The organism is Mycobacterium riyadhense (assembly GCF_963853645.1).
In the GTDB taxonomy this organism is placed as follows: Bacteria; Actinomycetota; Actinomycetes; order Mycobacteriales; family Mycobacteriaceae; genus Mycobacterium; species Mycobacterium riyadhense.
On record NZ_OY970456.1, the window covers coordinates 2,069,624 to 2,124,845 of the forward strand.

Here is a 55,222-nt window from a genome sequence, read left to right on the forward strand (position 1 = left end):
TGCCCGCCCCCGTCGACTTCTGAGCCGTCTCGCGAGGAGCTGGCGCGGGCATTCTGCCTGCGCCTGCTCACCGCGCGAGCACGGACCAGGGCCGAGCTCGCAGGCCAGTTGGCAAAGCGGGGGTACCCCGACGATATCAGTAACCGGGTCTTGGATCGGCTGACCACCGTTGGGTTAGTAGACGACACCGACTTCGCCGAACAGTGGGTGCAGTCCCGGCGCGCGAATGCGGGAAAGAGCAAGCGCGCGCTGGCCGCTGAGCTGCATACCAAAGGTGTCGACGACGACGTGATCACCGCGGTGCTGGGCGGGATCGACGCCGGGGCCGAGCGGGCGCGGGCCGAGCAGCTGGTACGGGCCCGATTGCGCCGGGAGACGCTAGCGGACGAAGCGCGGATGTGTCGCCGGCTGGTGGCGATGCTGGCCCGGCGTGGGTACAGCCAGACCACTGCATGTGAGGTGGTGGTCGCCGAGCTGGCCGCCGAACGGGAGCGCCGGCGGGTCTAGGCTGTCGAGGCTGACTCGGCCCGACGGGGTCAGTCGCCGTACCATGGCCGACGTGACTTCGATGGTGGCGCGACACGCCCAGGCTTCGCCTGCTGCACAGGCGGAGTCGGCGCGCACCTACCAGGTCCGTACCTACGGCTGTCAGATGAACGTCCACGATTCCGAGCGGCTGGCCGGCCTGCTGGAAGCGGCCGGCTACCAGCGCGCGGTCGACGGCGTCGACGCCGACGTGGTGGTCTTCAACACCTGCGCCGTCCGCGAAAACGCCGACAACAAGCTGTACGGCAACCTCAGCCACCTGGTCCCGCGTAAGCGCAGCAACCCGGACATGCAGATCGCGGTCGGTGGTTGCCTCGCCCAGAAGGACCGAGAGGCCGTGCTGCGCAAGGCGCCATGGGTCGACGTCGTCTTCGGCACTCACAACATCGGGTCGCTGCCGACCCTGCTCGACCGGGCTCGGCACAATAAGGTTGCCCAAGTGGAGATCGCCGAGGCGTTGCAGCAGTTTCCGTCGTCCCTGCCCAGCGCCCGCGAATCCGCTTATGCCGCTTGGGTTTCCATCTCGGTCGGCTGCAACAACAGCTGCACCTTTTGCATTGTCCCGTCGCTGCGTGGCAAAGAGGTTGACCGCAGTCCGGCCGACATCCTGGCCGAGGTGCGGTCTTTGGTGGACGAAGGCGTGCTCGAAGTCACTCTGCTGGGCCAAAATGTCAATGCCTATGGGGTCTCGTTTGCCGACCCGGCCCTGCCTCGCAATCGGGGGGCCTTCGCCGAGCTGCTGCGCGCCTGCGGCCACATCGACGGACTGGAGCGGGTCCGGTTCACCTCCCCACACCCGGCCGAGTTCACCGACGATGTCATCGAGGCGATGGCAGCCACGCCGAACGTGTGCCCCGCACTGCACATGCCGCTGCAGTCCGGATCGGACCGGATCCTGCGCGTAATGCGGCGGTCCTATCGCGCCGAGCGCTATCTGGGCATCATCGATCGGGTGCGGGCGGCGATGCCACACGCCGCCATCACCACCGATCTGATCGTGGGCTTTCCAGGCGAGATCGAGGAGGACTTCGCGGCGACCCTCGACGTGGTGGCGCGGGCCCGGTTCGCGGCCGCGTTCACCTTCCAGTACTCCAAGCGGCCTGGGACCCCGGCCGCCGAACTCGATGGGCAGTTGCCGAAAGCCGTTGTGCAGGAACGCTATGAACGACTGGTCGAGCTGCAGGAGAAGATCTCCTTGCAGGCCAACCATGCCCTTATCGGGCAGACCGTCGAACTGCTCGTCGCGACCGGCGAAGGACGCAAGGACACCCGCACGTCGCGCATGACCGGACGGGCGCGCGACGGTCGATTGGTCCATTTCACGCCAGGCGATCAGCAGGTGCGTCCAGGCGACATCATCACCACGACGGTCACCGACGCCGCGCCACACCATCTGATCGCGGACGCCGGCATCCTGACCCACCGCCGCACCCGTGCCGGCGACGCGCACGCGGCAGGGCAGCGCCCGCGCGGCGTCGGTCTGGGTATGCCCAGCGTCGGACAACCCGTCCCCGCCGTCGCACCCGCCGGATGCGGAAATTGAACGGAGAACAGGACTTGGCGGATTTCCGGGATTTCAACGCCTTCCGGGATGAAATCGAGGCGGCAGAGCGCCGGGTTGCTCGTGAGATCGATCCCGGTGCCAGGGCTCTCGTTGTCGCGATCCTGGTGTTTGTGCTGCTGGGCTCGTTTGTCCTGCCGCACACCGGCAGCGTTCGGGGATGGGACGTGCTGTTTGGCACTCACGGCGCCGCCGCGGCCGCCGTGGCGCTACCGTCGCGGGTCTTTGTTTGGCTGGCGCTGGTGTTCAGCGTTGGCTTCTCGATGTTGGCGTTGATGACGCGGCGGTGGGCGCTGGCCTGGGTGGCGCTGGTGGGTTCCGCGCTGGCCAGTGGCACCGGGCTGCTGGCCGTGTGGTCGCGCCAGACCGTGGCCGTCGGTCATCCCGGTCCGGGTGCGGGGCTCGTCGTGTCGTGGATCACCGTGATGGTGTTGACGTTTCACTGGGCCCGGGTGGTGTGGTCGCGCACCATCGTGCAGCTCGCGGCCGAGGAACAGCGCCGTCGTGCCGTCGCGGAGCGACAGTCCCAGACGCTGCTGGATAGCCTGGATGCCCCTGATACGCCGGAAACCGGCCCGGAGGCCGGTACCGCCACTGACCAAGACGACGATCGCTAGGGCCTGCGGGTCAGGGGCGTCAGGGCCTGCGGGTCAGGGCGTCAGGGCCGGGTCAGGGCGTCAGGGCCTGCGAGTCAGGGCGTCAGCGGCCGCTTCAGCCCACTGGTGCCACTGTTCGGCGTTCGCCTTTGCCTCTTCGGCTTCCTTGGTCCTGCCGGCGGCGGCGGCCTTTTCGGCCTGGTGTTCGAACTGTTCGGCCCGGGCCCGGAATTGCTCGGCGCGGGCCTGCGCCTGCGGGTCGGACCAATCCGATTCGCCCGCGTCGCGCACCTTCTTCTCGACCGCACGCAATCGCCGTTCCAACTCGGCGGATCGCTCCCGTGGCACCTTGCCGATTGCGTCCCACTTCTCGGCGATAGACCGCAGCGCCGCTCGGGCGGCGTCGTGATTGCTGGAGTCGAGTTTTTCCGCCTCGGCAAGCAGCGCCTCCTTGGCAGCGGCATTGGCCCGCAACTCCGCGTCCTTCTCCGCGGTGGCCGCGTTGCGGGCGGTGAAGAACACGTCCTGGGCGGCCTTGAAACGGCGCCACAGGGCATCGTCCACATCTCTGCTCGCTCGTCCGGCCGCCTTCCATTCGGCAAGCAGCTTGCGAAATTCCGCGCTGGTAGCGGTCCAGTCCGTCGATTCGGACAACTCTTCGGCGCGCTTGCAGAGCCGTTCCTTGGACTGCCGGACACCCGACCGCTCGCGGTCCAGTTCCGCAAAGTGCGATCCACGCCGCCGATTGAACGTTTCCCGGGCAGCGGAATAACGCTTCCACAGCGCGTCGTCGACCTTGCGGTCCAAACCGCTGATCGTTTTCCACTCGTCCAGAATCGCTCGCAGCCGGTCACCGGCGATCTTCCATTGCGTCGAATTGGCGGCCAGCTCCTCGGCCTCGGCCGCCAACGCCTCCTTGCGGGCGGTCTGAGCGGCTCGGTGCTCCTCTCGTTTGGAGCGATCCGCGGCGGCAATGGCATCGGCGTGCTCGCGCAGGGTGCGCAACCGGTTTGCGAGTGCGTCGACGTCGCCCAGCACGCATGCGGTTGGCAGCGTGTCGGCCAGCGCTATGGCGTTAGCTCTGATCTTGCGGGCATCGCCGGTCCCCGACGCCAACCGCTCCTCCATCAGCGTGACCTCGGTGCTCAGGTCGTCGAATCGTCTCCCGAAATGTGCAAACGCGGCTTCGGGGTCGCCAGCCTGCCAGGAGCCGACGACGCGCTCACCGGCGGCGCTGATCAGCCATACCGTGCCGTCGTCGTCGACACGCCCGAACCGGTGTGGGTCGCTGGACACCGGTGTGGCCACCGGGTGGGACGTGGGTCGTGGCATTGGCCGGGGCCCGGGACGCGGTCCCGGACGTGGTGCCGCCCCGGAAGGGCGGCCCGACACCGCCCCCTGGACCGGACCGGATGGCTCGCTGATCCGGGTTTCGTCAGCCATCATGCGCTCGTCACCTACCCTTCGCGCGGTCGATATCCCGCGCATCTGCCGCGCGAAGCGGCACCTCTACGGTCGGCAGGTCTGCTGCGGCTCAACGCCGTCGTCAGGTTCTCCCAACCGGTTCCCACAGTATTCAAACAGCTCGCAACTTTGTGCGCCGCTACTATCGCGGGTACTTTTCACCGGCCGATGAGCTAGGCGGGTCTTCGGCTGGGCCTCGTTGGTGTTGCTCATAGAGCAGAAATTCCCGGTGTGGCTTAACCAGCGCACACGAGTCATTATTGAACAACTGCCTAACTTCAGGTTTACGCGACTGCTCCCGGGCCGGATGTCGGAGGAAGATCAGCCATGGCCAACGTTGGGGTCGCGACGCTGCTCGCACTGGCGGCGGCGCTGCTCGCTGGCATCGGATATGTGGTCCTGCAGCGGTCGGCGCAACAGGTCACCAGCGAGGAGGTCGGCCACTTCACGCTGTTCCACCTCTCACTGCGGCACCTCCAGTGGTGGTTGGGCAGTATCGCGGCACTCCTGAGCTTCACGCTGCAGGCCGTCGCGCTGACCATGGGGTCCGTGGTGTTGGTCCAATCGCTGCAGGCCACGGCCCTGCTGTTCGCATTGCCGATCGACGCCCGCCTGGCTCATCACCGGTGTACGGCCAGGGAGTGGATGTGGGCGGTGCTGCTTGCCGGCGCGGTGGCGGTCATTGTCATGGCCGGCGACCCTTCGGCCGGCCATTCCCGGGCGCCATGGTCGACATGGGCCGTCGTCGCCGTGGTGCTGATTCCGGCTCTGTTCGTCTGCGTGGTGGGGGCACGGATGACTTCGGGTCCGCTGTCAGCGGTGCTGCTGGCAGTGGCATCGGCGGCAACGCTGGCGGTGTTCACGGTGTTGACCAAGGCAGTCGTGGCCGAACTCGGCAAGGGTTTGCCGACACTGATCCGCAGCCCCGAGTTGTATGCCTGGATCGTGGTGCTGCCGATCGGGCTGATGTTTCAGCAGTCATCGTTGCGCGCGGGCGCGCTGACCGCGTCGTTGCCGACGATAACGGTGGCCAGGCCGTTGATCGCGTCGGTGCTCGGGATCACCGTGCTCGGCGAGGTGGTGCACACCGGCGAGGGACAGGTATTGACGTTGCTGGCTGCTGTGGCAGTGGTAGCCGTCGCTACCGTGGCCCTGGTCCACGACGAGGCCGCCATGATGGCCACCCGTACCGACACAGTGGAAGTCACCGGCCAGCTTGCAGTGCCATAGCGGACGCCACGCCGTGGCGCTCGGGTAACGAATCGGGATCGGTGCCGGCGGGTAAGCGCGGTGACCGCCGGTAGCCGGGTACCTTGGAACGGTTGCTGCCTGGGGGGTTAGGCATTAGGCGTGCTCACAGCTATCGCATAGCTTGCTACAGGCGCTGCATAGGTTGATCGGGAACTATCGAGGGGATTCGCGAACGGGTCAACGGGATCGAGACGGTGCAGCGCCATACGGTCGTTGTTGAACTGCTAGCGAACAACAGGTGCATAGTCGGCTGCCGCGGGGCCAACGCTGGTGGGTCGCAGGGAATCGAGGGGTGCTCATGTCGAAGGTTGAAATCGCCGCGATAATCGCCCTGTGTGCGGCGCTGGCATCCGCGATCGGCGATGTGGTCAGGCAACGCTCCGCACATGAGATCACCGACAAACAGGTGGGCCACCTCGAGCTGTTTGGCATGTCTTTGCGTGACACCCAGTGGTGGTTGGGCGGTATGGCGGCAGTTCTCAACTACAGCCTGCAGGCCTTGGCCTTGGCGTGGGCATCGGTGATGCTGGTGACCTCGCTGCAAGTGACGGCTTTGCTGTTCGCCTTGCCGATCTACGCGCGGTTCGCCCATCACCGGATCACCCGCTGGGAGTGGATTTGGGCGGTCGCACTCGCCGGTGCGTTGGCGGTTGTCATTGTCGTCGGCGACCCGACGGCGGGCCACCAACGAGCGCCGCTGCACACCTGGATCATCGTCGGCGCCGTGATGGGCACGGCATTGGTGTTGTGGGTGGCGGCGGCGCGGGTGTGGGCTGGCGGTCCGCAAGCGGCGGTGCTGCTGGCTCTGGTAGCCGGTTCAGCGTTGGCGCTGTTCGCCGTCCTGACCAAAGGTGTCGTCGAGGTCGCCGAGGATGGCCTTTCCGCCGTGCTGCGAGCTCCCGAGTTCTATCCCTGGATACTGGTAGCGCTGGTCGGGATGATCTTTCAGCAATCGGCTTTTCGCGCCGGCGCTCTGACCGCCTCCTTGCCGACGATGACGGTGACCAAGCCCATAGTGGCCACTGTGCTGGGGGTGACCGTGCTCGGCGAGACGCTCGAAGCCGATGGCCCTGAGGTGTTTGTGCTGATCGCTGCCGTCGTGGTCGTGATCACCGCGACGGTGGCGCTGGCCCGCGGCGAGGCCGCCACCATCGTTGCTGAGGCCGGGCAGGACAGGTTGTGCGCGCGCAGGATCGAGCCGCTTAAGAAGCGATCGTCCGGCGATGATGTCGGCCTTGCTGCGGAACGCTTGGTAGCCGAGGATGGCCCCGCGTGGAGCACGTCCTCGGCTTGAGTTCAACGCGCCGGACGAACGCGTTAGTTTGGTGGCGTGTTGAGCGCCATCGCGATTGTTCCGTCCGCGCCGGTGCTGGTTCCCGAACTCGCCGGGGAGGCCGCCGCCGAGGTGGCGGACTTGGGGGTCGCGGTGCTCGCAGCGGCCGCCTTGCTGCCGGTGAGCTGGATTGTCGTTGGGTTGGGCGGCGCCGATGGCGTGGTGGGGCCGGACGCCGTCGGCACCTTTGCGGGCTACGGCGCCGACGTGCGGGTTCGTCTCGCACCGGGCAACGGGGCGCGGCCTCCCGCCGAATTGCCGCTGTGCGCGCTGATCGCCGCCTGGGTGCGGGGCCAGGCCCGACCCGAAGCCAGCGCTCAGGTCCGCGTCTACGCCGGTGACCATGATCTTCACACCGCGCTGGTCCGGGGCAGGCAACTACGTGCCGAGATCGACCGTGCGCCCGATGCGATGGGCGTGCTGGTGGTTGCCGACGGCGTGAACACGCTGACAGCCAACGCCCCTGGTGGCCACGACCTCGGCAGCGTCGACGTGCAACTGGCCTTGGATGACGCGCTGGCAAGCGGGGACGCCACGGCGCTGACTCGGCTGCCCGGGCAAGTCCTCGGACGGGTGGCATTTCAAGTGCTGGCCGGCCTTACCGAGCCCGGGCCGCGATCGGCCAAGGAGCTTTACCGGGGAGCGCCCTACGGTGTGGGCTACTTCGCCGGCGTCTGGCAGCCGTGAGACCCCGCGGCGATCGCAAGCGCGGCGCTGTTGCGCCGGGCGCTGGGGGTACCTCCCGCTTGCGGGGGACGGGTCGACGCATGAGACCCCTCGCGATTATCGGACCGACTGGTACCGGCAAATCGCAACTGGCACTCGACGTGGTCGAGAGGCTCGCCGGTAACGGCCCGATCGAAGCCGAAATCGTGAACGCCGACGCGATGCAGCTCTACCGCGGCATGAATATTGGGACGGCGAAGCTGCCCCTCGAAGAGCGCCGCGGCATCCCGCATCATCAACTCGACGTCCTCGACGTCACGCAAACCGCGACGGTGGCGCGCTACCAGCAGGCCGCGGCCGCCGACGTCGAGGCGATCAGGGCCAGGGGAGCCGTGCCGGTTGTGGTGGGCGGTTCGATGCTCTACATCCAATCGCTGCTCGACGATTGGTCGTTCCCCGCGACCGATCCCGTGGTGCGCGCGAGATGGGAGCGGCGGCTCGCCAAGGTCGGGGTGGGCGAGCTGCACGCCGAGCTGGCTCGCCGCGACCCCGCCGCGGCTGCGGCGATCCTGCCCACCGACGGTCGGCGCACGGTCCGCGCGCTCGAGGTGGTTGAGCTCACCGGGCAGCCGTTCGCCGCGTCCGCACCGCGCATCGGCGCCGCGCGGTGGGACACCGTCATCGTCGGGTTGGACTGTCCGACAACGATTCTCGATGATCGACTGGCGCGGCGCACGGAGTTGATGTTCGATCGTGGCCTGGTCGAAGAGGTACGGGTACTGCTTGGGCAAGGCTTGCGCGACGGGGTCACCGCGTCGCGCGCGCTGGGCTATGCCCAGGTGGTCGCGGCGCTGGATGCCGGCGGTACAGTCGACCTGCTGCGACAGGCGCAGGAGCAGACATACGTGGGCACCCGCCGTTATGTGCGACGACAGCGGTCGTGGTTTCGCCGCGACCACCGGGTGCATTGGCTCGACGCCGGCGCGACCAGCCTCGTCGAGGACGCATTGCGGGCATGGCGGAACGTATCCTGATCAGGTGATTCGCGCCGACGACGATGGAGATGGCGCTGTGGGCGTACCTCCCGCTTGCTGGGGAGAGGAGCGGCGCACATGATATTCGCCAAGGGCCACGGCACCCAAAACGATTTTGTGCTGCTGCCCGACATTGATGCGGGGGTGGCGCTGACCGCTTCCCGAGTCGCTGCCTTGTGCGACCGGCGCCGGGGTTTGGGGGCGGACGGGGTGCTGCGGGTCACCAACGCGGAAGCCGCGGTGACGGCCGGTGTGCTCGATCGCCTGCCCGACGGTGTCAGCGATTCCGACTGGTACATGGACTACCGCAACGCCGACGGCTCGACGGCGCAGATGTGCGGCAACGGAGTGCGGGTGTTCGCCCACTACCTGCGGGCCAGTGGTTTGGACTCTCGCGACGAGTTCATCGTCGGCACGCTTGCCGGGCCGCGACTGGTCAACCTGCACCACGTCGACGCGACCAATGCCGACGTCACCGTCGACATGGGCAAGGCCAGCCGGGTGGGCAGCGGGGGGTCGGCCTTTGAAGCCTTAGTTGGGGGCAGGAGGTTTGCCGGCCTGGCGGTCGACGTCGGTAACCCGCACCTGGCCTGCGTTGATCCGGACCTGAGTGTCGATGCTCTGGCGGCACTGGACGTGGGGGCGCCGGTGAGCTTTGATCATGCGCAGTTCCCCGAGGGCGTCAATGTCGAGGTCCTTACCGCGCCGGCCGGCGGCGTGGTCTGGATGCGGGTCCACGAACGCGGCGTTGGGGAGACCCGCTCCTGTGGCACCGGGACCGTGGCGGCCGCAGTCGCGGCGCTGGCCAGTGCCGGCGCCGAGACGGGCATGCTCACCGTGCGGGTTCCCGGCGGTGACGTCGTGGTCACCATCACCGACGCCACCAGTTTTTTGCGTGGGCCATCGGTGCTGGTCGCTCGCGGTGAGCTCGACGACCAGTGGTGGAACTCGCTGCGGTGAATATTCGGATGCGCAGCCATCCGCATCGTGCCACCATCGGGTATTGGCTATGACACATTCAGATTCGCCCGAAATGGGCACCTCAGATTCCTCACCGAGTCTTGGTGAGCTTGCCCTCGAAGACCGATCGGCGCTGCGCCGGGTCGTCGGGCTGTCGACGGAACTCGCCGACGTCTCCGAGGTCGAATACCGCCAGCTGCGGCTGGAGCGGGTGGTCCTGGTCGGAGTGTGGACCGAGGGCAGCGCGGCTGACAACCAGGCCAGCATGGAAGAGCTCGCAGCGCTGGCCGAAACCGCTGGCTCCCAAGTGCTCGAGGGGCTGATCCAGCGCCGTGACCGACCCGACCCGTCGACCTACATCGGCTCGGGCAAGGCGGCCGAACTCCGGGAAATCGTGGTGGCGACGGGGGCCGACACCGTCATCTGTGACGGCGAACTATCTCCAGCGCAGCTGACCGCATTGGAGAAGGCCGTCAAGGTCAAGGTCATCGACCGCACCGCGCTGATCCTCGATATCTTCGCCCAACACGCCACCAGCCGCGAGGGCAAGGCCCAAGTGTCGTTGGCCCAGATGGAGTACATGCTGCCGCGGCTGCGCGGCTGGGGTGAGTCGATGTCGCGGCAGGCCGGTGGCCGCGCCGGTGGTAGCGGCGGGGGAGTGGGTCTGCGCGGTCCCGGTGAGACCAAGATCGAGACCGACCGGCGCCGCATCCGCGAGCGGATGGCCAAGCTGCGGCGCGATATCAAGGCCATGAAGCAGGTCCGCGACACCCAGCGCAGTCGTCGGTTAGAGAGCGAGGTGCCGTCGATCGCGATCGTCGGCTACACCAACGCGGGTAAGTCCAGCCTGCTCAACGCACTGACCGGCGCGGGGGTGCTGGTACAGGATGCGCTGTTCGCCACCCTCGACCCCACTACTCGTCGCGCGGAGTTCGATGGTAGGCCGCTTGTGCTCACCGACACCGTCGGCTTCGTGCGGCACCTGCCCACCCAATTGGTCGAGGCGTTCCGCTCCACGCTGGAGGAGGTCGTCGACGCCGACCTGTTGGTACACGTCGTCGACGGGTCTGACGTCAACCCGCTCGCCCAGATCAGTGCGGTCCGGCAGGTGATCTCCGATGTGATCGCCGACCGTAACGGTGATCCGCCGCCAGAGCTGGTGGTGGTCAACAAAGTCGACGCCGCAACCGCTCTGACGCTGGCCAAGTTGCGGCACGAGCTGCGCGGCGCAGTGTTCGTCTCCGCGCGCACCGGCGACGGTATCGATGCGTTACGGCAGCGCATTGCCCAGCTCGCGAAGCCCAGCGACACCGCCGTGGACGTGGTGATCCCTTATCACCGCGGTGACCTGGTGGCCCGAGTGCACACCGACGGGCGGGTACAGCAGGCCGAGCACAAGCCGGAGGGCACCCGGATCCAGGCTCGGGTTCCAGTGGCGCTGGCCGCAAGTCTGCGTGAGTTCACGACTCACTAGCCGCCCACCCGTGTCGACCAACCGTCCGGTTGGTATATCTTGGCGACAGAGTTTCATTTGCCGCGGAGGTCAGCCATGGGCAGTGCCGTCAAGTACGAGCGCACACTTTTCGAACCCGAGCACGAACTTTTCCGCGAGTCCTACCGGGGCTTCCTCGACCGCCACGTTGCGCCGTATCACGACGACTGGGAGAAGGCCAAGATCGTCGACCGCGGGGTCTGGCTCGAGGCCGGCAAGCAGGGCTTCCTGGGCATGGCGGTACCCGAGGAGTACGGCGGTGGTGGCAACCCCGACTTCCGGTACAACACGATCATCACCGAAGAAACCACCATTGGGCGCTACAGCGGCATCGGCTTCGGCTTGCACAACGACATCGTGGCGCCGTATTTGCTGGCGCTGGCTACCGAAGAACAGAAGCAACGTTGGTTACCCAAGTTCTGCACCGGGGAGCTGATCACCGCGATAGCGATGACCGAGCCGGGTACCGGTAGTGACCTGCAAGGCATCAAGACCCGCGCCGTCAAACAAGGCGATCACTATGTGCTCAACGGGTCGAAGACGTTCATCACCAACGGGATTAACTCAGACCTGGTGATCGTGGTGGCGCAGACCGACCCGGAGAAGGGTGCGCAGGGCTTTTCGCTGCTCGTCGTCGAACGGGGTATGGAGGGTTTCGAACGCGGCCGCCATCTTGACAAGATCGGGTTGGACGCCCAGGACACCGCCGAGCTGTCGTTCACTGACGTGCATGTGCCGGCTGAAAACCTGCTGGGCCAGGAGGGGATGGGGTTCATCTACCTCATGCAGAACCTCCCGCAGGAACGGATCTCGATCGCCATCATGGCGGCCGCGGCAATGGAAGATGTGTTGGAGCAGACACTGCAATACACCAAGGAACGCAAGGCTTTTGGCAGGTCGATTGGCAGCTTCCAGAACAGCCGATTCGTGCTGGCCGAGCTGGCGACCGAAGCCACCGTGGTGCGCATCATGGTCGACGAGTTCATCGCGTTGCACCTGCAGGGGAAGTTGACGGCGGAACAGGCCGCCATGGCCAAGTGGTACTCCACTGAAAAGCAGGTACACCTGATCGACCGCTGCCTGCAGCTGCATGGCGGGTACGGTTACATGCGCGAATATTCAGTTGCCCGTGCCTATCTCGATGCCCGGGTACAGACCATCTATGGCGGCACCACCGAAATAATGAAGGAGATTGTCGGCCGCAGCTTGGGCGTCTAGGGCGTCTCGCGTCCATCGTGTGCGTCGTGCGCCTTCCGTAGCAGCTGCATCAGCTCATCGTCGTACCAGATCCGAACGCGGTATTGCATTGGGAGCTCGCCGATCTGACGTTCCTCGTCGAGTAACTTCGCGAAGATCTTCTCGCGCTCGACGGGATCGGTCTCATAGCGCGGGTCGAGGTATTCCGTCGCGTGACGCCGGGCCCTTGCTGTCGATGTCTGTGCCCGTCCGCGCGACGACAGCACCGACGCCGCGGCCGTGGTCAGCAAGATGACGATGATGACCGTTAACGACGTCATCGTGCTCACTTTCACAACCGGAACCGGTCGACCATGGTTGATGAACGGAATGTTGTTGTGGTGCAACGCTTCCAGCATGAGTTTGATGCCGATGAAGCCAAGAATCGCGGCCAGCCCGTAGGACAGAAACACCAGCCGATCCAGCAGCCCGTCGATCAAGAAGTAGAGCTGGCGCAGGCCCAGCAGGGAGAACGCGGTGGCCGCGAACACCAGGTAGACGTTTCCGGTCAGACCGAAAAGCGCCGGCACCGAATCGAACGCGAACAGCAGGTCGGTGCCACCGACAGCGATCATGACCAACAACATCGGGGTCATCAGTCGCTCGCCGTTCTCGACCGTGCGCAATCGGTCGCCGTCGTAATTCTGCGAGGTCCGCAAGAACCGCCCGGCCAGCCGGATGATGAAGTTGTCGGCGGTATGGCTTTCAGCCTCTGCGGGTTTGGCGAGGTTGCCCGCCATGAACAGCAGGGCTACGCCGAATAGGTAGAAGGTCCAATTGAAGGTCACGATGAGCGCAGCCCCGACGAAGATGAATCCGGTGCGCGTGACCAGCGCGAACGCAATACCGAATAACAGCACCTTTTGCTGGGCAACCCGAGGCACCCGGAAGCTGCTGATAATGACCAGGAATACGAACAAGTTGTCGACGGACAGGGCCTCGTCAGTGAGATAGCAGGCGAAATATTCGGCCGACATGTTCAGGCCGCCAAAGATGACAACGCCGATACCGAACAGGACCGCGATCCCGACGTAGGTCGCCGACCAGAGGGCGGCCTCACGTAGCGTCGACACGTGTGTTTCGCGCACCCGGAAGACGTAGTCGAACGCCATCAAGCCAGCGATCGCGACGATGGTCAGGGCCCAGACAGCTCCGGAAACACCCATGTCAGCTGTGTTTCCTCCCGCCGCACGTGCTGGGCTACCGTCTCCGGCACGGTAGCCCAAACCCTGCTGGCTGTGCAGCAAGGTTGCTCGCGACACTCGCGCGTCCCGGCATCATTTCGACATCGGCTGGGTATCCGTTTTCGTAATATTTGCGAATTGACTTCGCATTTGTCGTTCGCTAGAGCAGAGTTATGCGAGCCCGGCCACGATGCGGACCGTAGCTGGGGGAGGGCCCACGGTGGGGAATCCACCGGCTCGCGGCGCGAGTAGGGCAGCGGCTGGGAGGCTTGGTGAACGGGCAGAGAGGTCACTTGAAGAAGAGCGTTGGGCGTGCGCTGGTCGGCTTGACAGCCACAGCGCTGGCTGCAGTCTTGCTGACGCCTACGGCGGGGGCATCTCCGATAGGCGACGCCGAGGCCGCCATGATGGCGGCGTGGGATAAGGCGGGGGGCGACACGTCGACGCTCGGCGCCCGCAAGGGCGATGTTTATCCGGTAGCCGACGGGTTCGCGCTGGACTTCGACGGCGGCAAGATGTACTTCACCCCGGCCACCGGCGCGAAGTACATGTACGGTCCGATCCTGGACAAATACGAGTCGCTTGGTGGTCCGGCCGGCAGCGATCTGGGCTTCCCGACCATCAACGAAGTTCCGGGTCTTGCCGGACCTGACAGTCGCGTGAGCACCTTCTCCGCCAGCGACAACCCGGTGATCTTCTGGACGCCCGACCACGGCGCATTTGTCGTGCGCGGCGCGTTGAACGCGGCGTGGGACAGGCTGGGCAGCTCGGGTGGCGTTCTGGGTGCTCCAGTCGGCGATGAAACCTACAGTGGCGAGGTCACTTCCCAGAAGTTCAGCGGCGGTGAGATCTCATGGAACAGAAATAGCAAGGAGTTCACCTCCACCCCGCCGGCGTTGGCCGACCAGTTGAAGGATCTGCAGGTAGCGATCGATCCCGCCGCGGCCATCAATATGGCCTGGCGTGCCGCCGGCGGCGCCGCTGGCCCGTTGGGTGCCAAGAAGGGTGACCAGTACCCGATCGGCGGGGACGGGATAGTCCAGGACTTCACCGGCGGCAAGGTCTTCTTCAGCCCGGCCACCGGAGCCAATGCCGTCGAGGGCGCAATCCTGCAGAAGTATGAGTCGCTGGGTGGGCCGGTCAGCAGTGATCTGGGGTTCCCCACCGCCAACGAGGCCGACGGCGGGATCACCCCCGCAAGCCGGATCGCGTCGTTTTCGGCGGCTGACAAGCCGGTGATCTTCTGGACGCCCGACCATGGCGCGTTTGTGGTGCGCGGAGCCATGAAGGCCGCGTGGGACAAGCTCAAAGGCCCCACGGGCAAACTGGGCGCGCCGGTCGGTGACCAAACCGTGGACGGCGATGTGATCTCGCAGAAGTTCACCGGCGGCAAGGTCTCGTACGACCGCGCGAAAAACACGTTCACCACCGACCCGGCGAACCTGGCGCCGTTGCTGTCCGGTCTGCAGGTGGCGGGTCAGAATCAGCCCAGCGTTGCGGGTCCGCCCGCGCACGGCAAGAAGTTCACCTGGCATTGGTGGTGGCTGGTGGCTGCCGTCCCGGTGGTGCTGCTGATCGTGATGGCCGTGTTGGTGGTCCTTGGATTACGCCGGCGTCGCGGCGGCCACGAGCCCGCTGTGTTCCCCCGCGAGCATGACTTTGACCATGACGTTGCTAGCTATGACGCGGGGGCGGACGGTCACTGGCCGCATGATGAGGTCGATTACGGCACCGAACGCTTCCCGCTCGACGACCAGCATCTCCCGGAACATCCGGCGCCGGATGACGAGTCGACGTTGCGGGTCAGTTGGCCGCGAGGTGCCGGTGGCGGCGTGGCCGAGGGCTATGACTACGGGGCGGTCGACGAAGAAGACCCCGACGCGGTTGACACCACGCCCACGCCCATCGTGTCGCCCAGCGATCTCGCCCAAGCGACCGTTATCGACGAGCCCGTCGTTCCGGAAACCGTGGCGGCCGACACCTTTGTGCCCGAGGCCTTCACTCCCGAATCCGTCACTCCGCAAGGCGTAGCTCCAGAAGCCTACGTTCCGGAAACCTACGTTCCGGAATCCCATGTTCCGGAGGCGGCGTTCCCGGATACCTACACTGCGAACGCCGGTGTCACGGACGAGGCCTTCTTGGACAGCGCCGTTACGGAGGCTAGGTCGGTTCCTGAGGTGCGGACCGGGCGGCATGCAGCTGCGGATTCATCGGCAGATGAAGCAGAAGTGGCCGCAGAAGCGGGATATGGGGCTACGCCAGAAGCGCCGCCGGCGCGCACGGCTCCGCGGGCGCCCAGCCAGGGTGTGCGGCCGATGATCCATCTGCCGCTAGAGCACGACCCATACCAGGCTCCGGATGGCTACCCGGTCAAGGCCAGTGCCCGTTTCGGCTTGTATTACACGCCCAGCAGTGCGCTATATCACGACACGCTCGCCGAACTCTGGTTCGCCAGCGAAGAAGTCGCACAGGCCAACGGATTCGTCAAAGCGGACTAACCTCGGCCGCTAACCGGCATTAGATCTTCCGGATCACCGTGACGACCTTGCCAAGCACGGTGGCATCATTGCCGGGGATCGGGTCGAAGGCCGGGTTGTGCGGCATCAGCCAGACTTGACCGCCGGCCCGCTTGAACGTCTTGACGGTGGCCTCGCCGTCGATCATCGCGGCAACGATGTCACCGTTGTCGGCGACGTTTTGCTGACGCACAACCACCCAGTCGCCGTCGCAAATCGCCGCCTCGACCATCGAGTCGCCGACAACCTTGAGCAGGAACAGCGTCCCCTCGCCGACCAGCTCGCGGGGCAACGGGAAGATGTCCTCGACGGCTTCCTCGGCAAGAATCGGGCCACCGGCCGCGATGCGCCCCAGCACCGGGACAAAGGTGGGTTCCGGTAGTGCGTCCGAGCCGGCGACTTCGGTGACCTGCGTTGGTGTTGCGGTGTCGTCGACGCCGCGGACGTCGACGGCCCGAGGGCGGTTCGGGTCACGGCGCAGGTAGCCCTTGCGCTCTAAGGTGCGCAACTGGTGCGCCACCGAGGATGTTGACGTCAGACCGACCGCGTCGCCGATCTCCCGGATGCTCGGCGGGTATCCGCGGCCGGTGACCGAAGCACGGATGACGTTCAAGATCGTGCGCTGCCGCTCGGTCAGCGATGAATCCGCTGGGCCCGATTCCGGTGAGGTGTCGTTGCTGTCGCTCATGCACTGAATGTAGCCGCAACCCCGCTAAGAATCAAACATGTGTTCGACTGTGTGTCGCTCGATCCCCCGTACTCGCCATTCGGGCAGGTGGTGGTCGCCGGCGCCGAACAAGACAGGGCTTGTCGGTGGTCTGGTTTAACGTCTTTCACGAGCGACACGCTTCGATCAAATGTTCGGTGTTCGAACACACGAGCGACTAGAGTGTCGAACACACGAGCGAGAAACCGTCGGCCGGAGGAACAGCATGACCATCATCCAGACAGTCCCGCCACGTACCCGTAGTGTCCGGGGGCCGATCAACGGGCCGATTCACGAGCCCCGCTGTGGCCGGGCTCGGGAGGCCCAATCGCGCAGGCCGGGTCCCTATCGGCCGGCGGGGACGCCGCTGCGCTACCACGGCACCGGGGTTGTGATATCGACGGCATCTCATCGCAGGCGTCCGGTCACGGTAGCGACGACAGTGGGGTTGGCCCTGCTTGCTGCGATGATCACCCTCTGGCTCGGCCTGGTCGCCAACTTTGGGAACCTGGCCAACGGCAACTCCCCAGGTGCGCTCACTCGGGTACCCGACACGCTCGCTGTGGTGCGTGTGTTGCCTGGGGAGTCCTTGCAAAGCGTCGCCGCGCGCGTCGCGCCCGACGCACCGGTGCGCCAGGTTGCCGACCGCATCCGCGAACTCAATGCCCTGGACTCCACGGTGCTGTCCGCGGGCCAGACCCTGATCGCGCCGGTGGGCTGACGGTTTCACCGTGTACTGCGAAAACCGTTCTACGCCAAGCTTGCTCGCTGACCGCGGGGTTGAGCGCGCGTGGCTGGCGGCTGCGTTGGCCCTGCGGGCGAGCGCACAGGTACTCTCGGAGTCGTCTGCGGTACCCGGATGCGGCAAAGGAGCGGCCATGCACTGTCCGTTCTGCCGGCATCCCGATTCCCGGGTGATTGACTCGCGGGAAACCGATGAAGGCCAGGCCATTCGGCGGCGGCGGTCGTGTCCCGAGTGTGGGCGGCGGTTCACCACCGTGGAAACCGCAATCCTGGCCGTGGTCAAGCGCAGTGGTGTTACAGAGCCTTTCAGCCGGGAAAAGGTCATTAGCGGCGTGCGTCGAGCATGCCAGGGGCGTCAGGTGGACGACGATGCGCTGAACCTGCTCGCCCAGCAAGTGGAAGACACCGTGCGTGCCGCTGGGTCGCCGGAGGTCCCCAGCCACGAGGTCGGTCTGGCGATCCTTGGGCCGTTGCGCGACCTCGACGAGGTGGCTTATCTGCGCTTCGCGTCGGTATACCGATCCTTTTCGTCAGCAGACGATTTCGAGCGCGAGATCGAGGCGCTTCGCGCGCACCGCAACGTATCGGCTCCCAACTGACCGATCGCAACGCGGTTAGGCTTCCATCATGCTTCCTGAGCTACACCCTGATCTCGAGGCATTGGCACCACTATTGGGTACCTGGGCTGGTCGGGGCAGAGGAGAGTATCCGACGATTCAGCCGTTTGAGTACCTCGAGGAAGTCGTTTTCTCCCACGTGGGCAAGCCATTTCTGGCGTATGGGCAAAGGACCAGGGCCGTAGCCGACGGCAAGCCGTTGCATGCAGAAACGGGGTATCTCCGCGTGCCGCAACCCGGTCACCTTGAACTGGTACTCGCTCACCCGAGCGGCATCACCGAAATCGAGGTGGGCACCTATTCGCGCAGCGGCGATGTCATCGAAGTCGAGTTGGCCACCACGCCGATCGGGGTCATCGGACTAACCCCGACCGCTAAAGAGGTGAATGCACTTGGGCGTTCGCTGCGCATCGACGGCGACCAGCTTTCGTACTCGTTGCAGATGGGTGCGGTCGGGCAACCCCTGCAGCATCACCTCGCCGCCGTGCTGCACCGAAAACGCTGAACGCCACGCGTCAGTCGACTTGTCTCACACCGTCATTGACGACGCGGCCGGTGACGCCGACCCACCCCTCGGGACTCCAGGCGGTTTCGATGATCGACCCCTTGCCCTGGGTAATGGTGAGATCGCGGCTGAGGTAGTCGGTAATACGTATCGCCGCCGAGCCGGTCGCTTCGTCTTCCGCCACGCCAAGGTTGGACGCGAACATCCGGGCCCGAATCGATCCGGCGGACCGGTCGGTCCAGGTCCACAGGTAGTGGGCGATGTCGTCGGGGAAATCGGTCGGGTCGGCGGCTGCAAGGGCCTCGAGTGATTCGATGTCGTGGATGGCAATCTCTGGCGCCCACTCCGCCCGTGCGTTGATCGTTGTGAGGTCGCCACTGTCGCTGTAACTCACCTGCACGATGCCGGCCGGCACCTGCAGCGTGTGTATCGGCATATCGTTGTGGCGCAGCCACCACGACGCTCCCACCGTCGGGTGGCCAGCGAACGGCACTTCGGTGCGCGGAGTGTGGATGGTGGCGTGCGCAGTGGTCGAGCCGACTGCCGGGAGATCGACGAATATCGTTTCGCTATAACCCAATTGGGCTGTCAGGTGTTGCCGGTCGCGATGCTCAACCTGGCTGGCATCGACCACGCCGAGCGGATTACCGAAATTGCCGTCCGGATCGGTGAAGACCCGCAAGACGGTCACGTCTATACCCATGGCCCGACTGTACGTTGTGCGCTGGATCAGGTAGCACTGCGTTCGTCGGAACCCATCGCGTTCAGGACGGCCACGCGAGTGTCGACAGGGCCGGAGACGGTGCGTTCGCCGCTGCCGGTGCGGAGCAACTGGCGAAGGGCGACCGGGTCATATTCGGCGGGCGCTGTGGTGTCGATGAAGCGCTGCACGACGTCGATGAAGCGGGCCGGGTCATCGTGGAACGGAAAATGGCCGGAGCGCTCGAAGATCTCCAGCCTGGAGCCGGGCATCGCGGCGTGCGCCATTTCGGCATGGCGGACGGGGACCACCACGTCCCGGCTGCCCCAGATGATCTGCACCGGAATGGCCTCGGTCAAATAACATCGGTCCAGCATCGTGACGATCTGCCCGCGCCAGTCCACCACGGCCCGCAACGTGCGGCTGAACGCCGCTGAGGCTGTCGGCTCCGGTAGGTCATCCAGTATCCGCAACACATTGGGCAGGTCACGCCCGAGGCCGGTCGATCCGATTGCCAGGCCCGCTATCCGCCCGGCCAGCTGAACTGCCGGCAGCACCAGGGGAAGCCGCAATAATGCCAGGGCCTCGCTGCCCATCGGCAACGAGGCCAGGCGGAAGACGATGTTGACATCCTTGGTGACGCCGCCGGCGCCGACCAGCACCAGCCGCTCGACCAGCTGAGGAAACTGGTAGGCGAACTGCATCGCCACGCCGCCGCCGAGTGAATGTCCCACGACTGTGACGCGTTCGATGTCGAGCACGCTGAGCAGGTCGCGCATGCCGTTGGCGTATGCGGCCACCGAGTAGTCGGCGCGTGGCTTGTCGGACTTGCCGTGGCCCAACAGATCTGGGGCGATGACAGTGAACCGCTGGGCGAGCTTGGCGTGGATGCCGTTCCAGGTCGTGGAGTTATCGCCGATGCCGTGGATCAGCAGAATCGCCGGTCCGTCGCCAGCGATCCGGAAGGCCCGCTTATAGCCGTGGATGGTGCGGAACTGCAGCGAAGGCGCAGTCACTTCCCGCACCGGGCGAAGTCTGCGCTTCCGCTCGGTCATGTCGCCAACCTCGTTGTCGGGCCAGGTTAGGGGGCTTTACTTCGGATCGTCGTCGTCGAACTTCTTTTCCGCCTGCTGAGCCAGGAACCGCTCAAACTCTGCCCCAAGCTCGTCGCCGCTAGGTAGCTCTTCGTCGCGTGCTAGTAACGACCTGTTCTCCTGAGCGTCGATGAAGGCATCGTACTGGCGCTCAAGGGCTGCCACCACTTGAGCGACCTCTGCGCTCGCCTGAACCTGTTCGTCGATTTTGGCCCGGATCTCGGCTGCCGCTTCGGCCAGCGCGGTCAACGGCAGTTCCAGTGAGCCGGTCTTGGCCACCTGCTCGAGCAGCGCCTGGGCTGCGGCGGGGTAGTCGGTCTGCGTCAGGTAGTGCGGGACGTGGACGGTGAAACCGACGACCTCGTGACCGTGTTGCGCCATGCGGTACTCCAGCAGGTTGGAAGCGCTACCGGGAACTTGGATTTCGGTGATCCACGGCGTGAAATCGGCGATCAGATCCCCATTGTTGGAATGCGCGGTCAGGGTGATGGGCCGCGTGTGCGGAACGGCCATCGGCACGGTGCCCAGGCCGATCGTCTGCCGTACCCCTAGACGCTCGGCCAGCAGTCGCACCGCGGTGATAAAACGCTCCCATTTCAGATCCGGCTCCATGCCGGCCAGCAGCAGGAACGGGGTGCCGACGCTGTCGCGCAGCGCGTAGAGGCTCAGTTCTGGATCGTCGTAATCGGTGAAGTGATCGGTCTTGAACGTCATCAGCGGCCGGCGCGACCGGTAGTCCAGCAGTTCGTCAATCGCGAAGGACGCGACCAGCTCGGTGTCCAGGACCGCCTTGAGGTGGCGTGCGGCTAGCCGGATCGCGTGACCGGCGTCGGAAAAGCCCTCCAAAGCGTGTACCAACACCGGGCCACGACCGTCGGACGTCGACAACACGGGCGCCGGAAACTCGAGCTCGTACATGCCAGGTTGGCCGGGCTGGTAGTCCTGCGCCTCGCCCGGGTCTTGACCGTGGGCCATGGGTGTTGCCTCCTCTCGGGGTGTCTCTGGCGTGCCTCCACCAGTGTCTCTCAATGCGATGAGTACCAGTAATTGAACCAGCAAACCTGGACGGACGGCTCTGCCGTCGCGCGGCCGGCTAGCTCAGTGTAAGAACTGGTTGAGCGCGCGCATTTTGTTCGTCACGTCCAGCGCGGCGACCTTGTAGGCCTCGGAGAACGTCGGGTAGTTGAACACCGCGTCGACCAGATAGTCGACGGTGCCGCCGCATCCCATCACCGCCTGGCCGATGTGCACCATCTCGGTGGCGCTGGTCCCGAAGATGTGCACGCCGAGCAGCGTGCGATCGCGAGTGGACACCAGCAGCTTGAGCATGCCGTAGGAGTCGCCGGCGATCTGGCCGCGGGCCAGCTCCCGGTACCGGGCCACGCCCACCTCGTAGGGGATCGAGTCCTTGGTCAGTTCCACCTCGGTGGCTCCGACATAGGACACCTCGGGGATCGAATAGATCCCGATCGGTTGCAGCGCGGTCATGCCGTCGGTTGGCTCGCCGAATGCGTGATAGGCGGCCAGCCGGCCCTGGTCCATCGAGGTCGCCGCCAGCGCCGGGAAGCCGATGACGTCGCCGACGGCGTAAATGTGATCGACCTTCGTTTGGAATTGATCGTCGACGAAAATCCGTCCCCGGTGGTCGGTCTCCAACCCCGCATTCTCCAGGCCCAGGTGTTCGGTTTGGCCTTCCCGGCCTGCGGAGTACATCACCGTCTCGGCGGGAATTTGCTTGCCGCTGGCCAAGGTGGTGACGGTGCCAGCAGAGCCGACGTCGACGGCGGTCACTTCCTCGCCGAACCGGAAGGTCACCGCGAGGTCGCGCAGGTGGAACTTGAGCGCTTCCACGATCTCCGGGTCGCAGAAATCCAGCATCGTGTCGCGCTTTTCGACGACGGTCACCTTGGTGCCCAGCGCGGCGAACATCGATGCGTACTCGATTCCGATGACCCCGGCGCCGACGACCACCATCGACGCCGGCAGCGACCGCAGGTCCAGGATCCCATCGGAGTCCAGGACCCGTTTCTCGTCGAACTCGACCCCGGACGGCCGCACCGGCTTGGTGCCGGTGGCGATGACGATGTAGTCGCCGCTGACGGTGACGCGCTCGCCCTGGGCGTCTTCCTCGACCAGGACGGTGTGCGGATCAATGAAGCGGCCGTGACCCAGGACCAGGTCGATCCGGTTACGCATCAATTGCGAGCGCACCACGTCGACTTGTTTGCCGATCACATGCTGGGTGCGCGCCAACAGGTCGGCGGGAGTGATCTTGTCCTTGACCCGGTAGCTAGCGCCATAGAGCTCGCGCTGGCTCATACCGGTGAGATAGACCACCGCCTCGCGCAACGTCTTTGAGGGGATCGTGCCGGTATTCACGCAGACGCCGCCGACCATGCGACCGCGTTCGACGATCGCCACGGTTTTGCCCAACTTGGCCGCGGCGATCGCGGCCTTCTGACCGCCTGGCCCCGAACCGATGACGACCAAGTCGTATTCCCGCATCGAACCCATGGGATAGACGATAGAGCCCACAGTCGCGACTTTGTCCACAGACGGTGGCTGATTTACATTGCGGTAGCACCGACCTGACGGCGTGGGTTGCCACCGTTGGGCGCATGACCAAGCATGAGCCTGACTTTGAACTCAACCGCCCCGGATCGCTGATCGCCGCACTACCGGCCGTTCTCGGTTTCGTCCCGGAAAATTCACTGGTCCTGGTGTCGCTGGAGGGCGGTGCACTGGGGTCGGTGATGCGGGCCGACCTCTCCGCAGAGCTCGCTGACCGGGTTGAGCATCTCGCGGACTTGGCCGCCGTGGCTGAGCCCGAGGCTGCGATCGCGGTGATTGTCGACGCCGAAGGTGCGCACTGTCCGGTGTGCAATGAGCAGTACCGGCAGCTGTGCTCCTCGCTCACCGAGGCGTTGGCCGAGCACGATATCGTGCTATGGGCAGCGCATGTGGTGGATCGGATAGCCCTTGGCGGGCAATGGCATTGCGCGGACGGCTGCGGTTCGGCCGGAGTGGTCGAAGATCCGTCGGCCTCGCCACTGGCGGTGGCGGCGGTACTGGATGGTCGGCGGCTCTACGCGCGGCGTGCCGACTTGCAGGCAGTCATCGCCGTTGACGACCCACGGCGCGGCGCCGAACTCGCCGCGGCCATCGGACAACGCGCGGCTGCCCGCGAGATCGCGCTCCGCGCTGACCCGACGGGCTGCAGGCGGCGCGACGTGGAAGCCGCGATAGTCGCCGCCACACGTGTCGCCGACGGGCAAGCACTGTCCGATGCGGAGCTGGCCGAGCTTGGCTGTGCGCTGCACGACGCGGCGGTGCGGGACACGCTGTATGCCCTCGCCGTCGGCGAGAATGCCGGTGCGGCAGAGTCGTTGTGGGCGTTGCTGGCGCGCACGCTTCCCCGGCCGTGGCGGGTGGAGGCCCTAGTGTTGCTGGCGTTCAGCGCCTACGTCCGCGGCGACGGGCCGCTGACGGGTATCGCGCTGGACGCCGCGCTGCGTTGCGAGCCGGAGCATCGGATGGCGGGGATGCTGGACACGGCACTGCAGTCTGGGCTGCGGCCGCAGGAGATCCGTGACCTTGCGGTCACCGGTTACCGCCTGGCCAAGCAACTTGGGGTGCGGCTGCCGCCGCGACGGGCGTTTCGCCGACGGGTCGGCTAGGTCAGACCTTCTCGACCTTGACGGCGTGAGCCATTTCGTTTGGCAGGGTGACGTTCTCATGACCCGGGATGAGGATCGTCACTCCGGCCGGGCTGATTTCGACGGTCACCCGCGCGTTGGGCACGACGCCGGCGTCTTTCAACCGCGTGATCAGGTCAATGTCGCCTTGAACATGTTCGGTGAGCTGGCGGACGACGACAGCCACGGGCGAACCCGGGGGCAACTCGGTCAACCGCACGAGGTTGACGTCGCCGGCGCCGGACCCCGGGCCCACGCCAAGGTCCAGCAGACCCGGGATCGGGTTGCCGAACGGGGACGTGGTTGGGTTGTTGAGCACCTTAACCAGCCGGCGCTCGACATCCTCACTCATCACGTGCTCCCACCGGCAGGCCTCGGCGTGCACTTCTTCCCACGGTAACCCGATGACATCGACCAGCAACCGCTCGGCGAGGCGGTGCTTGCGCATCACCGCGATGGCCAGCGCTCGGCCCTTGTCAGTGAGCTCCAGATGGCGGTCGCCAGCCACGCGGACCAATCCATCGCGCTCCATCCGGGACACGGTCTGGCTGACGGTCGGCCCGCTCTGCTCGAGTCGTTCAGCGATCCGGGCACGCAGCGGCGTCACGCCTTCTTCCTCGAGGTCGTAGATCGTCCGCAGGTACATCTCGGTGGTATCAACCAGCTCGTTCATTCACCCATCCTCCGTTGCCGCCGAGTCTACTTCGCCAGCCGCGTGAGTGGTTCGCCCGAAACGCCTCACCGCAGCAGTATGCCCGCCGCTCCCGCGGCGGGCACACCGTCTCGTGTCAAGCCTATTCAACTAGCTGGCATAAGACCGCAGTCGATCGGCCCGCTCGCCGTGGCGCAGCTTGCACATCACGTCGCGCTCGATCTGGCGAACCCGCTCGCGGGACAGACCGAACAGCTTGCCGATCTGATCCAGGGTGCGTGGCTGGCCGTCGTCCAGACCGAAGCGCAGCCGAATCACCTGATGCTCGCGCTCGTCGAGAGTGGCCAGCACGCTGCGGATATCGGTGTGCAACAGTTCGGCGATGACCGCGTTCTCCGCGGACATGGCTTCGGCGTCCTCGATGAAGTCGCCCAACGGCGCCTCTTCCTCGGAGCCGACGGGCATGTCCAGGCTCACCGGGTCGCGGCTGTGCTCGAGCAGATCGTTGATCTTGTCGATCGGGATGCCGGATTCGGCGGCAAGCTCCTCGTCGGTTGCTTCACGGCCCAGGTTCTGGTGCATTTCCCGCTTGATCCGGGCCAGCTTGTTGACCTGCTCGACGAGGTGAACGGGGAGCCGGATGGTGCGGCTCTGGTCGGCCATACCGCGGGTGATCGCCTGACGGATCCACCAGGTGGCGTACGTCGAGAACTTGAATCCCTTTGTGTAGTCGAACTTTTCCATCGCACGGATCAGGCCCAGGTTGCCCTCCTGGATGAGGTCCAGCAACGGCATCCCCCGACCCGTGTAGCGCTTGGCAAGCGAAACCACCAGCCGCAGGTTCGCCTCCAGCAGGTGGCGGCGCGCCGCCTCGCCATCGCGCACCACGGCCATCAGATCGCGTTTCCGGTTCTCGCCGAGGCGCTTCCGGGTTTCCAGCAGATGCTCGGCATACAGCCCAGCCTCGATGCGCTTGGCCAACTCGACTTCACCCGCGGCGTTGAGCAACGCCGTCTTGCCGATGCCGTTCAGATACACGCGCACCAGATCCGCTGCGGGGCTTTGAGCATCCAGATCGCTGTCAACCCGGCTGGTGGTGGCCCTTACTGTGGGCTGTGCCATAACGCCCTCCCGATCGGCTTGTTGTGTCACGTCGTTCAACGCGACACCCGGGCCTAGAGTTCCCACCCGGCCGCCATCTCACACCGCGTGACGTGCGGAGATGTGCCGGCGACCTGAGAATGTCCTGAGAAGTGTGGAGGGGGACCGGTTGGCCGGAACTCCGGCTAGCCGTGGCTCTCAAAGCCGCCCGAGTCTGCATGCGGCGCCGGGTCGCGCCGAGGCTCGAGTGCCGGCCGCTCTGCGGTCGGGAACAACGGCGTGCGCCGCGCGGACCTTTCGAATCGGCGAGGCTCATCGGCGCGACGCGGGGGACGGTCGTTGGCGATCAGTACCGCCATCCACGGCAATGGCACCGAGGCGGCGACGATCAGCAGGCAGATCAGGCCGTTGTGCCAGATGCCGTACGCGACGGCGGCCAGGATGAGCGCAGGAATCCGGAAGGCCATCAGGGTGAGGTACTTGCGCACCCGCGCGCGATGCTGTACCTCATATGACGGCTCCGCGGCGGTGATCAGTATCGGGCGGCCCGTGTCGTCGAAGCCGTCGAAACTCAGCCCGGAGCCGCGCTTCATTACTCCACTGTCCCACACCGGATCGATTCCGGTTGAGGCGAGTCAGTGGCGATCGCGAGCGCGGCGGAGCCGGGTGAAGCGGGTCGCCACCATGGGGGGTTCAGTGGCGATCGCGAGCGCGGCGGAGCCGGGTGAAGCGGGTCGCCACCATGGGGGGTTCAGTGGCGATCGCGAGCGCGGCGGAGCCGGGTGAAGCGGGTCGCCACCATGGGGGGTTCAGTGGCGATCGCGAGCGCGGCGGAGCCGGGTGAAGCGGTCGCCACCGTCGGGGCCAGGGGGCACAATGTTAGGCATGCAGACCCAGACGATCGAACGCACCGATACCGACGAACGCGTCGACGACGGGACGGGCAGCGATACTCCCAAGTACTTCCACTACGTCAAGAAGGACAAGATCGCCGAAAGCGCGGTGCTCGGCACCCACGTGGTCGCGTTGTGCGGGGAGGTGTTTCCGGTCACCCGGGCCGCCAAGCCGGGCTCGCCGGTTTGCCCGGATTGCAAGCAGATCTACGACCGGCTCAAGAAGGGCTGATCAGCCTGGCGGTTCGGGCGCGACGGTGTTCTGTTGCGCGGTCGAAGACATGGTGGGTGCGCCGATGCCGGTGCGTGCCTGCAGCCATTTGCGCAGCCGGTGGGCATGCGTCGCTGGTGCCGGCCATTCCTCCTGTATTGCGGCATTGAGTTCGGCGCCGAGCATGATCGCGAAGCCGCCGAAGTACGCGAACAACAGGAACGCGATTGGAGTGGACAGAGCGCCGTAGGTGTAGCCCGTGCTGGTGATCCACCTCAGGTAGAACCGCAAACCCAGAGTGGCGATCAGGAATACCGCGATCGCCAGCACTGCGCCAAGCACCAGCCGATGCGTCGGCAGCGGAACCGGCAGCGACACCCGGTACAGGATGACCACGCCGAGCAGCAGACCCAGAATCAGCGCTGGGTAATAGCCGTACCGCAGTATGTTGGCCAAGCTGTAGGGGATGTGTTCGCTCACCTTGCGCGGACCCACCACCATCACCGGCGCGGCCGTCACCAGGAACACCAGCATCACAACGTAGAGGAACAGCGCGAAGAAGCGCTGCCGCACCGGATGGCGCAGCGGAGTTTGGTCGTGGGCCTCTACCACAGCATCGACGAATGCCGAGATAGCCGAAGATCCCGCCCACAACGAGATCAAGAATCCAAGCGACACCACTTCGCCGCGGGCCGTGGCGGTGATGTCGCGGATCGTGGGCTCGATGATCTCGTTGACCACACTGGGGGAAAAGAAGCTGCGGGCGCTGGAGAGCGTGCTTTTCACGATGGCCGGTAGGGTGTCCGGGCCGAACAGCGGCGCCACGTAAGCCAAGCTGCCCAGCATCCCCAACAGCAGCGGCGGGAGCGACAGGCACGACCAAAAACCCGCTTGCGCTGACTCCGAAAATATTGAGTCGTCCCAGCTCTTAGCGAGTGTCCTCTTGCTGATGTGCCAGATGTGGTGGCGGGACGGTTTGGCGGATTGGTCGCTCATCCCGTCAAGCATTACCGAAGATTGCTCGCACCGCCGCGAATGCGGCAGGGCGAGTTCGGCATATTACTGGCCGCTGACCTCGAGGACGGCGGCCAACTCGGTCAGTTTCGCCTCGTGCTTGTTGGCGTGATGCTGGCAGAACAGAAGCTCAGCTCCGGAAGGCAGCTTTGCCCGCACCCGCGCCGCCGCACCGCAGCGGTCGCAGCGGTCTGCCCTGGTCAGCTCGGGACCGGTCAGAGTTGCGTTCATGGCTTCTCCGTTCTGGCGTGTGTTCAACTTTGTCAGACGTTCAAGGTTTTCGCTTTGTTCCCCGACTGTTATCGGGTGTGTCGTTTCTCACGCGTCTCCGAGTAGAAATTCCGGCATCCTGGCTAGGATGAGCGCCACGCCAGACGTTCTGGTGCATTTATGTGGGATCCAAGATTGGTCGCGTGCGCGCAGTCGCGGCGGGATCCTCCCTGAGTCCGGGGACGGGTTCATCCACCTGTCCACGCCTGCGCAGGTGCATCTGCCTGCCAACCGGCTCTACCGCGGCCGCGCTGACCTGGTTCGGCTGGACGTCGATCCGAAGGCGCTTGATTCACCTGTGCGTTGGGAGCCGGGGGTGCCGACGGATCCAGACTCGATGTTGTTTCCGCATCTGTACGGCCCGCTGCCGGCGCGTGCTGTGATCCGGGTCGTCGCCTACCCGCCGGCGGCTGACGGTACCTTCCCGCCGGCCTAGACCAGATGGTGGCGACCCGCTGCGCCCGGCTACCCCGCGCTTGCGATCGCCACGAGGCGGTGCGAACGCGGCTCAAGGCTCTACGTAGGCGTCGGCTTCGATCTCCACCAGCATCCCGGGTGCGATCAGTGCCGAAACTTCGACCATGCTGGCCACCGGACGAATGTCGCCGAAGATCTCTGCGTGCACGTCACCGACCTCGCGCCAGCGTGAAATGTCGGTCACGTAGATGCGGGTCCGAACTACGTCGGCCAGGGTGGCGCCCGCTTGTCCGAGCGCAATCTCGATGCGGCGCAAAGCATCTCGGGCCTGAGCTGTGATTGTATCGCCACTGCCGGTGGTCCCGGCGACCGCCACGTGCCTGTCGACGCGCACGGCGCGCGAGTAACCGACCGCCGATTCGAAGTCGGATTCGGACGAGACATTGTGACGGTTGGCTGGCATGGGGTGACATTAACGACGGCGGCGTACCCGGTGCAGCCGGCCTCGGCATCCCGCAGCCGGTTTCTTCACGCGGCTTTTGGGAGACCCTCCATCGATGGATCAGAAATTCAACAACGGCGCGTCGCGGATCCCGGATGACGCCAGGAAATCGACGGAGGAGCAGCGGGAAATACAGCAACAGTTGGAGCATCAGGGGGACGACCCGGATGCGCCCGGTTTGCACCAGAGTCGGCGTGACGTTGCCGATGAGACGCGCAGCAGGTCGCTGGTCTACCCGAATCTCAGTCCAGGTAGTCGCGCAGCACCTGTGAGCGGCTGGGGTGGCGCAACTTCGACATCGTTTTGGACTCGATCTGACGGATGCGCTCGCGGGTAACGCCGTAAACCTGGCCGATCTCGTCGAGGGTACGAGGTTGGCCGTCGGTGAGACCGAAACGCAGCCGCACCACGCCGGCCTCGCGCTCGGACAGCGTGTCCAGCACGGACTGCAGCTGGTCCTGCAGCAACGTGAATGACACCGCGTCGACGGCGACCACCGCTTCGCTGTCTTCGATGAAGTCACCGAGCTGGCTGTCGCCCTCGTCGCCGATGGTCTGGTCCAACGAGATCGGCTCACGGGCGTACTGCTGGATCTCCAGCACCTTCTCCGGTGTGATGTCCATTTCTTTGGCTAGCTCCTCAGGCGTGGGCTCGCGGCCCAGATCCTGCAGCAGCTCGCGCTGAATGCGGCCCAGCTTGTTGATTACCTCGACCATGTGCACCGGAATGCGGATGGTTCGGGCCTGATCGGCCATGGCCCGCGTGATGGCCTGGCGAATCCACCACGTGGCGTAGGTGGAGAACTTGTAGCCCTTGGTGTAGTCGAATTTCTCAACCGCGCGGATTAGGCCCAGGTTCCCTTCCTGGATCAGGTCGAGAAATGCCATCCCCCGGCCGGTATAGCGCTTGGCTAGCGAAACCACCAGCCGCAGATTGGCCTCCAGCAGATGGTTCTTGGCGCGATCGCCGTCGCGGCAAATCCACATCATGTCGCGTCGCTGGGCGGCGGGCAGCTTCTCGCCGCGATCGGTCAACTCGCTCATCAACTGGGTCGCATAGAGCCCGGCCTCGATCCGCTTGGCCAGCTCGACCTCTTCCTCGGCGTTGAGCAGCGCTACCTTGCCGATCTGCTTCAGGTACGCGCGAACCGAATCGGCGGACGCGGTCAGCTCGGCGTCCTTGCGTGCCTGACGCAACGCTTCGGACTCGTCTTCGTCCCAAACGAAATCCCCGGAGGCCTTGTCCTTTTCGGAAGGCTCGGCGATTTCCTCGTCCTCCTCGGCGGCAGCCTCCCCGGCCGCTCCAGCCGAGGCGGTTTCGGCGTCGTCGCCGTCTTCGGCCTCACCCGCGTCGAGGTCGGCGTCCTCGGGTGCGACGTCCTCCAGGTCGTCGAGACTGAGGTCGGCGGCATCGATGTCGAGATCTTCTCCGGGCTCGACATCGATGGGCTCGACATCGATGTCTGGTTCGATCTCGAGGTCCTCGGGGACATCGAGGGTGGCGTCGGGCTCCGTCGCGGTCTCTTCCGCGGCATCCTTGGGCGCCGCTGCTTTTGTCGCGCGGGCCGAGGGTGCCTTGCCCGCGGTTTTGGCCGAACTGCGGGTCTTCTTCGAGGCGTCGGCGGTCGCGGTGTCGTCAGAAGTGGGCTTGGCGGCCCGGGCTGTCTTCGTCGCCCGCTTCGCCGGGGCAGTGCCATTGGCGGCCTTCGCTGGCGTTCGCTTCGCGGGGGCCTTGGCCGGAGACTTGGTGGCGGTCCGTTTCACCGCTTCGTCGGTCGCCGGGCTTGCCTTGGTCGCTGCCACATACACCCCTTCGGTTGGACTCACTTCCGGTGGGTCTGGGCATGCTTGACCGAAAGTGTCTGCTATGTCGAATGTCGGCGTTGATATCAGCGTGAATACTCGCGCGCTATCGGTTGGGCGGCCGCCGACGACCATTGTAACTTCACTGGGCACTTATACCGGCCGAGCGGGCAAAATTCAGTGCGTCACGTCTTCCACGGAAGCCATGGCCGCGCCGACTATCCCGGCGGTGTTCTGCAGCGCGGCGGGAACCACCGGCGTGCGGTTTTCCAGCAGCGGAACCCATTTGTGCGCCTTGCGGCTGATGCCGCCGCCGGCGATGAATAGGTCTGGCCAGATCGCGTTCTCAATGGCGACGAGCACTCTTGTCACCTGCTTGGCCCACTTCTGATAGCTCCAGTCGTAGCGCTCTTTGACCGATGACGCCGCGCGTTGCTCGGCCTCCTTGCCGCCGACCTCGAGGTGACCCAACTCGGTGTTTGGTATCAACGTCCCGTTGTGGATCAACGCCGATCCGATCCCGGTTCCGAACGTGAGCAGCACGACCAAGCCGGAGTTGTCCCTGCCGGCGCCGTAGCGCTCTTCGGCGAGCCCGGCCGCATCGGCGTCGTTGAGAATCGTGACCTGCTGGCCGTCCAGCTCCGCGCCGATGACGTCGTGCGCGTTGGTCCCGATCCAGGACTTGTCGACGTTCGCCGCTGTCTGGACGATGCCGTGGGTAACGACGCCGGGATAGGTCACCCCGAGCGGTCCCGTCCATCCGAACCCATGGACGACCTCGGCGATGGTCTTGGCGACGGCTGACGGGGTCGCCGGCTGCGGGGTCAGCAGCTTGAGCCGGTCACCTATCAACTCTCCGGTGTCCAGGTCGACGATGCCGCCCTTGATGCCGCTGCCGCCGACGTCGATGCCGAAACCGCGACGCTGCGGCATGCCGTTCCCGGGCTCGGTGCTGGTCATCGAATCTCCTCGGCGAGATTGTGGTGTCCGCTCACCATAAGCCGTGTGCTGCGATAGACCGGTGACAGCACGCCACAATGAACCCGCGCGGTTGCGATCCGTCGCCGAAATCCTTGCCGCCGAGGCAGCCGCCTTCGTGCGGAGTCGGCGCGCCGAGGTGTTTGGCGCGGCTACCGATGCCGCACGTGGCGCCGGATTCGGTGCGGTGCGAAGCAAGACGACCCCTACCGATCCGGTGACGGTGGTAGATACCGACACCGAACGGCTGTTGCGTGATCGATTGGCTGAGTTTCGGCCCGGTGATCCGGTCCTCGGGGAGGAGGGTGGCGGGCCCGAAGATTCGGCAGCCACCCCTGCCGACGCCGTGACGTGGGTGCTTGACCCCATCGACGGCACGGTGAATTTCGTCTACGGCATCCCGGCGTATGCGGTGTCGATTGGGGCTCAGGTTGGTGGCGTGTCGATGGCCGGCGCGGTCGCCGACGTCGTCGCCGGCAAAGTGTATTCGGCGGCGAGGGGCCTGGGCGCACACGTCACCGACGAGCAGGGAACACATGCCTTGCGCTGCAACGGTGTCGATGATCTGTCGTTGGCGTTGCTGGGCACCGGCTTTGGGTATTCCCCGCGGCGCCGCACTGCTCAGGCTGCGCTGTTGGCCCGGATGTTGCCGGTGGTGCGCGATGTGCGTCGCATCGGTTCAGCGGCGTTGGACTTGTGCCTGGTCGCGTCCGGTCAGCTGGATGCCTACTACGAACACGGGCTGCAGGTATGGGATTGCGCGGCGGGTGCGTTGATAGCGGCCGAGGCGGGGGCCCGGGTTGTGTTGCCCGCGCCGAATGTGAACGGCGCGCCTGTGGTGGTCGCGGCTGCGCCGGGTATTGCCGACGAGCTGTTGGCGGCCCTAGCGCGTTTTGACGGCCTGGAACCCATCCTGGACTGAGCGGTCAGCAGCTGTTGGCGTGGATCTTTGCCAATAGCGCGTGATCTGCAGGCTCGGTGGCACCGGGGCGCAGGGTGGCTAGCGCGGCGTCGATGTTGTCGCTGTGCGCCAGGGAGGTGAATTCGGTGCCAAGGGCGAGGTCGACGGAGTCGTCGGCGCGGCTGTCGTGGAAGAGCTCGGTGCACGGCGCCACCAGCCATACCGCGGCCGCGGTGGCTTGCCCCGCAGTGCCGAAGCGGATTTGGCCTTGGCAGGTCAGCCTGGTGCCGGCATAGATCGGGTCATTGGCTGATGTCGGCTGGGCGAAGCCGAGATCCTGTAAGGCGCCGGCGATGTCGGCGGCCTGACCGCCGCGGCCGCTGGCGTTGAGGACGCGGACCCTGGTATCGCTGAGTTTGGCGGGTGTGACGTCGGTCATTTCACTGCGTGACACTTGCTCGCCGAGCGTGGTCGGTCCCGACCCGGCCGTTTGCGGGGGTGGGTTGCATATTGCGGCTTCGTGAACGTCCACCGGTCGAGTCAGTGCAACTGTCCACGCCACACCCGTCACCACCACCAGGAACACCACCACAACGATGGCGGGGCGGGGATTGCGGCGCCGAAATGGCCGACCGTGCTTGTCGAAGGCGGTACCCTCGGTGATTTGTGCGACCACAGGTGCACTTTAGTCCGCCGACGATGCGTGCCGGTACGGCACGTTGAGGAGGTGGACGATCCGGCTAGAGTCCGCCGACGATGCGTGCCGGTACGGCACGTTGAGGAGGTGGACGATCCGGCTAGAGTCCGCCGACGATGCGTGCCGGTACGGCACGTTGAGGAGGCAAACCATCGGGCTGGGTCGCACGCCAATCGCACCGTTTAGGGCCAAACACAAGGGTCAATCCGGTGGTGTGACGCAAATCACATCGGAATCGCCCGAGATACGGGCACGAATCGTTTGGTGGATGCGTTCGACGCTGGTACAAAGCGTTGCTTGAACTTACGAGGCATGTGAGGGGACAAGACAATGCCTACCGACTATGACGCTCCGCGGCGTACCGAGACCGACGATGTCTCAGAGGACTCGCTGGAGGAGCTCAAAGCACGACGGAACGAGGCGGCATCGTCGGTGGTCGACGTCGACGAGTCGGAATCCGCTGAATCTTTTGAACTGCCTGGGGCCGACTTGTCCGGCGAAGAGCTGTCGGTGCGCGTCATTCCAAAGCAGGCCGACGAGTTCACGTGCTCAAGCTGCTTCCTGGTGCAACACCGTAGCCGGCTGGCCAGCGAGAAGAACGGCGTGATGATCTGTACCGACTGCGCGGCCTGATAGCCACACTCAGCTCGTTAGGGCCGACAGCACCCGCTCTGGGTGACGGCAGCTCACCAGCCAGTAGGGCGTCGGGTCGTCGGGGTCGTCGAGGACCAGCAGAATCATCGGCCCGACCCAGGCTCGATGCAGCACGAAGGCCGCGGGATCGAGCTGGCGTCCCAGTGCCGCGGACTTGGCGGTGTGGGCGATTTCGGCGGATCGGGCGATGACGGCGATGGGCAGATGCGCCTCCGCAGCCCAGACCTCGACACCGCTGGGCCCATCGGTGACCCGGATTTCGATGCGGCCCAGCCATAACAAGGCCGCGACCGTGACGCTGAACAGCGTGGCGAACGGTACCCAGTCGGGTAGCGCTGGCACACCCTGGTTGACTTCCACCGCGATGAGTGCCGCCAGCGCGAAGCCCAGCGGCCACCACCACCAAGGCACCCATAGTCGCTCGCGATATCGCACGCTGTGTGGTGCGACGCGGGTACCGGACACCCGGTCAAGGGTAATCTGTGGCCCCGTGTCGACCACTCTGGCCGTTGTTCGCCTTGACCCCGCGCTTCCGCTGCCCAGCCGCGCTCATGACGGCGACGCAGGGGTCGATCTCTTCAGTGCAGAAGACGTCGAGTTGGCACCGGGGCAGCGCGCCCTGGTGCGGACCGGTGTTGCGGTGGCCATCCCGTTCGGCATGGTCGGCCTGGTTCATCCGCGCTCGGGGTTGGCATCGCGCGTGGGGCTATCGATAGTCAACAGTCCGGGCACCATCGACGCGGGCTATCGTGGCGAGATCAAGGTCGCGCTGATCAACCTCGACCCGGCCACGCCGATCATGGTGCATCGCGGCGACCGTATCGCCCAGCTGCTGGTGCAACGGGTTGAGTTGGTTGAGCTGGTTGAAGTCTCGTCGTTCGACGAGGCCGGGCTGGCGCAAACGTCCCGTGGCGACGGTGGTCACGGTTCCTCCGGCGGACATGCGAGTTTGTGAAAAATGGCATTCGGTAGACGCAAAGACGACAACGACAACAGTTCCGGTGAGCCGGTGGCAGCCGAGGTCGAGGACCAAGCCGCCGTCGAAGACACCGACGAGGAGCTCGAGGGGCCGTTCGACATCGAAGACTTCGACGACCCCAAGGTCGCCGAACTCGCCCGACTCGACCTGGGCTCGGTGCTGATTCCCATGCCGGCGGCGGGCCAGGTCCAGGTTGAGCTGACCGAAACCGGGGTGCCCAGCGCGGTGTGGGTGGTCACGCCGAACGGTCGCTTCACGATCGCGGCCTACGCGGCGCCCAAGACCACCGGCCTGTGGCGCGAGGTGGCCAGCGAACTCGCCGACTCGTTGCGCAAGGACTCGGCCCAAGTCTCCATCAAGGACGGCCCGTGGGGCCGCGAAGTGATCGGCACCGCTTCCGGCGTGGTGCGCTTCATCGGCGTCGACGGCTACCGCTGGATGATCCGGTGCGTCGTCAACGGACCGCACGAGACCATCGATGCGCTGACCGACGAGGCGCGAGAGGCGTTGGCGGACACCGTGGTTCGCCGCGGGGATACGCCGCTGCCGGTTCGGACGCCGCTGCCGGTGCAGTTGCCAGAGCCGATGGTTGAGCAGCTGCGACAGGCCGCTGCCGCCCAACAGGCCGAACGGGCCGCCGCGCAACAATCCGGCGAGCCGGCTGCCCGTCGCGGCGCCGAGGGATCGGCCATGCAGCAGTTGCGCAGCACGACCGGCGGCTAAGGCACCTCGGCGAGAGCGGCCAGGCACGCGGCACCCAGGGCGGCGGCGTCGACGCCGATCTCGTCCAGCGTCACCGTCCGCAGCCCGGCTCGCGGCGCTGCGCTTACCCAGTCGATACCTACCTGCAGCGGGTGAACCGGATCGTCGACCGCGGCGGCCACCCCCAGCGGTGTGGCCAGCCCTGCCAGCTCGGCGCGGCTGGGTGCCACGTAGGCGGCCGCTTCTTCCATAGCGTCGGGCAGGTGTGGCCACTGGGCCCGCCACGATCGCGCCAGCTCCGCGGCCAGCCAGGGCGGGCTGGAGGCCCGCATCTGCGCCGTCGTCGCCGCCAAACCGTCGCGGCGCAACCGCGATGCCGTGTACCGCGCGGCGTGTGCCGCCGGTGCCGATCCGGGCTGCCCGGTCCAGGCTGGTAGTGCGGCGAGTACGGCGACCGCCAGATCGGGATGGGCAAGCGCCCATGCGGCGGCCACCGCGGCCCCGATCGAGACACCGCCGACGCCTATGGGGCCGCTACGTGCGGCGTCATCCAGGGCAGCCAGATAGCTGCCGATCAACTGCTCCGGCTGTGGGGGAGGCGTCACCGGTACCGCGCCGACCTCGTGCAAGGGCCCGGAAAAGGCACGACAGACGTAGTCGTCGTCGGAGCCGGTTCCCGGCAACAACACGGTCGTGACGCCGCGCAAATCGACAACCACCCACTGATAGTGCCGGGCATCCTCAAGTGCCCCCAAATCAGCGGTTTGGTCCGCTGGCGTCTGGGAACCAACAGGTCTACGGTGGCCGTTGGCATAGATGGATAGCTGTCCTTGCGTAACGACGGTGAAGTGTCAGGAGAGGCCATGCGGGCCCAAGGTTATTTGCGCCGGCTCACCCGTCGGTTGACGGAGGATCCGGAGCAACGCGACGTCGAGGAATTGTCCGAAGAGGTCGCCAATACCGGCGCGCAGCGCGCGATCGATTGTCATCGTGGCCAGGAGGTCACGATGGTGGGCATGCTGCGCAGCGTGGAGACCAACGGCAAGGGTTGTTCGGGTGGTGTTCGTGCCGAACTGTTCGACGGCAGCGACACCGTCACGCTGGTCTGGCTGGGGCAGCGCCGGATACCCGGCATCGACTCGGGTCGTACGCTGCGGGTCCGGGGCCGGCTAGGCAAGCTGGAAAACGGCACCAAGGCCATCTACAACCCGCATTACGAAATTGAGCGGTGACGATTCCAGCCTTGGGGCCCGTCGAAATCTCGTGAACACTAACCGCATCAGCGCCGAGCGCCTGCTGGCGCAGGCTGGCGGGGTGAGCGGCCTCATCTATTCGTCACTGCCGGTCGTGACCTTCGTGATTGCGTCCAGCATCGCCGGCTTGCTGCCGGCCATCGGGTCCGCCCTGGGTGTGGCCGCGCTGGTGTTGCTTTGGCGCCTGATTCGCCGGGAGTCGACGCAGCCGGCGGTTGCCGGCTTCTTCGGGGTCGCGGTGTGTGCGCTGATCGCCTACTTGATGGGCCAGGCCAAGGGCTATTTCCTGCTGGGTATTTGGATGTCGCTGTTGTGGGCGGTCGTTTTCGCCGCGTCGGTCGTGATCCGCCGACCGGTGGTCGGTTACCTGTGGAGCTGGGCTAGCGGGCGTGATCGCAGCTGGCGCGACGTGTCCCGGGCCGTCTATGCATTCGACATCGCCACGCTGAGCTGGACGCTGGTATTCGCGGCCCGGTTCGTAGTCCAGCGGCTGCTCTATGACGCCGACAAGACCGGTTGGCTGGGAGTGGCGCGGATCGGGATGGGGTGGCCGCTGACCGTGCTAGCTGCGCTGGTGACCTATGCGGCGATCAAGGCCGCCCTGCGTGCCATGCCAGCCGCCGCGGACACCAAGCCGGCCGGTTAGCTGCTGGGGAGCAACAGCCGGCTGAGCTCCTCCTCCGCCTCGGTGACGGCGACGAAGAGCAGCTCGTCGCCGCCTTCCAGCGGTTCATCGTCTTCCGGAACGATGACACGTGGCCCGCGCAGGATTGTCACCAGCACGGCGTCGCGCGGCAGCTGCAGTTTGCGCACCGGCTTGCCGCCCCACGGCGTGTCGTCGGGCAGGGTGATCTCGACCAGGTTGGCCTGACCTCGTCGGAACTCCATCAGACGCACCAGGTCGCCGACGGCCACTGCCTCCTCGATCAGCGAGGCCAGCATGCGCGGGGTGGATACCGCCACGTCTACCCCCCAGGCGTCGGTGAACAGCCACTCGTTGCGCGGATCGTTGACCCGCGCAACAACCCTTGGCACCGCGAATTCGGTCTTGGCTAGCAGGCTGAGCACCACGTTGACTTTGTCGTCACCGGTGGCGGCGACCACGACGTCGAAGTCCTCGAGGTGTGTCGACTCCAGCAGACTCAGCTCGCAGGCATCGCCCAGCCGCCAGTGCGCGGCGGGGAGGGCGTCGGGGTCAAGGTGGTCGGGGTTGCGCTCGATCAGGGTGACCTCGTGCCCGTTGTCCAACAGCTCACGGGTCACCGAGCGGCCGACGGCCCCGGCCCCGGCCACAGCGACTTTCATTTGCCTCCCATCTCGAAGTCCTCACTGGGCGGCAAGGCCGCGATGGCCACCGCCTCGGCGGCCCGCCCGGAGATGGCGGCTACGTAGACCTGATCACCGGCCTGCAGGACGGTCTTGGGTTCGGGCAAAATGCCGGTGCCGAACCGGATCAGGAATGCCACCCGGGCGCCGGTGGCCTGCTCCAGATCAGTAGCCCGGTGCCCGACCCAATCCTCGTGCAAGACGACCTGGGCGACAGCGACGGTTCCCGTCGGATCCCGCCATTTGGCGGTCTCGGTCTCCTGGGTCAGCGCGTTGAGCAGTCGATCGGTGGTCCAGGGCACCGTTGCAATCGTTGGGATTCCCAGGCGCTCGTAGACCTCGGCGCGTTTGGCGTCGTAGATGCGTGCGACGACGCGCCGGACACCGAAGGTCTCCCGGGCCAGTCGTGCCGAGATGATGTTGGAGTTGTCGCCGGAGGAGACCGCGGCGAACGCGTCGGCCTCCTCGATGCCCGCTCGCAGGAGCACATCGCGGTCGAACCCTTGGCCCAGCACCCGCTCCCCGGCGAACTCCGGGCTGAGCCGATTGAAGGCCGTGCTGTCGCGGTCGATGACCGCGACGTCATGACCTATCCGGGACAGCCCGTCGGCCACCGAAGATCCGACCCGGCCGCACCCCATCACAACCACCCGCACTTGAGGTCCTCTCGGCTGTGTCCTGTGCGTCGTACTCTCGCGTGGGGAACGCTACCGCCAAAGCCACGTGGGCTTACTCTTGGCTCTCGTGTCCAAACTTTCAACCGCTGCGCGCCGGCTGCTTATCGGCAGGCCATTTCGCAGCGACCGGCTGAGCCACACGCTGTTGCCCAAGCGGATCGCGCTGCCGGTGTTCGCCTCAGACGCGATGTCGTCGGTCGCCTACGCCCCCGAGGAGATCTTCCTGGTGCTGTCTGTGGCCGGCCTGGCTGCTTACTCGATGGCGCCCTGGATAGGCCTGGCGGTCGCCGCGGTCCTGCTCGTCGTGGTGTCCAGCTACCGGCAGAACGTGCATGCCTACCCTTCGGGCGGCGGCGACTACGAAGTGGTCACCACCAATCTCGGGGCCAACGCCGGCCTCGTTGTGGCGAGCGCTCTGATGGTGGATTACGTTCTCACCGTTGCGGTTTCGATATCGTCGGCGATGTCGAACATCGGCTCGGCGATCCCGTTCGTGTACTACCACAAGGTGTTGTTCGCGGTCGGCGCGATTGTGCTGATCATGGCGATGAACCTGCGCGGGGTCCGAGAATCCGGACTGGCCTTCGCCATCCCGACCTACGCATTCATCGTCGGAATCGGCGCCATGCTCGGCTGGGGGCTGTTCCGGATGTTTGTGTTGGGCAACCAGCTGCGTGCCGAATCCGCCGGTTTCGAAATGCACGCCGAACACGGCAAGGTCCTCGGTTTCGCACTGGTGTTCCTGGTGGCGCGCTCGTTCTCCTCGGGGTGCGCGGCGCTGACCGGTGTCGAGGCCATCAGCAACGGAGTGCCGGCGTTCGAGAAGCCCAAGTCGCGCAACGCGGCAACGACGCTGTTGATGCTGGGCATCATCGCGGTGAGCATGTTCATGGGCATGATCCTGCTGGCCGTGGAGACCGGGGCCCAAGTCGTCGACGATCCCGACACACAGTTGTCCGGTGCTCCGCCGGGCTATCAACAGAAGACGCTGGTAGCACAGCTGGCCCAGGCCGTTTTCGGCGGCTTCCACCTCGGGTTCTTGCTCATCGCGGCGGTCACCGCGCTCATCTTGGTGTTGGCCGCCAACACCGCATTCAACGGTTTCCCGGTGCTCGGCTCGGTCTTGGCGCAGCACAGCTACCTACCCCGGCAACTGCACACCCGTGGGGACCGGCTGGCGTTCTCCAACGGGATCCTGTTCCTGTCGGTGGCGGCCATCGGGGCGGTTGTCGCGTTCCGGGCCGAGCTCACCGCGCTGATCCAGCTGTACATCGTCGGCGTGTTCATTTCCTTCACGCTCAGTCAGATCGGCATGGTGCGGCACTGGACCAGGCTGTTGCGCACCGAAACCGATCCGTCGGCGCGGGCCAAAATGGTGCGCTCGCGGGTGGTCAACACGATTGGCTTCATTGCCACCGGCGCGGTGCTGTTGGTGGTGATGGTCACCAAGTTTCTAGCCGGGGCGTGGATCGCCATCGTCGCGATGGGGGCGTTGTTCCTGCTCATGAAGGCGATCCGGCGCCACTACGACGGGGTGACCCGGGAATTGGCGGAGCAGGCCGCCGCCCACGACCACGAGGTCGTGCTGCCCAGCCGCAATCACGCCTTGGTGCTGGTGTCAAAGTTGCATCTACCGACGCTTCGTGCGGTCGCCTATGCGCGGGCGACCCGCCCAGATGCGCTCGAAGCCATCACGGTCAACGTCGATGACGCGGAAACCCGCGAGCTGGTGCACCAGTGGGAGGAAAGCGATATCAGCGTGCCGCTGAAGGTGATCGCGTCCCCGTACCGCGAGATCACCCGCCCGGTACTTGATTACGTCAAACGCGTGAGCAAAGAGTCACCGCGCACCGTGGTGACGGTCTTCATCCCGGAGTACGTGGTGGGCCGCTGGTGGGAACAATTGCTGCACAACCAGAGTGCGCTGCGGCTCAAGACCCGGCTGCTGTTTATGCCCGGGGTGATGGTGACTTCGGTTCCCTGGCAACTGACTTCGTCGGAGCGGGTCAAGACTCTGCAGCCGCATGTGGCTCCGGGTGACACTCGCCGAGGAATCTTCGATTGACCCGCGCCGGCGACGATATACATGGCGATGTGGGGGTACCACCCGCTTGCGGGGGAGAGGAGCGGCGCTATTGACCACAGAAGCCGCTTGCGGAGAACTGACGTTGGTCACCGGTGCCCCCGCGAACGGCGGCAGCTGCGTGGCGCACCACGAAGGCCGGGTGGTGTTCGTCCGCTATGCGTTGCCCGGTGAGCGGGTTCGGGTGCGGGTCACCGCGGACCACGGTTCGTATTGGCACGCAACGGCTATCGAGGTAGTTGACGCCTCGCCACACCGCGTCGAATCGCTATGCCCGATCGCCGGAGTGGACGGCGCCGGGTGTTGCGATCTGGCGTTCGCTGACCCGCAGGCGGCCCGCGAGCTCAAAGCACAGGTGGTGGCCAACCAGCTGCAGCGGCTCGGCGGACACAGTTGGCGTGGCGAGGCGCAACCGCTTTCGGACGCCGGCCCCACGGGTTGGCGCACCCGAGTCCGGCTCGAGGTGGGGGCGGACTGCCGTCCCGGTTTTCACCGCTATCACAGCAACGAGCTGGTGACCGATCTACGCTGCGCACAGTTGCCCGCCGGCATGCTGGACGGGCTCGCAGCGTCCGACTGGCCGCCGGGCGCCCACCTGCACGTGGCCGTCGACGACGACGGACAGCGACATGTGGCGCGTACGGTGCGGCAGCGCACTCGCAACAGGACCAGCAACGCGACCAAGGTGGTGGAGGGCAACTATCACGCGGTGCAGCGGGTGGGCCGGCGCACCTGGCAGGTACCGGTGACGGCTTTCTGGCAGGCGCATCGCGACGCGGCGGGCGTCTACAGCAGGATTGTCGCCGATTGGGCCCAACCCAGCGCCGGCATGACTGCCTGGGATCTGTACGGCGGCGCGGGGGTTTTCGCCGCGGTGTTGGGTGAGGCGGTGGGGGAGTCCGGGCGAGTGCTCACCGTCGACACCTCGCGCGGGGCTTCGGGGGCCGCACGTGCCGCGCTGGCAGATCTGCCGCAAGTGGAGGTCGTCACCGATTCGGTGCGGCGCGCGCTGTCGGCGCAACGCGCTGGCGCCTCAAGAGCTGATGTCGCGGTGCTGGATCCGCCGCGATCGGGGGCCGGGCGCGACGTTGTCGATCTACTCGCCGCTGCCGAGGTACCGCGGGTGGCCCATATCGGTTGTGAGGCAGCGTCTTTCGCTCGTGATATCGGTCTCTACCGCGGCCACGGCTACGCCGTCGAGAAGATCACGGTGTTCGATGCCTTCCCGTTGACCCATCACGTTGAGTGCGTTGCGTTGCTGACCCGGTAACGCTGTTGCTGCCAGCGCTGCAGCACTGCGGGGATCTCGTCGAGTAAGAACGTGTAGAAGTCGCGCATCTGGGTGAGGCGGTGTCGGGCCAGGCTGTCGTCGTCGGTTGCGGCGATGCCGGCATTGGCGGCCGCCAGCACCGCCGAGGTCGCGTGGTTCTGGTTGGTGTATTGAATCGCCCACGCGTCGTCGCGCAACCGGTAGTGGTCGCGGCGGCTGCCGGGGGCGGGCACTCGCTCCACTAGGCCCACCGAGGTGAGCATCCTGATGGCGCCGGAGATTGCACCCGAGCTGGCCTGAAGCTGGTCGGCCAGCTCACCCATGGTCATCGTGGGCTGCTCGGTGAACAACAACGCGGCAAGCACCCGGGCCGTCATGCGCTGCATACCGTGGTCGGCGAGCACCAGGGCGAGCTGCTCGGCGACCTCTCGCTGCATGGCGGTCATATACGCAATCTTAACGGTCAGAGTCTTCAAAGATCTCTGAAACTTTAGTAGTCTTTGGGTCGGCGCTCCGGGAAGACTGGTCGGAACCAGGTATCGGCATCGCGCGGTGACCACCGGTGACCCAGTGCACCGCGCTCGCCCGAAAGGGGACGGAGCGAGTCATGACGACGCTCAACCGTGCGGCCGTATCGGCGCATGTGGGGACCGAGGTGATCCGCGTGCGCGGGCTCACCTTCAGCTACCCGAAGGCAACCCAACCGGCCGTGCGCGGCATGGACTTCACTGTCGGACGAGGCGAAATCTTCGGGTTTCTCGGCCCCAGCGGCGCGGGCAAGTCAACGACCCAGAAGCTGCTCATCGGCCTGCTGCGCGACCACGGCGGCGAGGCCGCGGTCTGGGGCCGCGAGCCGCTGGACTGGGGACCCGACTACTACGAACGCATCGGGGTCTCCTTCGAGCTGCCCAACCACTACCAGAAGCTCACCGGGTGTGAGAACCTGCGTTTCTTCGCGTCGTTGTACGCCGGTGCCACGGCCGACCCGATGCAGCTGCTGGACGCCGTCGGCCTGGCTGACGACGCCCACACCCGAGTGGGCAAGTACTCCAAGGGAATGCAGATGCGGCTGACCTTCGCAAGGTCGCTGATCAACAACCCGGAGCTGCTGTTCCTCGACGAACCCACCTCCGGGCTGGACCCGGTGAACGCCCGCAAGGTCAAGGACATCGTCTTGAACCTGAAGGCGCAGGGCCGCACGATCTTTCTGACCACGCACGACATGTCCACCGCCGACGAGCTGTGCGATCGGGTGGCGTTTGTCGTTGACGGCAGGATCGTCGCGCTGGACACCCCCGCCGAACTGAAGGTCGCGCGCAGCCAGCGGCGAGTGCGGGTGGAATACCGGGGCGACGACGGCCGCCTCGAGAGCAGCGAGTTCGCCATGGACGGGCTGGCCGACGACCCGGCGTTCCATTCGGTGCTGCGAAACCACCACGTCGAGACCATCCACAGCGCCGAGGCGAGTCTCGACGACGTCTTCGTCGAGGTCACCGGCAGGCGGCTGACATGACCCGGCTGGCACATGCGCTGCGGCTCGAGCTGACGCTACAGGTGCGGCAGAAGTTCCTGCACGCCGCAGTATTCTCCGGACTGATCTGGCTGGCCGTGCTGCTGCCGATGCCGGTAAACCTGCGCCCTGTCGCCGAGCCGTATGTCCTCGTCGGAGACATCGCGATCATCGGATTCTTCTTCGTTGGTGGGACCGTATTCTTCGAGAAGCAGGAGCGCACGATCGGCGCGATCGTGTCGACGCCGCTGCGGTTCTGGGAGTATCTGGCCGCCAAACTGACTGTGCTGCTGGCGATTTCGCTGTTCGTTGCGGTGGTCCTGGCCACCGTCGTCCACGGGTTCGATTACCATCTGATGCCGCTGGTGGCTGGGGTCATGCTCGGCACGCTGCTGATGCTGCTGGTGGGCTTCATTTCCTCGTTGCCGTTCGCCTCGGTGACCGATTGGTTCCTGGCGGCGGTCATCCCGCTCGCGGTCATGCTGGCGCCGCCGGTGGTGCATTACTCCGGCCTGTGGCCCAACCCGGTGCTCTACCTCGTCCCCACCCAGGGGCCGCTGCTGTTGCTCGGTGCGGCGTTCGATCAGGTGCGTCTGGCGCCGTGGCAGGTCGGATACTCGCTGCTGTATCCGATCGTGTGCGTAGCGGGATTGTGCCGGGCGGCCAAGGCGCTGTTCGGTCGCTACGTCGTCGAAAGGTCGGGTGTGCTGTGAGGGCAATGTCGGGCCTCGCGAGTCCACGGGCGTTGGTTGCGTTCGGCCGCAACGACCTTCGTGGCACCTACCGTGATCCGCTGCTGGTCATGCTGGTCGTCGCACCGGTCATCTGGACCAGCGGGGTCGCGCTGCTTACGCCGTTGTTCACCGAGATGCTGGCCCGGCGGTACGGATTCGACCTGGTCCCGTACTACCCGCTGGTTCTCACCGCATTCCTTTTGCTGACCAGCATCATCGTTGCCGGTGGGCTGGCGGCGTTCTTGGTGCTGGATGAGGTGGACGCGGGCACTTTGACGGCGCTAAGGGTCACCCCGGTGCCGCTGTCGGTCTTTTTCGGCTATCGCGCGGCAACCGTGATGATCGTGACCACGGTGTATGTCGTCGCAACGATGTCGTGCAGCGGGATCCTCGAACCGGGCCTGGTGGGCCCGCTGATCCCCATTGGGTTGGTAGCCGGGCTGTCAGCGGTGGTGACGCTGCTGCTGATTCTTGCCGTGGCGAGCAACAAGATTCAGGGTTTGGCGATGCTTCGTGCGTTGGGCATGCTCATCGCGGGCCTGCCCTGTCTGCCGTGGTTCATCCACTCCGGCTGGAACGTCGCGTTCGGCGTCTTGCCGCCGTACTGGGCTGCCAAGGCATTCTGGGCCGCTAGTGATCACGGCACCTGGTGGCCTTATCTCGTCGTGGGTGCCGGCTACAACCTGGCCATCGCCTGGCCGCTGTTTCGCCGCTTCCAGGCCAAGCACACGTGAGCGCTGGCGCTCAGCTCAACGCGAAGTACCGTAGCCATAAATAGACCGCCGATAGCGCGATCGAGACCGCGGTCACCACAATGCCTTTGCGGGTGAATTCCCAGAACGAGATGGGAGTGCCTGCGCTGCGGGCGATTCCGAGCATGACGACGTTGGCGCTGGCGCCGACGGCGGTGAGGTTGCCGCCGAAGTCGGCGCTCAGAGCTAGCGCCCACCAGAGCACGTCGGGGTTGTCCTGAACCGGCATGGCCGCAACCAACTCGGCGACGATCGGCGTCATCGTGGCGACAAAGGGGATGTTGTCGATAATGCCTGCGACCGGCGCCGAGATGCCGAGTATCAGGAGTACGGTGAGTAACTCGTGGCCGCCGGTCAACTGCGTCGCGGCCCGCGCCAGCGCATCGACGACGCCCGTCTTCGCCAGAGCACCGACCATGATGAACAGCCCGGCGAAGAACAGCAAGGTGTCCCACTCGACGCTGGACAGGTAATCGGAGCGCTCCAGCCCAGAAATCACGACGAGGACGCCGGCGCCCAGCAAGGCCACGATCGACGGCTTCATGTGCAGCACCGGATGGGCGATGAAGGCCACGAACACCAGCAACAGGATCACGCCGCACTTGATGAGCAGCCTGTGATCGCGAATAGCCTCACGCTCGTTCAGCGACATGACGTCGGCGACGCGATCGGCCTCGACCGTTGCGGGCCGGAACATGCGGGGCACCAGGGCGACGAAGGCCGCCATCACGATGAGCACGATCGGTGTCATGTGCAGCAGAAAGTCGTTGAACGTCAAGCCAGCCCGGCTGGCGATGATGATGTTGGGCGGGTCGCCGACCAACGTCGCGGCGCCGCCGATGTTGGATGCGAAGACCTCGGCCATCAGAAATGGAGCGGGATTGATGGCCAGTCGGTCGCACACCAATAGGGTGACGGGCGCGATCAACAGCACGGTGGTGACGTTGTCCAGCAAGGCCGAACCGAGCGCCATCACGAGCACCAGCAGGATCATGATCCGCAACGGGGAACCGCGGGCGCGCTTGGCCGCCCAGATCGCGACGTATTCGAAGATACCCGTCTGCCGCAGCACGCTGACGATGATCATCATGCCCAGCAGCAAAAAGATTACGTCCCAGTCGATTCCGGTCTTGTGGGAGTAGAAGACGTCATCGGAGTCGATGATCGGCAAGGCAACCACGATTGCCGCACCGGCAAGTGCGGCCAACGTCTTGTTGACGCGATCGCTGGCGATGAGCGCATAGGCAACGACAAACACCGTGGTCGCGATGACGCTCATCGCTGCCCACCCAACACGAAGTAGCGCAACCATAGATAGATCGCCGACAGCACGAGGGACATCGCAGTGACCAACGCGCCCTTTCGGGTGAATTGCCAAAAAGAGATGGGATTGTCGGCGCGCCTGGCGATTCCGAGGATAACGACGTTCGCGCTGGCGCCGACGGCAGTGAGGTTGCCGCCCAAGTCAGTGCCAATGGCAAGCGCCCACCACAGCACGTGCGGGTTTATGTGATCTATCACGCCCGGAATCAGGTGGACGACGATGGGCGCCATTGTCGCGGCATAGGGCACGTTATTGACGAAGCCACTGATCACAAATGACCCGGCGAGGATCACCATTGTCGTCAACAGGATGTTGCCGCCGGTCGTCGCCACGGTCATTTCTGCGAGCTGCTTGACCACGCCGGTCTTGACCAGCGCGCCGACCATGACGAACAGGCCGGCGAAGAACAGTAACGTGTCCCACTCGACGCTGGACAAGTATTGGGAGTGTTCCAACTTGGAGAGCACGACGAGAATTCCCGCGCCCAGCATCGCGACCAGGGAAGGATTCAAGTGCAGCTGCGTGTGGGCGATAAACCCGGCAAATACCCCGACCAGCACGGCGCCGCACTTGATCAGCAACGCGGGATCGTGAATGGCTTCCCGCTCTTTCAGCGACATCACGTCGGCAACCCGCGCGGGATCGACCGCAAACGCCCCAGGAAACAGCCGCGGCAGCGACACGATCAGCGCAGCCATCATGATGATCACGATCGGTGCCAGGTGGACCAGGAAGTCGTTGAAGCTCAGGTCCCCCTTGCTGGCGATGATGATGTTGGGCGGGTCGCCGACCAATGTCGCGGCGCCGCCGATGTTGGACGCGAAGGCTTCGGCCATCAAGAACGGCGCGGCGTCGGTGGCCAGTCGGTCGCACACCAACAGCGTGACGGGGGCGACGAGCAACACCGTGGTGACATTGTCCAGCAGGGCTGACGCGATGGCGGTGACCAGCATCAGCAGGATCATGATCCGCAACGGGGAACCACGGGCGCGTTTGGCCGCCCAGATCGCCACGTATTCGAAGACGCCCGTCTGCCGCAGCACGCTGACGATGATCATCATGCCCAGCAGCAAAAAGATTACGTCCCAATCGATTCCGGTCTCGTGTGAGTAGAAGACGTCCTCGGAATCGATGATCGGCAAGCTGACGACTACCGCCGCGCCGGCCAAGGCCACCAGAGTTTTGTTGACCCGGTCATTGGTGATAAGCGCAAAGGCGAGTAAGAATACGGCGACCGCGACAGCGCTCATCGAGTTGCGATCAAGACCCTAGCGCCGCCGCCAGCAGGCGCGACGCCGTGATCACCCCGTGTAGCCTGCCGTCTTTGACCACCGCGATCAGCGGGCTTCTCAGCCTTGCCATGAGTGCGGCCACTTCGATGATGGTGTCGTCGGCATTGGCCGGAGGCACGTCGACGAGATGGTCCGGCAACACATCGCCGACCTTCTTGCCGCTCAACTTTTCTGCGGCCCGGTCAGCCACGGATTCGTTGAGCACACCGGCCAGCGACGGATCATCCTGCACGTAGCGCGGGACGATGAATCGCACCACTTGGGAGGCCGGCAACACCGCATACGGACGTCCGGACGTGTGGGTGACCAGGAGTCCCGGCAGGCGGTGCTCGGCAAGCATGCGGGCGGCGTCGAGTGCGTTTGACTCGATGCTGATGACCGGAAAATCCTCGGCGATGTCCTCGGCGCGCATGGTCCGACGATACGGCGTTGTCGTGGTCGCGGTTAGCTCAGTGGTGCCCATGGTGGTCTTTCGCGTCGCAGGTCCATTGACGCCGACCAGGCTTCCCGGCTCACCGACCGACGACGCTACCAAGTGCCGCCGACCGTTGAACGTCGGAGGCCGAACAAATGGCGCCGAACGCGCGATCGCTGCGTAGACTAACGGGATGCTGGAACAGATCCGCGGCCCCGCTGATCTGCAGCACCTTTCCCAACAGCAACTCAAGGACCTGGCCGCTGAGATCCGTGAGTTCCTGATCCACAAGGTTGCCGCCACCGGGGGACATCTGGGTCCGAACCTGGGCGTCGTCGAATTGACGTTGGCGCTGCATCGAGTCTTCGACTCGCCACACGATCCGATCATCTTCGACACCGGCCACCAGGCCTATGTCCACAAGATGTTGACCGGCCGCTGCCATGACTTCGACAGCCTGCGCAAAAAGGGTGGACTGTCGGGGTATCCCTCCCGCGCCGAGAGCGAACACGACTGGGTCGAGTCGAGTCACGCCAGCGCGGCGCTGTCCTACGCCGACGGGCTGGCCAAGGCCTTCGAGTTGACCGGACACCGCAACCGGCATGTGGTCGCGGTCGTCGGCGACGGCGCGCTTACCGGCGGCATGTGCTGGGAGGCGCTGAACAACATTGCGGCCTCGCACCGGCCGGTGATCATCGTGGTCAACGACAACGGCCGCAGCTACGCGCCGACGATCGGGGGCGTCGCCGATCATCTGGCCACGCTGCGGTTGCAGCCGGCGTACGAGAAGGTTTTGGAAAAGAGCCGCAACGCGATGCGCGCGGTGCCGCTGGTGGGCGAGGTGTGTTACCACTTCATGCACAGCGTCAAAGCCGGCCTCAAGGACTCCCTGTCACCGCAGTTGCTGTTCACCGACCTCGGGTTGAAGTACGTCGGCCCGGTCGACGGGCATGACGAACGGGCCGTGGAGGTGGCGCTGCGCAGTGCCCGAGGCTTCGGTGGCCCGGTGATCGTGCACGTCGTCACCCGTAAGGGGATGGGTTACCCGCCGGCCGAGGCCGACGCGGCCGAGCAGATGCACTCGTGCGGCGTGATCGACCCGGCGACCGGGCAGGCTGCGAAGGTTGCCGGCCCGGGCTGGACGGCGACGTTTGCGGATGCGCTCATCAGCTACGGCCACAAGCGCCGCGACATCGTGGCCATTACCGCGGCCATGCCCGGACCGACCGGACTGACGGCGTTCGGGGAGCGCTTTCCGGATCGGTTGTTCGACGTCGGCATCGCCGAACAGCATGCGATGACGTCGGCGGCCGGACTGGCGATGGGTGGGATGCACCCCGTCGTGGCGATCTATTCGACGTTCCTGAACCGGGCGTTCGACCAGATCATGATGGATGTGGCGCTGCACAAGCTGCCCGTCACGATGGTGCTGGACCGGGCCGGGATCACTGGTTCGGACGGGCCCAGCCACAACGGCATGTGGGATTTGTCGATGCTGGGGATCGTGCCGGGCATCCGGGTGGCCGCACCCCGGGACGCCGCCCGGTTGCGTGAGGAACTCGGTGAGGCGCTCGACACCGACGACGGGCCGACAGCGCTTAGGTTCCCCAAAGGCGATGTGGGCGAAGATATTGCGGCGCTGGAGCGCCTCGGATCGGGCGTCTCGGGTGTCGACGTGCTCGCGGTGCCGGCCAGTGGCCTGAACCACGATGTGCTGCTGGTAGCGGTCGGCGCGTTCGCGTCGATGGCGTTGGCGGTGGCCAAACGGCTACACAACCAGGGGATTGGTGTGACAGTGATCGACCCACGTTGGGTGTTGCCGGTCTCCGACGCTGTTCGCGAGCTGGCGGTACAGCACAAGCTGCTGGTGACGCTGGAGGACAACGGGGTGGCCGGCGGTGTGGGTTCGGCGGTGTCGGCGGCTCTGCGGCGAGCGGAAGTCGATACGCCCTGCCGCGATGTCGGACTGCCGCAGGAATTCTACGACCATGCGTCGCGGGGTGAGGTGCTGGCCGAGCTGGGGCTCACCGACCAGGACGTGGCCCGCCGTGTCACCGGTTGGGTTGCCGCACTTGGCAATTCGCTTACCGAGCCGCAAGTCAGCGAGCGGCTCGACTAAGCGTCGCCGACTCTCGGCTGCACTGCCGCGGCCAGAACCCGGACCACCAGTTCTCGTTGCCACGCCCGCGCCTGGCCGGCGCGCAAGAACTCGTCGATGGCCGTGACCGCGTCTGGCGAGCGTTTCGGGGCGCCGTCCCAGTCCCAGCACAGCCGTCGCACCAGGTCGGGTGAGACCAGATTCTCCGTCGGAACCCCCACCCGTTGCGACACCTCCGCCAGCGCCGCACGCGCCGCGTCCAGCCGGGCGGCCGCCTCGGGCTTGCGTCTGCTCCACCGCGCCGGCGGCGGCGGACCATTCGGCGGTTCCGTCACCTCCGGCGGATCTTGGCTTTGCCGCGCCGTTTCCAGTGCCGCCAACCACATCGCTGCGCTGCGGCGCTGGTTACGCCCGCCGAACACCGGCAACGCGACCAGGTCGTCGACCGACTTTGGGTCGGCGATGGCGGCGTCGATGATGGCCGAGTCCGGCAGGATGCGTCGGGGCGCGATGTCGCGTCGCTGGGCGATACGGTCACGCGTCGTCCACAACTCGCGAACCGCGGCCAGGCCCCGGCGGTCGTTGACCCGGTGGATGCCCGACGTTCGCCGCCATCGGTCCGGCCGGGCCGTCGTCGGGGTGGCCGTCCGCAGATATTCGAATTCCTCTGTGGCCCAATCGGTTTTGCTTTGCTCGGCGAGCACCCCGGATATCGCAGCGCGCAGTTCGATGAGTAGTTCCACATCCAGCGCCGCGTAGTTGAGCCAGGCCGACGGCAGCGGGCGTTTGGACCAGTCGGCCGCGCCGTGGCCCTTGGCCAACCCCAGACCCAGCAGCCGCTGGACCATGGTCGCAAGGTTTACCCGCTCGAATCCGGCCAGGCGTCCGGCCAGCTCGGTGTCGTACAGGGCGGACGGCCGCAGGCCGACTTCGGCCAGACACGGCAGATCCTGATCCGCGGAATGCAGAATCCATTCGTCCTTGCTGAGGACCTCGGCTACGGGCCGCAGCACGGTCAGCGAGTCGCCGCCGTGGCTGACCGGGTCGATGAGCACCGTGCCGGCGCCGGCCCGCCGGACTTGGATCAGGTAGGCCCGATTGGAGTAACGGAAACCGGACGCCCGCTCGGCATCCACCGCGAATGGTCCATGCCCGCGGTCCAGCAGCGCCGCGGCGGCCTTGATCTGCTTAGCGGTGACCGAAAGATCCGGCATCCCGTCGGCGGGGTGGAGTAATGGGACGGGCTCGGGTTGCCTGCTGCCCGCCGGATCAGTCTCCGGCGGGGTCAGCTCGGGGCACATATCAGGCGCGTGACCGCGAGCCCAGGTCGGTGACCCCGGCCGGCGGCAGGCCCGCGGCGTGCTCCAGGACATCGCAGAACGCCTGGACGTGACTGCCCACGTCGGGGGTGGTCGCCGTCCACGACGCCCGTAGCTCCAGCTGATGGGCGCGCGGCGGACCGGAGATGTCGCCGTAACGCACCGAGGTGGTGGCCGTGACGGTGCCTCCCAGGGCGGTCATCTGTTCGGTGCGCGTTTCCAGCGCCTCGACCAGCCAACTCCATGCCACCTCCGGCAACAGCGGGTCGATGGCTTCGTGCGAGTCCAGGTCGGCCTGGACGTAGGCGACCAGGCGGATTGTGCCATCCCACGCGTCTGAGCCCTCGGGGTCGTACAGCAGGATCAGCCGCCCGAATGCGTCGCCTTCGGATCGTTCCGGGACGATGTCGACGTCGGGATGTCTGACCTCGGCGCCTAGCGCGTAGCTGTACGGCGCCAGCCGCTGGGGTGGGCGAATGGGCCCGAGTTCGATTTCGGGTCGCACGGTGACGGCGTTCATCGCGGCTACCGCCTCGCGAAATGGGGCCGGTTCTGCTGAGGTCATGAGCGCCGCTCCTCTTCATCGCTTCGCTCTGCATCGTCGCCGGCGTCGGTCATGAGCGCCGCTCCTCCGCCTCGCTTCGCTCTGCATCGTCGCCGGCGCGGGTCACAAATTTCGACGGTAGCCCTATCGCCCGACACGCGTCATCAGGCGCGCCGAATTGCGTTTAGTGCCGATCGCAAGCGCGGCGCTGGCGCCGGGCGCGGCGGGTCGGCACCATCAGGCTTAGTGCCGATCGCAAGCGCGGCGGTGGCGCCGGGCGCGGCGGGTCGGCACCATCCGGCCTAGTGCCGATCGCAAGCGCGGCGCTGGCGCCGGGCGCGGCGGGTCGGCACCATCAGGCTTAGTGCCGATCGCAAGCGCGGCGGTGGCGCCGGGCGCGGCGGGTCGGCACCATCCGGCCTAGTGCCGATCGCAAGCGCGGCGCTGGCGCCGGGCGCGGCGGGTCGGCACCATCAGGCTTAGTGCCGATCGCAAGCGCGGCGGTGGCGCCGGGCGCGGCGGGTCGGCACCATCAGGCTTAGCTGTCCTGACCGTCAATAAAGCGTGCGGGCCGCTTCTCGCGATGGGCGGCTAGACCTTCGCGTACGTCGGGACCGCTGAACCCGATGAATTCCAGGCCGAGCGACGTTTCGAAAGTGGGCCCGAACATGCGGTACCAGTGATTCAGGCTGCGCTTGGTCCAGCGGATCGCGGTTTGGGCGCCCTGCGCCAGATTATCGGCCAGCCGCGTTGCGGTAGGAAGCACCTCGTCGTCGTCGACGCAGGTCGAGACCAGCCCGATGCGCTCGGCTTCCTCGCCGGAAAGCGGCTCGCAGGTGAGCAGGTAGTACTTGGCCTTGGCCATGCCCACCAGCAGCGGCCAGCAGATCGCGGCGTGATCACCCGCGGCCACTCCGAGTTTGGTGTGCCCATCGATGATTTTCGCGCTTCGTCCCGCCACCGAGATGTCGGCGAGCAACGCCACCACCAGACCCGCGCCGACGGCGGGTCCCCTGATGGCTGACACCAACGGTTTGTCGAAATTAACCAGGTTGAGCACCAGATCGCGAGCCTCACGCAGGATGCGAATCCGGCCCTCGAAGCCGCCCATGGTTTCGTCGATCAGGTCAAAGCTGCCGCCGGAGGAAAACGCTTTGCCCGCACCGCGGACCAGGACCACCCGCACGGTCGGGTCGCGATCGATCACCGGCCAGATGTCGGCGAGGTCGCGATGCATCTGCGGACCGACCGAATTCAGCCCGGGCGCGTCCAGGATCAGATTCAGCACACCGTTGTCCTGAGGCTCACATCGGAGGCTTGGGAAGTCGTCGTAGGTGACTGGCATCGGGTCGATGTTACGGGGTCGGTACGTGGCAGCATTGTGTTCGATGAGTACCCGCCGCGACCTTCCGCAGTCGCCATATCTGGCCGCGGTCGCCGGCCGCAAACCCAGCAGGGTGCCGGTGTGGTTCATGCGGCAGGCCGGCCGGTCGTTGCCCGAATACCGGGCGCTGCGCGAACGCCACACCATGCTGGCGGCCTGCTTCCAGCCGGAAGTGGCCTGCGAGATCACCCTGCAACCGATCCGCCGCTACGAAGTCGATGCCGCGATCCTGTTCTCCGACATCGTGGTACCGCTGCGCGCGGCGGGCATCGATTTGGACATCGTCGCCGACGTCGGACCGGTGATCGCCGACCCGGTGCGGACGACTGCCGATATCGACGCGATGAAACCCCTTGACCCGCAAGCGATTCAGCCCGTGCTAGAGGCAGTTTCGTTGTTGATCGACGCGCTGGGTGATGTCCCGCTGATCGGATTCGCCGGCGCGCCATTCACGCTGGCGTCCTACCTGGTCGAGGGGGGACCAAGCCGGCACCACCCCCGTACCAAAGCGATGATGCTGGCCGAGCCGGCGAGCTGGCACGCGCTGATGACCAAGCTGACCGACCTGACCATCGCGTTTCTGCACGGCCAGATCCACGCCGGGGTGGACGCCATTCAAGTGTTCGACTCGTGGGCGGGAACGCTGTCGCCGGCCGACTACCGACAGTACGTGCTGCCGCACAGCGCGCGGGTCTTCGGCGCGCTCGCCGAATACGGCGTGCCGATGACACATTTCGGGGTGGGGACGGCCGAACTGCTGGGCGCGATGTCGGAGGCCCTAAAGCCAGCGCCGGCCACCGTCGTCGGCGTGGACTGGCGTAGCACGTTGACCGATGCCGCCGCCAGGGTGGTGCCCGGTACCGCGTTGCAGGGCAACCTCGATCCCGTTGTGGTCCTGGCGGGCTGGCCGGTGGTGGAACGTGCCGCACGCGCCGTCGTCGATGACGGACGCCGCGCCGTCGACGCTGGCGCGGCAGGCCACGTCTTCAACCTCGGCCATGGGGTGCTGCCGGAGACCGATCCCGGCGTGCTGGCCGCATTGGTGTCGTTGGTTCACTCGCTATGACCGCTGTCTCCTATTGCATTGTGGGGGGCGGTATTTCGGGGCTGACGGCGGCGTATCGGTTGCGCATGGCCGCCGGCGACGACGCGACGATCACGGTGTTCGATCCCGGTGACCGGCTCGGCGGCGTGCTGCGCACGGAGCGGGTTGGCGGACAGCCCATGGACGTGGGCGCCGAGGCGTTCGTGCTGCGCCGGCCCGAGGTTCCCGCGTTGCTGGCCGAACTGGGGTTATCGGGGTGTCAGCTGGGCACCACCGGCGCCCGGCCGCTGATCTACAGCCAGCGGGAATTGCACCCGCTGCCGTCGGACACGGTGGCCGGGATCCCGTCGTCGTCGACGTCTGTGGCGGGGCTGGTCGACGACGCGACGCTGGCGCGTATCGACGCCGAACCAAGCCGCCCGTTTGGCTGGCAACCGGGCAGCGACCCCGCGGTGGCCGACTTGGTGGCCGACCGCTTCGGTGAGCAGGTAGTGGCCCGGTCGGTTGACCCGCTGTTGAGCGG

Annotated in this window: 58 protein-coding genes and 1 pseudogene (3 of these 59 running past the window's edge); 32 read left to right on the top strand and 27 right to left on the bottom strand. The window is 65.9% G+C overall.

Translation table 11 applies throughout. From position 1 onward, the window contains the following. Positions 1–23, top strand: partial view of an intein-containing recombinase RecA gene (gene recA, locus AADZ78_RS09355; RefSeq protein ID WP_085248886.1) — the final stretch only. 2,122 nt of this gene lie to the left of the window's left edge; the window shows 23 of its 2,145 coding nt (coding positions 2,123–2,145); the start codon falls outside the window, past its left edge; its stop codon occupies positions 21–23. Further along, positions 1–507, top strand: the 3' portion of a protein-coding gene (gene recX / locus AADZ78_RS09360; RefSeq protein WP_085248648.1) for a recombination regulator RecX. 12 nt of this gene lie to the left of the window's left edge; the window shows 507 of its 519 coding nt (coding positions 13–519); its start codon lies off the left edge, out of view; the stop codon is at positions 505–507. The genes recA and recX overlap by 35 nt, the downstream gene beginning before the upstream one ends. A 61-nt stretch (positions 508–568) precedes the next feature. Next, on the top strand, positions 569–2,089 hold the full coding sequence (miaB, locus tag AADZ78_RS09365; protein ID WP_085248888.1) for a tRNA (N6-isopentenyl adenosine(37)-C2)-methylthiotransferase MiaB: 1,521 nt from the start codon (positions 569–571) through the stop codon (positions 2,087–2,089). Further along, a complete protein-coding gene (locus AADZ78_RS09370) occupies positions 2,077–2,724 on the top strand; it encodes a hypothetical protein (RefSeq protein WP_085248649.1) in 648 nt (215 codons plus the stop codon). The genes miaB and AADZ78_RS09370 overlap by 13 nt, the downstream gene beginning before the upstream one ends. Positions 2,725–2,784: 60 nt before the next feature. On the opposite strand, the gene AADZ78_RS09375 is transcribed toward AADZ78_RS09370, so the two are convergent. Then, positions 2,785–4,149, bottom strand: a complete 1,365-nt coding sequence (locus AADZ78_RS09375; RefSeq protein ID WP_085248651.1) for a DUF349 domain-containing protein — start codon at positions 4,147–4,149, stop codon at positions 2,785–2,787. Between the two features lie 345 nt (positions 4,150–4,494). Here AADZ78_RS09375 and AADZ78_RS09380 point away from each other — a divergent pair, with 345 nt between their 5' ends. The 7 genes from AADZ78_RS09380 to AADZ78_RS09410 all read left to right on the top strand — a co-directional run bounded on the left by AADZ78_RS09380 (position 4,495) and on the right by AADZ78_RS09410 (position 12,121). Continuing rightward, positions 4,495–5,397 carry a DMT family transporter gene (locus tag AADZ78_RS09380; protein WP_085248654.1) on the top strand — a complete coding sequence of 301 codons (903 nt, stop codon included), beginning with the start codon at positions 4,495–4,497 and terminating at the stop codon, positions 5,395–5,397. 319 nt (positions 5,398–5,716) lie between these two features. After that, the gene (locus tag AADZ78_RS09385) at positions 5,717–6,712 is read left to right on the top strand and encodes a DMT family transporter (RefSeq protein ID WP_085248889.1); all 996 of its coding nucleotides are present in this window, start codon (positions 5,717–5,719) and stop codon (positions 6,710–6,712) included. A gap of 36 nt (positions 6,713–6,748) precedes the next feature. After that, positions 6,749–7,438, top strand: a complete 690-nt coding sequence (locus AADZ78_RS09390) for a hypothetical protein (RefSeq protein WP_085248656.1) — start codon at positions 6,749–6,751, stop codon at positions 7,436–7,438. An 80-nt stretch (positions 7,439–7,518) separates the two neighbouring features. Continuing rightward, the gene (gene miaA / locus AADZ78_RS09395) at positions 7,519–8,451 is read left to right on the top strand and encodes a tRNA (adenosine(37)-N6)-dimethylallyltransferase MiaA (RefSeq protein ID WP_085248658.1); all 933 of its coding nucleotides are present in this window, start codon (positions 7,519–7,521) and stop codon (positions 8,449–8,451) included. Between the two features lie 78 nt (positions 8,452–8,529). Continuing rightward, positions 8,530–9,411, top strand: coding sequence for a diaminopimelate epimerase (gene dapF / locus AADZ78_RS09400; RefSeq protein ID WP_085248660.1), 882 nt, complete (start codon positions 8,530–8,532; stop codon positions 9,409–9,411). Positions 9,412–9,460: 49 nt separating this feature from the next. Then, positions 9,461–10,885, top strand: a complete 1,425-nt coding sequence (gene hflX, locus AADZ78_RS09405) for a GTPase HflX (protein ID WP_085248662.1) — start codon at positions 9,461–9,463, stop codon at positions 10,883–10,885. Between the two features lie 75 nt (positions 10,886–10,960). Then, a complete protein-coding gene (locus AADZ78_RS09410; RefSeq protein WP_085248664.1) occupies positions 10,961–12,121 on the top strand; it encodes an acyl-CoA dehydrogenase family protein in 1,161 nt (386 codons plus the stop codon). On the opposite strand, the gene AADZ78_RS09415 is transcribed toward AADZ78_RS09410, so the two are convergent. Then, positions 12,118–13,305: a TerC/Alx family metal homeostasis membrane protein gene (locus tag AADZ78_RS09415; protein WP_085248666.1), complete on the bottom strand. Its 1,188-nt coding sequence runs from the start codon at positions 13,303–13,305 to the stop codon at positions 12,118–12,120. The two genes, AADZ78_RS09410 and AADZ78_RS09415, sit on opposite strands and share 4 nt — an antisense overlap. A gap of 290 nt (positions 13,306–13,595) precedes the next feature. On the opposite strand from AADZ78_RS09415, the gene AADZ78_RS09420 reads away from it, so the two are divergent. Further along, complete coding sequence (locus AADZ78_RS09420) at positions 13,596–15,821, top strand: LGFP repeat-containing protein (RefSeq protein ID WP_204903430.1); 2,226 nt, start codon at positions 13,596–13,598, stop codon at positions 15,819–15,821. A gap of 19 nt (positions 15,822–15,840) precedes the next feature. Here the strand turns inward: AADZ78_RS09420 and lexA are convergent, their stop codons facing one another. Further along, on the bottom strand, positions 15,841–16,527 hold the full coding sequence (lexA, locus tag AADZ78_RS09425) for a transcriptional repressor LexA (RefSeq protein WP_085248668.1): 687 nt from the start codon (positions 16,525–16,527) through the stop codon (positions 15,841–15,843). 244 nt (positions 16,528–16,771) lie between these two features. Between lexA and AADZ78_RS09430 the strand changes: the two genes are divergently transcribed. From AADZ78_RS09430 to AADZ78_RS09440, 3 genes are all read left to right on the top strand, one after another. Beyond that, entirely contained in the window at positions 16,772–17,266 is a 495-nt protein-coding gene (locus AADZ78_RS09430) for a LysM peptidoglycan-binding domain-containing protein (RefSeq protein ID WP_085248670.1), read from the top strand. Positions 17,267–17,423: 157 nt separating this feature from the next. Then, positions 17,424–17,888: a transcriptional regulator NrdR gene (gene nrdR, locus AADZ78_RS09435; RefSeq protein ID WP_085248671.1), complete on the top strand. Its 465-nt coding sequence runs from the start codon at positions 17,424–17,426 to the stop codon at positions 17,886–17,888. Between the two features lie 28 nt (positions 17,889–17,916). Beyond that, a complete protein-coding gene (locus tag AADZ78_RS09440) occupies positions 17,917–18,411 on the top strand; it encodes a peroxynitrite isomerase (RefSeq protein WP_085248673.1) in 495 nt (164 codons plus the stop codon). Between the two features lie 10 nt (positions 18,412–18,421). Here AADZ78_RS09440 and AADZ78_RS09445 read toward each other — a convergent pair whose 3' ends face one another. From AADZ78_RS09445 to sthA, 4 genes are all read right to left on the bottom strand, one after another. Next, on the bottom strand, positions 18,422–19,114 hold the full coding sequence (locus AADZ78_RS09445; RefSeq protein WP_085248675.1) for a PhzF family phenazine biosynthesis protein: 693 nt from the start codon (positions 19,112–19,114) through the stop codon (positions 18,422–18,424). 26 nt (positions 19,115–19,140) lie between these two features. Next, positions 19,141–20,166, bottom strand: coding sequence for an alpha/beta fold hydrolase (locus AADZ78_RS09450; RefSeq protein WP_085248677.1), 1,026 nt, complete (start codon positions 20,164–20,166; stop codon positions 19,141–19,143). A gap of 36 nt (positions 20,167–20,202) precedes the next feature. After that, a complete protein-coding gene (locus AADZ78_RS09455; RefSeq protein ID WP_085248679.1) occupies positions 20,203–21,180 on the bottom strand; it encodes a proteasome assembly chaperone family protein in 978 nt (325 codons plus the stop codon). 123 nt (positions 21,181–21,303) lie between these two features. Beyond that, positions 21,304–22,710, bottom strand: a complete 1,407-nt coding sequence (gene sthA, locus AADZ78_RS09460) for a Si-specific NAD(P)(+) transhydrogenase (protein WP_139828487.1) — start codon at positions 22,708–22,710, stop codon at positions 21,304–21,306. Positions 22,711–22,823: 113 nt separating this feature from the next. Here sthA and AADZ78_RS09465 point away from each other — a divergent pair, with 113 nt between their 5' ends. After that, positions 22,824–23,882, top strand: a complete 1,059-nt coding sequence (locus AADZ78_RS09465) for a DUF4192 domain-containing protein (RefSeq protein WP_085248681.1) — start codon at positions 22,824–22,826, stop codon at positions 23,880–23,882. Between the two features lies 1 nt (position 23,883). Here the strand turns inward: AADZ78_RS09465 and AADZ78_RS09470 are convergent, their stop codons facing one another. The 3 genes from AADZ78_RS09470 to AADZ78_RS09480 all read right to left on the bottom strand — a co-directional run bounded on the left by AADZ78_RS09470 (position 23,884) and on the right by AADZ78_RS09480 (position 26,264). Next, positions 23,884–24,573, bottom strand: a complete 690-nt coding sequence (locus AADZ78_RS09470) for a metal-dependent transcriptional regulator (protein ID WP_085248683.1) — start codon at positions 24,571–24,573, stop codon at positions 23,884–23,886. Between the two features lie 129 nt (positions 24,574–24,702). Continuing rightward, positions 24,703–25,674: a sigma-70 family RNA polymerase sigma factor SigB gene (gene sigB, locus AADZ78_RS09475; RefSeq protein WP_085248685.1), complete on the bottom strand. Its 972-nt coding sequence runs from the start codon at positions 25,672–25,674 to the stop codon at positions 24,703–24,705. 164 nt (positions 25,675–25,838) lie between these two features. After that, entirely contained in the window at positions 25,839–26,264 is a 426-nt protein-coding gene (locus AADZ78_RS09480; RefSeq protein WP_085248686.1) for a DUF3099 domain-containing protein, read from the bottom strand. A gap of 274 nt (positions 26,265–26,538) precedes the next feature. Between AADZ78_RS09480 and AADZ78_RS09485 the strand changes: the two genes are divergently transcribed. Next, entirely contained in the window at positions 26,539–26,778 is a 240-nt protein-coding gene (locus AADZ78_RS09485) for a DUF3039 domain-containing protein (protein ID WP_085248688.1), read from the top strand. Here AADZ78_RS09485 and AADZ78_RS09490 read toward each other — a convergent pair whose 3' ends face one another. Next, positions 26,779–27,753 carry a YihY/virulence factor BrkB family protein gene (locus AADZ78_RS09490; RefSeq protein WP_085248892.1) on the bottom strand — a complete coding sequence of 325 codons (975 nt, stop codon included), beginning with the start codon at positions 27,751–27,753 and terminating at the stop codon, positions 26,779–26,781. 63 nt (positions 27,754–27,816) lie between these two features. Then, a complete protein-coding gene (locus tag AADZ78_RS09495) occupies positions 27,817–28,002 on the bottom strand; it encodes a DUF7455 domain-containing protein (RefSeq protein WP_085248690.1) in 186 nt (61 codons plus the stop codon). 127 nt (positions 28,003–28,129) lie between these two features. Between AADZ78_RS09495 and AADZ78_RS09500 the strand changes: the two genes are divergently transcribed. Continuing rightward, the gene (locus AADZ78_RS09500) at positions 28,130–28,477 is read left to right on the top strand and encodes a DUF952 domain-containing protein (RefSeq protein ID WP_085248693.1); all 348 of its coding nucleotides are present in this window, start codon (positions 28,130–28,132) and stop codon (positions 28,475–28,477) included. Positions 28,478–28,549: 72 nt separating this feature from the next. Here the strand turns inward: AADZ78_RS09500 and AADZ78_RS09505 are convergent, their stop codons facing one another. The 3 genes from AADZ78_RS09505 to ppgK form a co-directional block, all read right to left on the bottom strand. Continuing rightward, a complete protein-coding gene (locus tag AADZ78_RS09505) occupies positions 28,550–28,921 on the bottom strand; it encodes a RidA family protein (RefSeq protein WP_085248695.1) in 372 nt (123 codons plus the stop codon). A gap of 281 nt (positions 28,922–29,202) precedes the next feature. Continuing rightward, complete coding sequence (locus AADZ78_RS09510) at positions 29,203–30,762, bottom strand: RNA polymerase sigma factor (protein ID WP_085248893.1); 1,560 nt, start codon at positions 30,760–30,762, stop codon at positions 29,203–29,205. Between the two features lie 177 nt (positions 30,763–30,939). Next, on the bottom strand, positions 30,940–31,722 hold the full coding sequence (gene ppgK / locus AADZ78_RS09515) for a polyphosphate--glucose phosphotransferase (RefSeq protein WP_085248699.1): 783 nt from the start codon (positions 31,720–31,722) through the stop codon (positions 30,940–30,942). 61 nt (positions 31,723–31,783) lie between these two features. Between ppgK and AADZ78_RS09520 the strand changes: the two genes are divergently transcribed. Then, positions 31,784–32,662: an inositol monophosphatase family protein gene (locus AADZ78_RS09520; protein WP_085248701.1), complete on the top strand. Its 879-nt coding sequence runs from the start codon at positions 31,784–31,786 to the stop codon at positions 32,660–32,662. A 4-nt stretch (positions 32,663–32,666) separates the two neighbouring features. Here AADZ78_RS09520 and cei read toward each other — a convergent pair whose 3' ends face one another. Further along, the gene (cei, locus tag AADZ78_RS09525) at positions 32,667–33,317 is read right to left on the bottom strand and encodes an envelope integrity protein Cei (RefSeq protein WP_085248703.1); all 651 of its coding nucleotides are present in this window, start codon (positions 33,315–33,317) and stop codon (positions 32,667–32,669) included. 351 nt (positions 33,318–33,668) lie between these two features. On the opposite strand from cei, the gene AADZ78_RS09530 reads away from it, so the two are divergent. Next, positions 33,669–33,971, top strand: a complete 303-nt coding sequence (locus AADZ78_RS09530) for a DUF4193 domain-containing protein (protein ID WP_003875246.1) — start codon at positions 33,669–33,671, stop codon at positions 33,969–33,971. Between the two features lie 9 nt (positions 33,972–33,980). On the opposite strand, the gene AADZ78_RS09535 is transcribed toward AADZ78_RS09530, so the two are convergent. Further along, positions 33,981–34,457 (bottom strand): DUF3093 domain-containing protein, encoded by a 477-nt coding sequence (locus tag AADZ78_RS09535; RefSeq protein WP_085248705.1) that lies wholly within the window; start codon positions 34,455–34,457, stop codon positions 33,981–33,983. A 25-nt stretch (positions 34,458–34,482) separates the two neighbouring features. On the opposite strand from AADZ78_RS09535, the gene dut reads away from it, so the two are divergent. Both dut and AADZ78_RS09545 read left to right on the top strand, forming a co-directional pair. Then, entirely contained in the window at positions 34,483–34,947 is a 465-nt protein-coding gene (gene dut / locus AADZ78_RS09540) for a dUTP diphosphatase (RefSeq protein ID WP_085248707.1), read from the top strand. Positions 34,948–34,950: 3 nt separating this feature from the next. Next, positions 34,951–35,694 (top strand): DUF3710 domain-containing protein, encoded by a 744-nt coding sequence (locus tag AADZ78_RS09545; protein ID WP_085248709.1) that lies wholly within the window; start codon positions 34,951–34,953, stop codon positions 35,692–35,694. Here the strand turns inward: AADZ78_RS09545 and AADZ78_RS09550 are convergent. Beyond that, positions 35,691–36,392: a hypothetical protein gene (locus tag AADZ78_RS09550; RefSeq protein ID WP_085248894.1), complete on the bottom strand. Its 702-nt coding sequence runs from the start codon at positions 36,390–36,392 to the stop codon at positions 35,691–35,693. The genes AADZ78_RS09545 and AADZ78_RS09550 overlap by 4 nt on opposite strands. A 144-nt stretch (positions 36,393–36,536) precedes the next feature. Here AADZ78_RS09550 and AADZ78_RS09555 point away from each other — a divergent pair, with 144 nt between their 5' ends. Next, the gene (locus AADZ78_RS09555) at positions 36,537–36,905 is read left to right on the top strand and encodes an OB-fold nucleic acid binding domain-containing protein (RefSeq protein ID WP_085248711.1); all 369 of its coding nucleotides are present in this window, start codon (positions 36,537–36,539) and stop codon (positions 36,903–36,905) included. 31 nt (positions 36,906–36,936) lie between these two features. After that, the gene (locus AADZ78_RS09560; protein WP_085248713.1) at positions 36,937–37,572 is read left to right on the top strand and encodes a DUF3159 domain-containing protein; all 636 of its coding nucleotides are present in this window, start codon (positions 36,937–36,939) and stop codon (positions 37,570–37,572) included. Here AADZ78_RS09560 and AADZ78_RS09565 read toward each other — a convergent pair. Together AADZ78_RS09565 and AADZ78_RS09570 are read right to left on the bottom strand one after the other, a co-directional pair. Further along, positions 37,569–38,231 (bottom strand): potassium channel family protein, encoded by a 663-nt coding sequence (locus AADZ78_RS09565; protein ID WP_085248715.1) that lies wholly within the window; start codon positions 38,229–38,231, stop codon positions 37,569–37,571. The two genes, AADZ78_RS09560 and AADZ78_RS09565, sit on opposite strands and share 4 nt — an antisense overlap. Next, positions 38,228–38,908: a potassium channel family protein gene (locus AADZ78_RS09570; protein WP_139828481.1), complete on the bottom strand. Its 681-nt coding sequence runs from the start codon at positions 38,906–38,908 to the stop codon at positions 38,228–38,230. Before AADZ78_RS09570 ends, AADZ78_RS09565 begins: the two co-directional genes overlap by 4 nt. A gap of 88 nt (positions 38,909–38,996) precedes the next feature. Between AADZ78_RS09570 and AADZ78_RS09575 the strand changes: the two genes are divergently transcribed. Continuing rightward, a complete protein-coding gene (locus tag AADZ78_RS09575) occupies positions 38,997–40,994 on the top strand; it encodes an APC family permease (RefSeq protein ID WP_085248719.1) in 1,998 nt (665 codons plus the stop codon). A 70-nt stretch (positions 40,995–41,064) separates the two neighbouring features. After that, on the top strand, positions 41,065–42,282 hold the full coding sequence (locus AADZ78_RS09580; RefSeq protein ID WP_239656765.1) for a class I SAM-dependent RNA methyltransferase: 1,218 nt from the start codon (positions 41,065–41,067) through the stop codon (positions 42,280–42,282). Here the strand turns inward: AADZ78_RS09580 and AADZ78_RS09585 are convergent. Beyond that, positions 42,249–42,719: a GbsR/MarR family transcriptional regulator gene (locus AADZ78_RS09585; protein ID WP_372510552.1), complete on the bottom strand. Its 471-nt coding sequence runs from the start codon at positions 42,717–42,719 to the stop codon at positions 42,249–42,251. The two genes, AADZ78_RS09580 and AADZ78_RS09585, sit on opposite strands and share 34 nt — an antisense overlap. Positions 42,720–42,889: 170 nt before the next feature. Between AADZ78_RS09585 and AADZ78_RS09590 the strand changes: the two genes are divergently transcribed. Genes AADZ78_RS09590 through AADZ78_RS09600 form a run of 3 tightly spaced genes read left to right on the top strand, consistent with a single transcriptional unit; the run spans position 42,890 to position 45,260 of the window. Further along, on the top strand, positions 42,890–43,795 hold the full coding sequence (locus AADZ78_RS09590; RefSeq protein ID WP_085248896.1) for an ABC transporter ATP-binding protein: 906 nt from the start codon (positions 42,890–42,892) through the stop codon (positions 43,793–43,795). Next, the gene (locus tag AADZ78_RS09595) at positions 43,792–44,505 is read left to right on the top strand and encodes a fluoroquinolone transporter permease (protein ID WP_085248723.1); all 714 of its coding nucleotides are present in this window, start codon (positions 43,792–43,794) and stop codon (positions 44,503–44,505) included. The genes AADZ78_RS09590 and AADZ78_RS09595 overlap by 4 nt, the downstream gene beginning before the upstream one ends. Beyond that, positions 44,502–45,260, top strand: coding sequence for an ABC transporter permease (locus AADZ78_RS09600; protein WP_139828482.1), 759 nt, complete (start codon positions 44,502–44,504; stop codon positions 45,258–45,260). The genes AADZ78_RS09595 and AADZ78_RS09600 overlap by 4 nt, the downstream gene beginning before the upstream one ends. A gap of 10 nt (positions 45,261–45,270) precedes the next feature. Here the strand turns inward: AADZ78_RS09600 and AADZ78_RS09605 are convergent, their stop codons facing one another. From AADZ78_RS09605 to AADZ78_RS09615, 3 genes are read right to left on the bottom strand one after another with little or no spacing between them, the layout of a single operon-like run. Beyond that, positions 45,271–46,557 carry an ArsB/NhaD family transporter gene (locus AADZ78_RS09605; protein ID WP_085248727.1) on the bottom strand — a complete coding sequence of 429 codons (1,287 nt, stop codon included), beginning with the start codon at positions 46,555–46,557 and terminating at the stop codon, positions 45,271–45,273. Further along, positions 46,554–47,852, bottom strand: a complete 1,299-nt coding sequence (locus AADZ78_RS09610) for an SLC13 family permease (RefSeq protein WP_085248729.1) — start codon at positions 47,850–47,852, stop codon at positions 46,554–46,556. Before AADZ78_RS09610 ends, AADZ78_RS09605 begins: the two co-directional genes overlap by 4 nt. A gap of 10 nt (positions 47,853–47,862) precedes the next feature. Continuing rightward, a complete protein-coding gene (locus tag AADZ78_RS09615; RefSeq protein ID WP_085248731.1) occupies positions 47,863–48,306 on the bottom strand; it encodes a CBS domain-containing protein in 444 nt (147 codons plus the stop codon). Between the two features lie 196 nt (positions 48,307–48,502). Here AADZ78_RS09615 and dxs point away from each other — a divergent pair, with 196 nt between their 5' ends. Beyond that, positions 48,503–50,428, top strand: coding sequence for a 1-deoxy-D-xylulose-5-phosphate synthase (gene dxs, locus AADZ78_RS09620; protein ID WP_085248735.1), 1,926 nt, complete (start codon positions 48,503–48,505; stop codon positions 50,426–50,428). Here dxs and AADZ78_RS09625 read toward each other — a convergent pair. The 3 genes and pseudogenes from AADZ78_RS09625 to AADZ78_RS09635 all read right to left on the bottom strand — a co-directional run bounded on the left by AADZ78_RS09625 (position 50,425) and on the right by AADZ78_RS09635 (position 53,615). Beyond that, positions 50,425–51,708, bottom strand: a complete 1,284-nt coding sequence (locus tag AADZ78_RS09625) for a ribonuclease D (protein ID WP_085248737.1) — start codon at positions 51,706–51,708, stop codon at positions 50,425–50,427. The genes dxs and AADZ78_RS09625 overlap by 4 nt on opposite strands. A 1-nt stretch (position 51,709) precedes the next feature. Beyond that, positions 51,710–52,344 (bottom strand): annotated as a pseudogene (locus tag AADZ78_RS09630) (DUF3000 domain-containing protein). 464 nt (positions 52,345–52,808) lie between these two features. Then, a complete protein-coding gene (locus tag AADZ78_RS09635) occupies positions 52,809–53,615 on the bottom strand; it encodes an enoyl-CoA hydratase/isomerase family protein (protein ID WP_085248741.1) in 807 nt (268 codons plus the stop codon). A gap of 43 nt (positions 53,616–53,658) precedes the next feature. Between AADZ78_RS09635 and hemE the strand changes: the two genes are divergently transcribed. Continuing rightward, the gene (gene hemE / locus AADZ78_RS09640) at positions 53,659–54,720 is read left to right on the top strand and encodes a uroporphyrinogen decarboxylase (RefSeq protein ID WP_085248743.1); all 1,062 of its coding nucleotides are present in this window, start codon (positions 53,659–53,661) and stop codon (positions 54,718–54,720) included. Then, positions 54,717–55,222, top strand: partial view of a protoporphyrinogen oxidase gene (locus tag AADZ78_RS09645; RefSeq protein ID WP_085248745.1) — the beginning only. The gene runs 838 nt beyond the window's last position; only the first 506 of its 1,344 coding nucleotides appear in the window; its start codon is at positions 54,717–54,719; its stop codon lies beyond the right edge, outside the window. The genes hemE and AADZ78_RS09645 overlap by 4 nt, the downstream gene beginning before the upstream one ends.

Excerpts from the sequence above, each read along its gene's own strand:
- AADZ78_RS09610 (WP_085248729.1), bottom strand. The coding sequence starts at position 47,852 with ATGAGCGCTGTCGCGGTCGCCGTATTCTTACTCGCCTTTGCGCTTATC.
- AADZ78_RS09530 (WP_003875246.1), top strand. The coding sequence starts at position 33,669 with ATGCCTACCGACTATGACGCTCCGCGGCGTACCGAGACCGACGATGTC.
- lexA (WP_085248668.1), bottom strand. The coding sequence starts at position 16,527 with ATGAGCGACAGCAACGACACCTCACCGGAATCGGGCCCAGCGGATTCA.
- AADZ78_RS09380 (WP_085248654.1), top strand. The coding sequence starts at position 4,495 with ATGGCCAACGTTGGGGTCGCGACGCTGCTCGCACTGGCGGCGGCGCTG.
- AADZ78_RS09440 (WP_085248673.1), top strand. The coding sequence starts at position 17,917 with ATGCTTCCTGAGCTACACCCTGATCTCGAGGCATTGGCACCACTATTG.
- AADZ78_RS09430 (WP_085248670.1), top strand. The coding sequence starts at position 16,772 with ATGACCATCATCCAGACAGTCCCGCCACGTACCCGTAGTGTCCGGGGG.
- AADZ78_RS09465 (WP_085248681.1), top strand. The coding sequence starts at position 22,824 with ATGACCAAGCATGAGCCTGACTTTGAACTCAACCGCCCCGGATCGCTG.
- ppgK (WP_085248699.1), bottom strand. The coding sequence starts at position 31,722 with ATGACCAGCACCGAGCCCGGGAACGGCATGCCGCAGCGTCGCGGTTTC.
- sigB (WP_085248685.1), bottom strand. The coding sequence starts at position 25,674 with ATGGCACAGCCCACAGTAAGGGCCACCACCAGCCGGGTTGACAGCGAT.
- AADZ78_RS09470 (WP_085248683.1), bottom strand. The coding sequence starts at position 24,573 with ATGAACGAGCTGGTTGATACCACCGAGATGTACCTGCGGACGATCTAC.
- AADZ78_RS09625 (WP_085248737.1), bottom strand. The coding sequence starts at position 51,708 with ATGTGCCCCGAGCTGACCCCGCCGGAGACTGATCCGGCGGGCAGCAGG.
- dxs (WP_085248735.1), top strand. The coding sequence starts at position 48,503 with ATGCTGGAACAGATCCGCGGCCCCGCTGATCTGCAGCACCTTTCCCAA.
- AADZ78_RS09635 (WP_085248741.1), bottom strand. The coding sequence starts at position 53,615 with ATGCCAGTCACCTACGACGACTTCCCAAGCCTCCGATGTGAGCCTCAG.
- AADZ78_RS09375 (WP_085248651.1), bottom strand. The coding sequence starts at position 4,149 with ATGATGGCTGACGAAACCCGGATCAGCGAGCCATCCGGTCCGGTCCAG.
- AADZ78_RS09455 (WP_085248679.1), bottom strand. The coding sequence starts at position 21,180 with ATGGCCCACGGTCAAGACCCGGGCGAGGCGCAGGACTACCAGCCCGGC.
- miaA (WP_085248658.1), top strand. The coding sequence starts at position 7,519 with ATGAGACCCCTCGCGATTATCGGACCGACTGGTACCGGCAAATCGCAA.
- AADZ78_RS09445 (WP_085248675.1), bottom strand. The coding sequence starts at position 19,114 with ATGGGTATAGACGTGACCGTCTTGCGGGTCTTCACCGATCCGGACGGC.
- AADZ78_RS09500 (WP_085248693.1), top strand. The coding sequence starts at position 28,130 with ATGAGCGCCACGCCAGACGTTCTGGTGCATTTATGTGGGATCCAAGAT.
- AADZ78_RS09545 (WP_085248709.1), top strand. The coding sequence starts at position 34,951 with ATGGCATTCGGTAGACGCAAAGACGACAACGACAACAGTTCCGGTGAG.
- hflX (WP_085248662.1), top strand. The coding sequence starts at position 9,461 with ATGACACATTCAGATTCGCCCGAAATGGGCACCTCAGATTCCTCACCG.
- AADZ78_RS09585 (WP_372510552.1), bottom strand. The coding sequence starts at position 42,719 with ATGCAGCGAGAGGTCGCCGAGCAGCTCGCCCTGGTGCTCGCCGACCAC.
- AADZ78_RS09505 (WP_085248695.1), bottom strand. The coding sequence starts at position 28,921 with ATGCCAGCCAACCGTCACAATGTCTCGTCCGAATCCGACTTCGAATCG.
- miaB (WP_085248888.1), top strand. The coding sequence starts at position 569 with ATGGTGGCGCGACACGCCCAGGCTTCGCCTGCTGCACAGGCGGAGTCG.
- AADZ78_RS09410 (WP_085248664.1), top strand. The coding sequence starts at position 10,961 with ATGGGCAGTGCCGTCAAGTACGAGCGCACACTTTTCGAACCCGAGCAC.
- dapF (WP_085248660.1), top strand. The coding sequence starts at position 8,530 with ATGATATTCGCCAAGGGCCACGGCACCCAAAACGATTTTGTGCTGCTG.
- AADZ78_RS09385 (WP_085248889.1), top strand. The coding sequence starts at position 5,717 with ATGTCGAAGGTTGAAATCGCCGCGATAATCGCCCTGTGTGCGGCGCTG.
- AADZ78_RS09495 (WP_085248690.1), bottom strand. The coding sequence starts at position 28,002 with ATGAACGCAACTCTGACCGGTCCCGAGCTGACCAGGGCAGACCGCTGC.
- AADZ78_RS09615 (WP_085248731.1), bottom strand. The coding sequence starts at position 48,306 with ATGCGCGCCGAGGACATCGCCGAGGATTTTCCGGTCATCAGCATCGAG.
- nrdR (WP_085248671.1), top strand. The coding sequence starts at position 17,424 with ATGCACTGTCCGTTCTGCCGGCATCCCGATTCCCGGGTGATTGACTCG.
- AADZ78_RS09595 (WP_085248723.1), top strand. The coding sequence starts at position 43,792 with ATGACCCGGCTGGCACATGCGCTGCGGCTCGAGCTGACGCTACAGGTG.
- AADZ78_RS09415 (WP_085248666.1), bottom strand. The coding sequence starts at position 13,305 with ATGGGTGTTTCCGGAGCTGTCTGGGCCCTGACCATCGTCGCGATCGCT.
- AADZ78_RS09490 (WP_085248892.1), bottom strand. The coding sequence starts at position 27,753 with ATGAGCGACCAATCCGCCAAACCGTCCCGCCACCACATCTGGCACATC.
- sthA (WP_139828487.1), bottom strand. The coding sequence starts at position 22,710 with ATGCGGGAATACGACTTGGTCGTCATCGGTTCGGGGCCAGGCGGTCAG.
- AADZ78_RS09590 (WP_085248896.1), top strand. The coding sequence starts at position 42,890 with ATGACGACGCTCAACCGTGCGGCCGTATCGGCGCATGTGGGGACCGAG.
- AADZ78_RS09485 (WP_085248688.1), top strand. The coding sequence starts at position 26,539 with ATGCAGACCCAGACGATCGAACGCACCGATACCGACGAACGCGTCGAC.
- AADZ78_RS09450 (WP_085248677.1), bottom strand. The coding sequence starts at position 20,166 with ATGACCGAGCGGAAGCGCAGACTTCGCCCGGTGCGGGAAGTGACTGCG.
- AADZ78_RS09370 (WP_085248649.1), top strand. The coding sequence starts at position 2,077 with ATGCGGAAATTGAACGGAGAACAGGACTTGGCGGATTTCCGGGATTTC.
- AADZ78_RS09565 (WP_085248715.1), bottom strand. The coding sequence starts at position 38,231 with ATGAAAGTCGCTGTGGCCGGGGCCGGGGCCGTCGGCCGCTCGGTGACC.
- hemE (WP_085248743.1), top strand. The coding sequence starts at position 53,659 with ATGAGTACCCGCCGCGACCTTCCGCAGTCGCCATATCTGGCCGCGGTC.
- AADZ78_RS09605 (WP_085248727.1), bottom strand. The coding sequence starts at position 46,557 with ATGAGCGTCATCGCGACCACGGTGTTTGTCGTTGCCTATGCGCTCATC.
- AADZ78_RS09555 (WP_085248711.1), top strand. The coding sequence starts at position 36,537 with ATGCGGGCCCAAGGTTATTTGCGCCGGCTCACCCGTCGGTTGACGGAG.